Origin of the sequence: Legionella shakespearei DSM 23087, from assembly GCF_000373765.1 — a bacterium.
In the GTDB taxonomy this organism is placed as follows: Bacteria; Pseudomonadota; Gammaproteobacteria; order Legionellales; family Legionellaceae; genus Legionella; species Legionella shakespearei.
In genome coordinates, this window is sequence record NZ_KB892384.1 from 1 (window position 1) to 57671 (window position 57671).

Genomic DNA, 57671 nt, shown 5'->3' on the forward strand with positions numbered 1-57671 from the left:
CAGTTTTGTAGCCCGTATTAGGCGAAGCCGTAATACGGGAATGAGTTGATTGCCACTTCGCTCCCGTATTACGGCTGGCACCTAATACGGGCTACAAATTGGCACCATGCCACATTCAGGAGATCCTTCGCGCAAAAAGACGCGCTCAGGACGACGTAGAACTATGATCGTAATATAAATAGGGATGCTACATTTACGGGCACTTAATACAATAGTGCGTGTAGCCTGGTCTGCTTGCAGCCGGGATCGCACGTGTACACCCGGCTGCAAGCAGACCGGGCTACGATCCTGCGGCTCAATAGGCGTTCAATACACTCTTGCCTGCGTACGGCAATTTAGCCATTTCATTAATACGCAATAACTGGTTGTATTTTGCGGTACGATCTGTCCGGCACAAGGAACCCGTCTTAATTTGTCCACAACCAGTGGCTACAGCAAGATCTGCAATAAAAGTATCTTCTGTCTCACCAGACCGATGCGACATGACACAGCGGTAAGCATTTTGATGGGCTAATCGAATAGCATCTCTGGTTTCACTCAAGGTGCCGATTTGATTCACTTTAATCAAAATAGCGTTAGCTACACCCTGGTCTATTCCTTCTTGTAATATCTTAGGGTTGGTTACAAACAAATCATCACCAACAAGCTGGATTTTCTTGCCAAGGCGAACAGTTAACTGCTTCCACCCTTCCCAGTCCTTTTCATCAAGACCATCTTCAATACTGACTATAGGATAGCTGGCAACCAGGTCAGCGTAATAATCCACCAGTTGTAACGAAGTAAATTTTTTCTGTTCAGAAGCCATATGGTACGTGCCTTGCTCATACAGTTCTGATGCAGCAACATCCAGAGAAAATACTATGTCTTCACCCAGACGAAAACCCGCTTTTTCAATGGCTTCACTGAGCATATCCAAAGCCTGGCGATTGGATTGTATATCGGGTGCAAAACCCCCTTCATCACCAACGGAAGTACTTAATCCCTGTTTTTTTAATACGGATTTTAAAACGTGGAACGTTTCTGCACCCATCTGCAAGGCGGTTGGGAAATCAGCAGCCCCTACAGGCATAATCATAAATTCCTGAATATCGACATTATTATCTGCATGAGCGCCGCCATTTAAAATATTCATCATGGGGACAGGCATGGTCATCGTTTCTTGTTGATTCAGGACGGCATATAAGGGTAATCCGAGTGTGTTTGCTCTTGCTCTGGCACTGGCAAGTGAAACTGCCAAAATAGCATTGGCGCCCAGGCGTGATTTATTTTCGGTGCCATCCAGTTCACATAAAGTGCGATCGATAGCTTCCTGATCCTCGACGTTCATGCCTTTCAAACTGTTGTTCATTTCGTTATTCACATGTGCCACAGCTTTTTGTACGCCTTTACCGGCATATCGCCTGGCATCATTATCTCTCAGTTCACAGGCTTCGCGGCTTCCTGTTGAGGCTCCAGAAGGAACGCTGGCTCTTCCTGTGATTCCATTGTGCAAAAAGACATCCGCTTCAACAGTAGGATTACCGCGAGAGTCTAAAATTTCACGAGCTTGAATTTTGGCTATTTGCATTATGATTCCTATATTAATATTTATTACTAGACGTAAATGGCCACCGATGCCATGAGTAAAAATCCTATGATAACGAAACTGAAATCACGTAAGTTACAACAACGTTTTACCATGACACAACGCTCAAGACCATGCAATGTGCCCAAATAAAGAAAAGTGCCTGCAGAAGCAGCAATCAGTATAGGGTCAAAGAGTGAATGTGTTTCAATACCATGGCCAAAATACCAGCCTATGTAAATGCCAACAGGAGTCATCAAACTGAAAAGAAGGAAAAAGGCCATACTTTTATTAGTACTCATGGAGCTTTTATTCAGCTGAACCGCTATAGCAAAACTTTCTGCCCATTTATGAGTAATGATGGCAAGAAACAGCATGATGATCATTGAATTATATTGGGCTAAACCCAAGGCCGCTCCGAGCATGACGGAGTGAATTGAGAGCATGGCCCAGGCTAAAATAGCAAAAGCAGGGTGTTCTGCATTGTGGTGGTGATACAACTCTTTACCCAGGTGTTCAAACCAGAGAAAAATAAGAAAAACAGCGCCCGTAATAATGAAAGCAAAAGGATAGTCATACCCCATACTTTTAAACAGGGAATTCGCTTCAGGCAACATGTGGAGCAGGGCGGCCCCCAGAAAGACTCCCGTTGCCAAAGTTTCCCCAATAGGAAAATCAATGTGATGATCGTCTTTGATTCGTTTTCTGAATGGATACCAGCCGGCAATAAGGATTACTATGAATATAGAGATGGCGAAAATAATTTTTAAACCAGTAGCGGAGAACATTCAGTATACCTACTTATAAAATGGGAAAATCAAAGTTTTACTGCCGTGAATCTACTCGTCATCCTTCACATGCTCAGGATGAGGGCTGCAAACGCATATAATATCTCAATTGCAGATTAATTTGCCACTGTTAAGTTCAAACTGGATGATGATGCATGATTTCATGCAGACTGAACAAACGGACCTCTTCCAGATTTGCTTCCAGTTCCAAGGCCAATATGACGCGATCATGAAGTGCTTTCCATTGGGTAAACTCTTCCGAGCACGCTATATCTATAGTCATTTTTCCATCAAGATAATGCAGATTCCAGAATAAAATCTGAGGAAAGTCGATACGAACTTTATCCAGCAATTCGTTCTGCAGCATTCTTCGATTCGGCAAATGCAATGACGGGCTGCATACCTCATCATCTTCGGGATCAACATGAACTATTACGTCACTGACGCTGTCAATCTGATCTACCAGTGCTCTATGGACGTGCTGGGCAATATAATGACCTTCTGATACCGAAATCTGGGGAGAAACAAGAATATGGACATCAATTAACACATCACTGCCCATAAAACGGCTGCGTAATTGGTGAATTTTCTGAACGCCATCGACTTTTTGAATGACGTGTTCAATTTGCAATAATAATTCTGAATCAACAGCAGTGTCTACCAGTTCCTTGACGCTGTTCCAGCCATAATCCCAACCCATTTTGACAATCATCAAACCAACCAATACCGCTGCCAGGGCATCCAGATAAACAAAACCAGCCAAACTGCCTATCAGGCCTATGAGCACTACTATTGAGGATGCTGCATCAGAACGATGGTGCCATGCATTGGCAATAATTAATTGGGAATTGATGCGCCTGCCTATAAGCTGTGTATAGTGAAATAAAAGCTCATTAGCCAGAATAGAGAAACTTATAATGGGCAAGGTCAGCCAACCGGGCATGACGTGTTTTGCCTGAATTAATTCATCAATTGAATCCCATGCGATACCAAAACCCGCCAGAATAAGGAGCAAGGATAAGAGCAGGGTAGCCGCAGTTTCAATACGCTGGTGGCCATAAGGATGAGTTTCATCTGCATCGGCACTGCCATATTTTGAAGCAAATAAAACCATTACATCAGTGAACAGATCAGAAAAGGAATGGATTCCGTCTGCTACAAGCGCATGGGAATGAAAAAGATAACCGCCGATCAATTTAACGAAACCCAGAATTGCATTGATCAGCGCACCGATCAGAGTAACTCTTTTGGCCTGCGAATATCTGTCGTGTTGGCTCATGGTGTTCCTCAGTGTAAAACCGGGATGAATTTCTTAAAAAGTGGATTGTATCATTTTATTAATGAAAACTCAGTAGTTGCTGTGTCTTAGGCTTGTTGTCAGAACTGTTCCGCTTCCTGACGGTCGCGGCTCGGTTTTCGTGCGTCTGTATTGACTTTATCGTGCACCAGAAAACCGAGCCAGAACTGTTCCGCTTCCTGACGTTCGCGGCCCGGTTTTCGTGCGTCCGTATTGACTTTATCGTGCACCAGAAAACCGAGCCGCGACTGTAAAGGAGCGGAACTTTTGTTGTGGCACGGAACCTGGTGTAGCATGGGTGTAGATACCCATGGGACAAGCTCAGGTCAAAGGGTTTCTTGCTGAGGATTTTTGTACTGGAACTGGCTTATAAAGTTCATTGCCACTTCGATCCCGGCTGCGAGCAGACCGGGCTACGCATTGTGCCATTTTGGATCAATGCTGCCTCGAATCCACGTCTTCCCGAATCCACGTCGTCCTGAGCGCGTCTTTTTGCGCGAAGGATCTCCTGCACGTGGCACAATAAAAAATATTTTTTTAACACGCCCCACTTCTGAAATGCGAAGGCAAATTGGTAAGTTCTGAGGCATCTTAAAACTACACTGATTTTATATGGTGTTTTGCATCCTGTGCACAGGGTTATCCACAGATTTTGTGGATAATGATGTTTTGCTTGTTTTTAGCAAAAAACAGCTATGATCCTTTTACATACTGGATCTTAAAAAATGCAATAGGGTTTATATGTTGACTCTCAGCTAAGATGTTTGGAAAGTTATCCACAGGGACGTGGAAGAAGAGGATGTGCGGTTAGCCTGTCTATATTAACAAAGAAAAAAATAAAAAACAGTCTTGACTTTCACATTTTTGAAAATATTTTTATCCTTGTAAAAATTGCTCAAAATTACCTAACCAACGTTGGGTGATAGCACGAGCAACTTCTGTTCTTTCTTGCACCAATTGTCTGGCAACAGGGGGTAAAAGAGGAAGCAAATCTCTATCCCGCTGAATATTGGCTATCTTGAATTGCCTGTATCCAGTTTGGCGTGTTCCCAGTACCTCTCCGGCTCCACGTAACTCCAGATCCTTTTCTGAAATGATGAAGCCATCATTGGTTGCTCTCATCACCTTCAAACGCTCAGCCCCCTGTTGTGATAAGGGTGCCTGATACAGCAGAAGACAATGCGATTGCGCACTTCCCCGGCCAACACGTCCACGTAATTGATGTAATTGTGATAAGCCCAGTCGTTCCGCATTTTCTATAATCATCAGGCTGGCATTAGGGACATCCACACCTACTTCAATGACTGTTGTTGCAACCAGTAAATCAATTTCTCCTGATTTAAACGCTGCCATAGTCGCTTCTTTTTCAACAGCTTTCATACGGCCATGTACCAGTCCTACACGGGCATTAGCAAGTTGTTCCTGTAAGGTTTGAGCAGTATCTGTTGCCGCCATACATTGCAGCTTTTCTGATTCTTCAATTAAGGTGCAGACCCAATAAGCCTGTCTGCCACTGGCAATACCTGCCTGCAAACGTTCAATAATGGTGTCACGCTTGTCCTGGCTAACCACTGCGGTAGTGACCGGGCTACGGCCAGGAGGCAATTCATCAATGATTGAGATATCCAAATGGGCAAAATGAGTCATGGACAAAGTGCGGGGAATAGGTGTAGCCGTCATTAACAGTTGGTGGGGGATCATTTGATCCTGTTGTCCCTTTTGTTGTAATAACAGGCGTTGTTCCACGCCAAAACGATGCTGCTCATCAATAATGACCAAGCCTAACTGTGCAAACACTACTTCTTCCTGAAACAGGGCATGGGTTCCAACGATAAGGGAGCAACTTTTATCAGCAAGGGCACTCAAAGCTGCTCTGCGTTCTGCAATTTTCATCTTGCCACTGAGCCGTGAAACAGAAACTCCCAAGGGTTTCAGCCAGTTGCTGAGGTTGTTGTAATGTTGTTCACTTAATAAGTCGGTCGGTGCCATAAAAGCTACCTGAAATCCCTGACCTATTGCCTGCAGAGCCGCCAGGGCAGCAATAACCGTTTTTCCCGAGCCTACGTCTCCCTGAACCAGGCGCAGCATGGGTTTTGACAGGCTTAAGTCATCACTGATTTCTTTACTGACTCGCTCCTGGGCTGAGGTAAGGGCAAAGGGTAGGGCATTTAAAAACGATTCCGTCAGGGTGTTTTCTGCGGCAATAGCTGGTGCCACCAGTGCCTTGCGTGACTTTCTGGCAAATTGCATGCTTAACCTTTGAGCTAGCAGCTCATCAAAGACCAGACGTTTTAATGCTGGATGCTCTCCCATTTCCATTGCATGCAGCGAGGTATCTGGAGGAGGGTTATGCAGTAATTTGATTGCAAAACCCAGATTGGGAAATTTAAAATCATGAAGTTGGTGTTCATCCATCCATTCCAACTGGTGCAAGTCGTTCTCACAGCGAGACAGTGCCATAGTGACAAGTTGTCTCAGGCGAGTTTGGGTCAAGCCTTGTGTCACAGGATAAATTGGGGTTAATGTTTCTTTAACCTGATATTCCGACTCATCCTCCAGCAGTTGGTATTCAGGGTGTATCATTTCCAGACGACCGTTAAATTCACGCACCTCACCAAAGGCATGAATGCAGGTGCTGTTATTCATAGCGTTAACTTGTTGTTTGTTAAAATGGAAAAAACGCAGTTTGATTAGTCCGGTCTTGTCTTCGACATAACAATTAAGCATCATCCGCTTGCCGTATTTTATTTCTGTTTTACAGACCTTGCCTGCAATAACGGCACAATCATTAGCGCGTAAATCCTGAATTGATGTTATTCTGGTTCTGTCCTGATAACGGTAAGGCAAGTGAAAAAGAAGATCTTGCACGGTAACTATGCCACATTTGGCCAGTTTAGCTGCAAGTGTTGGGCCTACGCCCGATAATGATTCACAAGAGTTGGACAGCACGATACTATCTATAAGATAAAAAATTAATAATAACAGGAAAATATACTCGTTGCGAATGGGTATTTATCTCCTCAGGAGTGAAGCACGATGAATCGCATCATTACTTTTACAGCGGCATTGATTCTGGTTTGGATAATCGGATATTTGTTAATTGCCGGGCGTGGTTTATTAATCCCAATAGTAATGTCTGTTTTTATCTGGCATTTGTTGAATACCATTAACAGTGGTATGAAGCGCGTTCCCCTGATTGGTAATCGCTTTCCTTCATGGATGAGCATGATTTTGTCTCTGGCAGTAGTGTCCGTTTTGGTAAAAATTCTGGTTGATATTATCAGCAACAATGTGAATGAGGTGATTGCTGCCTCTCCACGTTATCAGGAAAATCTGCTTACTATTTTTAATAATCTGGATCAACGATACCATATTAAGGCTTTCGCTGATTTTGACAGTATTATCAAAGGATTAAGTATTCAAAACATGTTGGTTAATATTTATGGGGTGTTTACCACACTCACCAGTTCTGCAGTTTTAATTTCTTTATATGTCGTTTTTCTTTTTGTGGAACAGCATTATTTCAGTCAAAAAATGGATGCCTTTTTTCCGCAGAAAGAACACAGAAAGCTGGTAAAGAATATTATTTCCCATATTACTAAAGATACTCAAACCTATTTGGGTATCAAGACCTTGCTGAGTCTGGCTACCGCGACAGCAAGCTGGGTTATTATGAAATGCGTCGGGCTGGATTTTGCCGAATTCTGGGCTTTGCTTATTTTCTTTTTAAATTACATTCCCAATATTGGAGCCATAGTCGCTACCGCTTTTCCTGCCGCTTTGGCTTTGATTCAGTTTCAAAGCTGGTGGCCCTTTCTTGTAGTGACTTCGGGGATTGTTGCTGTCCAATTCGTCGTTGGAAATTTCCTGGAACCGCGCCTGTTAGGGAAATCTTTAAATTTAAGCCCTCTGGTTATTTTATTCGCCTTAGGCCTGTGGGGGGCGATATGGGGAATTTTAGGTATGTTTTTATCTGTGCCTATTACAGTAATGATGATGATAGTTTTCGCTCATTTTGATGCAACAAGGCCTATAGCGATTCTATTGTCTCAGGATGGGTATATTTATAAGTCTTACGAGACTATAGAGGATGAGGCTTAGGCGTCGCATCCTCTCGATCCCCTTGAGCCTGTATTGTGACTTGCTAATCAAGAGTACAAAAAGCATCCTGCTAAGAAAACCGAGCCGCGACCGTAAGGAAGCGGAACAGTTTGATGTACTCCATTGTTGATTACTCATTAGGTGTACATCCAAAATTTCCGCTTCCTTACGGTCGCGGCTCGGTTTTCTTTGGGTAATGAAAGCATAAGCAATCTGGAGATCCTTCGCGCAAAAAGACGCGCTCAGGACGACGTGTCATGCAGGAGTTTGAGAAGGTAACCCCTAACTACTATTTTATTACATTGACGCTTTCCATATGATACGAAAAAGCGCATAATAGCTCTATTTTTTACGAGTATATGAGTAGTATGAAACATACAGTAGAACAGCTTTTAAAAAAGGCACTAATTTCCCTGCAAGAATCAGGCGTATTGCCTGCAGATCTTGAGATTGAACCTAAAGTAGATAATGCTAAGGATGCGGCACATGGCGATTACGCCAGTAATCTGGCCCTTATTCTGGCGAAACCATGCCGTCAGGCACCGAGAAAACTGGCAGAACTGTTAGTCAATGCATTGCCAGCCGATGATTCCATTGAAAAAATTGAGATAGCTGGTGCTGGATTTATCAATTTCTTTATACGCAGCAGTGCACGTGCGAGGGTTCTTGCTGATGTATTAAAAGAAGGCAAGGAATTTGGCCGCAGTACCTTGGGGCAAAAGCAAAAAGTATTGATTGAATTTGTATCTGCTAACCCTACAGGTCCTTTACACGTCGGACATGGCCGAAGTGCCGCTTTTGGTGCAACTTTGGGTAATGTACTAAAGGCTGCAGGTTACGACGTAAGCCTGGAATATTATGTCAATGATGCTGGTCGGCAGATGAATATTCTGGCCGCCAGTGTCTGGTTGCGTTATCTGGAATTAGCCGGTGAACCTGTTGTTTTTCCTGCGAATGCTTATAAAGGTGATTATGTGTATGAAATCGCCAGAGACTTATGGACTCGCGATGGGAACAAATGGGTGCATCCCTGGTCTGCAGTGACCAGTGATTTACCTGCTGACGAACCTCTAGGCGGCGATAAAGAAGTGTATATCGATGCGGTAATAGGGCGTGCGGGTACCTTATTGGGTAAAGAAGGTTTTGCCATATTCCATCAGCATGCACTTAATACCGTTTTAGACGATATCAAAGATGATCTGGCCGGATTTGGTGTACGTTATGAAAACTGGTTTTCAGAACAGTCTTTGTTTGAAGACGGATCGATCCAAAAAGGAATTGATGCTTTGAAAAAGGGTGGCCATACTTTTGAACAGGAAGGCGCTCTCTGGTTTAAGGCAACCGATTTTGGCGATGAAAAAGACAGGGTTCTTATTCGAGCTAATGGACAAACCACTTATTTCGCATCAGATGTTGCCTATCACTGGAATAAATACGATCGTGGCTTTGACAGGGTGATTGATATTTTTGGCGCGGATCATCATGGATACCTGACCCGTGTTCGTTCAGCAGTAACTGCTCTGGGACATGATGAAAAAGCGCTTGATGTTTTATTAGTCCAGTTTGCTATTCTTTATCGCGGCGGCGAGCGGGTGCAAATGTCTACCCGTAGTGGTTCTTTTGTTACCTTAAGAGAATTACGCGAAGAAGTAGGTGATGATGCGGCGCGTTTCTTTTATGTTGCCCGCAAGCCTGAACAACATATGGACTTTGATCTGGATTTGGCAAAATCAGAGTCTAGCGATAACCCTGTGTATTACATCCAATACGCCCATGCCAGGATTTGCAGTGTATTAAGGCAATTGAAAGAAAGAGGCATGCTTTGGGATAAAAATCTGGGTCTGCAGCATTTGGATTTGCTGGATCAAAGTCATGAAACTGCCTTGATTTCCCTGATTTGTCGTTATCCGGAAGTGATAGAATCATCTGCAATGGCATGCGAACCTCACCAGTTAGCATACTATTTAAGAGAGCTGGCCAATGGTTTACACAGCTATTATAATGCCGTTCAGCTTTTGTGTGAGCAAGAACAGTTACGTTGTGCTCGACTTTGTTTGTTAGAGTCAGTGCGCCAGGTATTAAATAATGGTCTGGATTTATTGGGCGTATCAGCCCCTGAGAGTATGTAATGGCTAGAGATTATGGAAATAAGCGCAGCTCGCAGCAAAAAAGCGGGGCGCCGCAACAGTTTTTGGTAATTATCGTTACTTTTGTATTAGGTTATCTGACTGCTTCATTTTTTGATGTAGCGACTATTGGTCAATGGCTCAATAATCAGGTTTTGGCACAGCATGACGGAAAACAGGCTTCTGCCGCTAAAACAGAGCCACAACAGGCTCAGACTCAACCTAAGCCCAAGTTTGAATTTTATACTCTGTTAGCGAATGAAAAAGGGGCAACGCAGCCGGCCACGGCGAATCATGCTGCGACAACTGCCACTACGACTACAGCTGTCAAGGCAACACAGGCGCAACCAACGCCTACTGCTACAGGAACCGCTGCGGTGACTACTGCTGCTAATAACTCAGTAAAGCCCAGGGTTGATACCAAACCAGCCACAGTCAAGGTCGCAGAAGGAAAACCTCTCGCCCCGACACCTCCGGCAGGCAAAGGCAATTATTCAGTGCAAGTCGCTGCTTTTAAGGCACGGCAAGATGCTGAGCATATGAAAGGATTGCTGATTCTGAAGGGTTTTGATGTAGCCGTTGTACCAGTAACCAATGCCCGCGGTAACTGGTTCCGCGTTGTTGTAGGCCCATATCCTAATCGCCTATTAGCCCAAAAGGCTCAGGTGAACCTGGCCAAGAACGAACATTTACGTGGTATGGTGACCGGGGGCTAGATCTCTTTGTAACCCCGGTTGCTTGCACCTGTCTCTTCTATACTCCCCGATCTCCGTCGTCCTGAGCGCGTCTTTTGACGCGAAGGATTCCCTGAAAGCTGGCAGGATTTGTAGCCCGGTCTGCTTGCAGCCGGGATCGAAGTGGCACCATGCCGCTTTGGGGAGATCCTTCGCGCCAAAAGACGCGCTCAGGACGACGTGAATCCGGGAAAAGCATAACCCGATACTCCGCCGTCCCGCGGCTTGTCCGCGGGATCCAGAGATCTCACTCCGAGATCAGGACAACGTAGATCGGGAAATGGCAAAGATGTGTAGAAGAGCTAGTTTTGCAACCGGGCTATGCTCCTGCCAATGACTCATCTTGTCACAACAACCTGAATATTCCCCGCATTTTTAATCGCATGTGGCTTGCTCACTGCTACAGTAATCCTGGCAACACCAAACTCACGCTTGACCAGTTCTGCCACATGTTGAGCTACCGATTCAATTAAATGAAACGATTGGGATTCTACTGATTCTGTTATGGTATGGCAGAGCGCATCGTAATCAATAGTATTTTCCAACTTGTCATCACAGTCTGCAAAATTGGAAGGGATGGAAATATCGATCACCAGTTGCTGATTGATTTTCTGTTCCCAGGCATGTACGCCAATTTTTGTTGCTACACTGAGTGCAGTAATATTCAAAACATCCATTTATTTCTCTTTACATTAAGTTAATCTTAAGCGACAGCTTCTTTTCCATCAAACTCTGAATCGTCTGATTTACTAATCCATTTATTAAATTGTCTGGAAAAGTGGAGCGCACCAGCTCCTGCAACAATCAAACCCAGAGGCAAGGCATCCAGATTGGTCATTAACAGGTAACCAACAACGATAGAAAATGCTGCTGAGCCAAACATTCTTATTGTACTGATAAATGCCGAGGCAAGTCCCGCATTTTCTTTAAAGTCAGAAAGGACAAGGGACATGGTTGGTGGCGCACTAATACTGATTCCCCAATTGCAGATGAGAGAAAAGGATAGGCTGACCAGGCTAAAACCATATAATTTGGAGGTAATCAGCATCGCCAGTCCCCCGCCGATAATAAACCAGTTGCCCAGGTAAATGGTATTGATCATGCTAAAACGCTCACGAAGCCAAATACCCAGATAATTACCAACGATAATGTTTAAACCGTTTATCATGAAAATAATACCATAGCTTAAAGCAGAAAAACCTAATATATCGATGATCAAATAGGACGAATTAATGACGGTAATCATCACGGCTGCAAAGCTGAACATCATGATCATGGAGCTGTGCCATAAGCCTGAAATACCCAAAAGCTCTCTGTATGCACCAAGCACCTTTTTCATTTTAAAAGGGGTATTGGGGGCATGCCAGAAGGGTGATTCAAATAAGCCCTTTTTGCATTGCAGTATTAAAATCAAGGCAATAATAGCCATTAAGATAAAATTGGCTTGCCATCCCAGGTAAGTAAATACGACTGATCCCAATACAGGCGCGAGAATGGGGGACGCCGAAACAATCATTGATACATAAGAAAGAACTTTTGCACGCTGTAGTGGATCTTCAAAATCACGCGAAGTGGAATAGGAAACAATTTGAGCGCAGGAGAGAGCAACCCCTTGAATTGCCCTGCCTAGAATAAGGATGCTGATATGAGGCGCAAAAGCGCAGAGCAAACTCCCTGCAAGAGCCAGCAACAGACTAATAGGCAACAAACGACGCCGGCCAAAATGATCAATTAAAGGCCCCCAAAACAATTGAGTAAATCCAAAGGTAATCAAATAAATGCTTAAAGTGAATTGGCTCAAGCTATGAGTGGTCGCAAAATAGTTAGTAATGTAGGGAAGTGAGGGCTGGTACAAATCGAAAGTTACCAGAGAAAAAGCAGATAATAATCCGATTAAAATAATAGATGTTCTTGCCTGATTCATAATGCGCATATTGTTTAAAAAAAGAGAGAGACTATAGCAAAATTAATTTACTTTTTGAATTGTTATTTCCATTTATCGACGTGCACTCGGGGCAACATTGATCTAAAATAGCACAATGCGTAGCCTGTATTAGCGGAGCGTAATACAGGATCGAAGTGGCACTTTCCTGTATTACGCTCCGCTAATACGGGCTACGGACTGTGCCATAATCGTAGCTGGATGACGTAGTTCCTGATGGCGTGGTACTATACGCCCAAATCAATGTTATTGAGATCTTATGATGTATGATATTAATCAATCCCTGTTTCTTCGTGCCTTAAGACGTCAGCCTGTTGACCGGACTCCGGTGTGGATCATGCGCCAGGCAGGACGATATTTACCTGAATACAGAAAAACCAGGGAACAGGCCGGGGATTTTCTAAGTTTGTGCAAAAATCCGGAGCTTGCCTGCGAAGTAACCTTACAGCCTTTGCGCCGTTTTGCTTTGGATGCTGCCATTTTATTTTCCGACATTTTAACCATTCCCGATGCAATGGAACTTGGACTCTATTTTGCCGAAGGCGAGGGGCCTTGTTTTAGAAAGCCGCTGCACGACCTGCGCGCCATTGAAGAATTACCAATCCCTGATATGGATTCTCTGGCTTATGTGATGGATGCGGCACGCCTTATCCGCCAGGAAATGCCCAGAGAACTTCCCTTGATTGGTTTTGCAGGAAGTCCCTGGACCTTAGCCTGTTATATGGTTGAAGGAGGCAGTAGCAAGGATTTTAAGCGTCTGTTAAATCTGGTCTATACTGAAGAAAAGATGGCTCATTTATTGTTGAATAAATTAGCTATTTCTGTCAGCCAGTATCTGATTGAACAGATTAAAGCTGGCGTTAATGCAGTGATGGTTTTTGATACCTGGGGCGGGATTTTAACGCCACGTAATTATCAGGCTTTTTCTCTGCACTACATGCAACAGATTGTGGCTACTTTAAAAGCAGAATACCCTGATGTTCCGGTTATTCTGTTTACTAAAAACGGCGGCCAATGGTTAGAACTCATGGCGGCTACTGGTTGTGATGCTTTAGGAGTGGATTGGACTTGTGATTTACACACGGCCCGTGCGCGAGTCGGAAGCAAGGTTGCCTTACAGGGAAATCTTGATCCCAGCGTGCTTTTGAGCTCGGAGCAATGTATACGTAAGCAAGTGGGGGATGTTTTAGCATCTTTTGGACAAGGATCAGGTCATATATTTAATCTGGGACATGGGATTACTCCTGACGTACCGCCGGAACATGTCGCTGTCTTGATTGATGCAGTTCGTGAGTTGAGTCCGCAATATCATTTGAGGTAATCATGATTATTGACAGTCAGTTCAAACCTGCCTGGTGGTTGACTAATGCGCATGCGCAAACTATCTATGCATCAATACGACATCCTTTGGTGGCGCCCATTGATAAAGTAGAAAAACTCGATTTGCCCGATGGGGATTTTCTGGATTTACTATGGAGCAGGGCAGATTTGCCTGAAACCGCTCCCCTGGTTGTTATTTTGCATGGCTTGGGCGGTTGTGTGAATTCAAGTTATGTCGCCCGCTTTATGCAGGCCTTTAATCAACAGGGCTGGCGTGCGGTACTCATGCATTTTCGCGGAGCCGGTGAAGAGTTAAACCGATTACCACGTGCCTATCATTCTGGTGACACTGCTGATTTGAATTTTCTCATCCAGACGCTGCAGCAAAGAGAACCTGAAACCAGGAAAGCGATAGTAGGTGTTTCATTAGGTGGTAATGTTTTATTAAAGTGGCTGGGGGAGCAGCAAGAATCCGCGTCTGTAGACGCCGCAGTGGCTGTTTCAGTACCCTTTGTCTTAAGTAAAGTGGCGAATCGGATCGGCGAAGGTTTTTCACGCTTTTATCAGACTCATTTGTTAAACCAGTTCAAAACGGTTTTCGCCCGCAAGGCCAGTCATTTTAAAAATCCTCCCGAACCTTTGAAAAAAGCAGCCCAATGCAATTGTTTCTGGACTTTTGATAACGAGGTGACAGCACCTTTATATGGTTTTAACAATGTCCATGCTTATTATCGGGAATCCAGCTCGAGAAAATATTTGCGAACCATAGCAAAACCAACCCTGATTATTCATTCCGAAGATGATCCCTTTATGACGGTTGATGTGGTACCTGAAGAAAATGAATTGTCTGATTCAGTCACTTTGGAATTAAGCAAGAAGGGCGGTCATGTCGGGTTTATTACAGGCAGTAAAATCTGGGAGCCAGTGTATTGGTTAGATCAGCGTATCCCGGAGTATATTGCAGAACAGTTTAAGGTTTAGGGGGTTGTAGCCCGGTCTGCTTGCAGCCGGGATCACTCCATTGTCATTACCCTATCCACGTCGTCCTGAGCGTGTCTTTTTGCGCGAAGGATCTCCTGAAAGCAGCATGGTGCCAGTATTTGGAGATCCTTCGCGCAAAAAGACACGCTCAGGACGACGTGGATTGGAGATGGGGCTACAAAAGACCATTTTCTTTTTAAGATCCCCTGAACTGCCGGCTTAACTGAATGGCCATTTCAAGTGATTGTTCGTAGTTTAATCTGGGGTCAACCAGGCTGTGATAAGCTGTTTTCAAATCATCAGCAGCTAGTCCGCGCGCACCACCTATACATTCAGTGACATTATCACCGGTCAATTCAAAATGAACTCCGCCAAGGTAACTGTCCATACTTTTATGAATTTCAAACGCTTGTTTCAATTCAGAAAGAATGTTGTCGAAATGACGTGTCTTAGTTCCATCAGCCGTGGTTTCTGTATTACCGTGCATGGGATCACAAGACCAGGTAACAGGAACCCTGGTTTTTTTCACTGCCTCAATAAGCGGAGGCAATAATTTATCAATTTGTTTTGCACCCAGACGTGTAAAGAGCAGAATTCGTCCCTCTTCATGATTGGGATTAGCAATGGACAATACTTCTTCCAGCCACTCTGGAGTGGCGCCTGGTCCGACTTTGATGCCAACAGGGTTTTGAACCCCTCGCAAAAACTCAAGATGAGCGCTGTCAATTTGCGCTGTTCTCATACCAATCCAGGGTAAGTGAGTTGACAGATTATACCATAGCCCATCTTTCAATTGGCGTGTTAATGCCTGTTCATAATGCAAATGCAATGCTTCATGAGAGGTATAGAAATCGACCTTGCTTAAATTACTTGAGCGAATTCCATCAATAGCCGTCAGGAAATCCAGCGCGTCTTCAATAGACTTTACTATATTCTGGTATTCACTTTTCTGATTAGAATGTTCTACAAAGCGTAAATCCCAGCGCTGAGGGTCATGCAAGTCCGCAAAACCCCCATCAAGCAAGGCGCGGATAAAATTAAGCGACATGGCAGAACAGCTATAAGCCTGTAACAAGAGTTTGGAGTTAGGCTCTCTTGCTGCAGCAGTGAATTCTGGAGAGTTTACTATGTCGCCACGATAGCTGGGTAAGGTCACCCCATCTATGGTTTCAAAGTCTGACGATCTTGGTTTGGCATATTGGCCTGCAATACGTCCAATACGTACGATTGGTTTACGTAAACCATAAAGTAAAATCAAACTCATCTGTAAAATAATTTTTAATTTATTACTGATGATATCCGAACGACAATCATTGAAGGATTCAGCACAATCGCCACCTTGAAGGATAAAGGCTTCACCACGTCCCGCGCGCGCTATTTCCTTTTTCAAGTTCTTGACTTCACCGCTGGTGACCAGTGGGGGCAACATGCTTAATTGTTCTACTATTTTATTTAACTGTTCCTGATCTGCGTACGTTGCCGCCTGCAAATAAGAATACTTTTGCCATGAAACTGGCGACCATTCTTGCATAATAAATCCAGCTGATTTTTTTGATACCTAAGTATGGAATAAATGAACAGTGACTGCAAGCCAAAGAGAGAACAACACCGGTATTAGATGTTTATATACCAGTAGTTGGGGCAGGTGGCTGTTCCGTATCTTCCGCAACATCACTCAACTCTTCATTGCCTGGGGCTGAATTTGGTACACCATCTGTAGCATAATCTCCCACATCTTCATTCGAAGGGGTATCTGGCATGCTGTCTAATTCTGCCATGATAAGTTCCAATTTAAAGATACTTATACAAAGTATAGTATACCATTTGCCTAATTGCTTTTAACATCCTGTATTACACAGTACATCAGGCCATCTGGAGCACAGGAGCAATGAATAGATGAAATTTTTCATTAGCATTTGGAAATGAAGTCTAACAAAGACTATATTTAACATCTGGCGTTTTAAAATGATTAATTGCAGATTGATGTGTCTAATTTTTGAAGAGTGGAAGATAAATTTAAGGGTAACACCTTGAATTTCAATAGTATGTCCCCATCTGCAGCTATTACGTGAGTAAGGAGCAATTGAATGAGTAAACACGATAAAAAAGACTGGAATAAATTTAAAGAAGAAAATCAAATGCCTGACGAAGAGATGATGGATGAAGCAGAGGAAGTAACACCTCATGAAGAGGCTGCTTTAGGCCATCCAAGTTATACCGCTCTGGAAGAGCAGCTTACTCTGGCCGAACAAAAGGCACATGAAAACTGGGAAAAATCAGTTCGTGCCTTGGCAGAACTCGATAACGTACGTCGTCGCATGGAACGTGAAGTTGCTAATGCCCATAAATACGGGATGGAAAAACTGGTTTCAGCTTTATTACCTGTAGTCGATAGTTTGGAGCAAGCCCTGCAACTGGCCGATAAAGATAAAAGTACTGATCCTGCTATGTATGAAGGTTTGGAATTAACGATGAAGCTTTTCATCGATGTGTTGCAGAAATTTGATGTAAACCAGATAGATCCCGTTGGCGCAACCTTTGATCCGCAAGAACACGAAGCCATGTCCATTCAGGATGCTCCTGGAGCGGCACCCAATTCAGTGGTGGCAGTGTTCCAGAAAGGATACAAACTGAATGACCGGGTGATCAGACCGGCTCGAGTTATTGTGTCTAAAAAATCTGGCGATTAGAACTTGAAATTGGCGTAAAACGCCCCATATGTGAATTATTGCAATAGAAACTACTAATTTGGAGCAAAAAGAGAATGGCAAAAATTATAGGAATAGACTTGGGTACTACCAACTCATGTGTTGCTGTAATGGAAGGTGACAAACCCAAGGTAATTGAAAACAGTGAAGGTCATCGTACAACGCCTTCTATCGTTGCCTTTACTGATGACAACGAAGTTTTGGTCGGACAAGCTGCTAAACGCCAGTCTGTTACCAACCCTGAAAAAACCCTGTTTGCAATCAAAAGATTAATTGGCCGTAAATTTGATGATGCGGTAGTACAAAAAGACATCAAAATGGTTCCTTACAAAATTGTTAAGGCCGATAATGGCGATGCCTGGGTTCGTGTCAAAGATCAGGAAAAAGCACCACCGCAAATTTCTGCGGAAGTCTTGCGTAAAATGAAAAAGACTGCCGAAGATTATTTGGGCGAAGAAGTAAAAGAAGCGGTTATTACTGTACCCGCTTACTTCAACGACTCTCAACGTCAGGCAACCAAAGATGCTGGCCGTATTGCTGGTCTTGAAGTAAAACGTATCATTAACGAACCAACTGCCGCAGCGCTTGCTTACGGTATGGATAAAAAGCGTGGTGATTCCATTATTGCTGTGTATGACCTTGGTGGTGGTACCTTCGATATTTCCATTATTGAAATTGCTGAAGTAGATGGCGAACACCAGTTTGAAGTATTGGCAACTAATGGTGATACGTTCCTGGGTGGTGAAGATTTTGACCTGGCTTTAATTGACTATCTGGCTGCAGAATTCAAAAAAGATTCAGGCATTGATTTGCACAATGATCCTTTAGCCTTACAACGTCTGAAAGAAGCTGCTGAAAAAGCAAAAATTGAATTGTCTTCAGCGCAACAAACGGATGTAAACCTGCCTTATATCACTGCAGATGCATCTGGACCAAAACATTTAAACATTAAATTAACCCGTGCAAAACTGGAATCTCTGGTTGAAAAACTGGTTGAGCGTACTATTGAACCATGCAAAACAGCATTAAAAGATGCAGGACTTACTGTATCGCAAATTAATGAAGTGATTTTGGTGGGTGGTCAGACCCGTATGCCTTTGGTACAAAAAACGGTTGAAGACTTTTTTGGTAAAGAGCCACGTAAAGACGTTAACCCTGATGAAGCCGTTGCTGTTGGTGCGGCAATTCAGGCGGCAGTACTGTCTGGTGAAGTAAAAGACATTCTCCTGCTTGACGTAACCCCATTGTCTTTAGGTATAGAAACTATGGGCGGCGTGATGACCAAGCTCATTGAGAAAAATACTACCATTCCTACTAAAGCGAATCAGGTATTTTCTACAGCAGATGATAATCAGACTGCGGTAACTGTTCATGTATTACAAGGTGAGCGTGAGCAAGCTTCTGCAAATAAATCTTTAGGACGATTTGATTTGGGTGACATTCCTCCAGCACCACGCGGTGTTCCTCAAATTGAAGTAACTTTTGATATCGATGCTAACGGTATATTAAACGTTTCTGCTAAAGATAAAGCTACTGGTAAAGCGCAGTCCATCATTATTAAAGCATCAAGCGGTTTAAGTGATGAAGAAGTTGCTGCGATGGTTAAAGACGCACAATCTCATGCTGAAGAGGATAAAAAATTCAAGGAAATGACGGAGCTGCGTAATCAGGCTGATAGTTTGATTCACAGTTGTGAAAAATCCGTGAAAGATTTGGCTGCAGAATTGGCTGAAGATGAGAAAAAAGGCATAGAAACAGCAATTGCTGAATTGAAAGAAGCAGTTCAAGGCACTGACAAGGCTCACATTGAAGATAAAATCAAAGTGCTGACTGATGCGTCTGCCAAGATGGCTGAGCGTATTTATGCGAAAAAATCAGCTGAAGGCCAGGCTTCTCAAGCCGATGCACCACAACAGCAAGAGTCTGCAAAACCAGCAGATGAGGGTGTGGTTGATGCCGAGTTTGAAGAAGTTAAAGACGATAAGAACTAAGGTGAGGTAACCACGAGAACACGTCATTGTAAGATGACGTACTTGCGCGAAGCACATCGTCCTGAGTGAAACGAAGGATCTCCCGATTTTGGCACTATGCCACTTGCAGGAGGTCCTTCGTTTCACTCAGGACGACGTAAGTAAGCGCTAGTGTTCGAATGAAGTTATACTATATAATGTAACGTTAATTATTTTTAAAGTGTGAGCAGTTATGGAACAGCGGGATTATTATGAACTTTTAGAAATCAGTCGAGGTGCTTCAGATGCCGAGATTAAAAAAGCGTATCGCAAACTGGCAATGAAGTATCATCCCGATCGTAACCCAGACGATGCTACTGCTGAAGAAAAATTCAAAGAAATTCAAAAAGCGTATGCCGTATTATCCGATCCCAAAAAACGTAGCGCCTATGATCAATTCGGCCATGCTGCTGTTGATGGTTCTGGAGGCCCTGGCGGTTTTGGTGGTTTCGGTGGCTTTGGCGATGTCTTTGAAGACATTTTTGAAAATATATTTTCCGGCGGACGCGGCCAGGGGCGCCAGTCTCGCGGTCAACGCGGTTCCGATTTGCAATTTAATGTGCAATTAACCCTTGAAGAAGCTGCGGCCGGCAAGGAAATTGAAATTACCGTTCCACGCCATGGCAGTTGTACTACCTGTGATGGCTCTGGGGCGAAAAAGGGTACCCATCCAAAATCCTGTGAAACCTGTAATGGTATTGGCCAGGTCAGAATTCAACAAGGCTTTTTCTCTATTCAGCAAACGTGTCCAAGTTGTCATGGTGAAGGAAAAATTATTTCTGATCCGTGCACCAGTTGCCATGGGCAGGGGCGAATTCGTGAAAGTAAAAAATTAACCGTTAAAATTCCTGCTGGTGTCGATAACGGCGACAGAGTCCGTTTGAGCGGCGAGGGTGAGGCCGGAGTACATGGCGGTGGTCCTGGAGATCTCTATGTTCAGGTGAACGTCAAGACGCACAGCATTTTTGAACGCAATGATAATGATTTGCATTGTGAAGTTCCCATCAGCTTTATTACTGCAGCCCTTGGCGGTTCTATCGAAGTGCCTACTCTTGAAGGGCGTGTGACGCTAAAAATTCCTCATGAAACACAGACAGGTAAAGTATTCCGCCTGAGAGGTAAAGGGGTAAAATCCGTCCGTGGCCATGGACAGGGTGACTTATTATGTAGAGTCGTTGTGGAAACGCCAGTGAATTTGTCCAAAGAACAAAAGGACTTACTCACGAATCTTCAGGAATCTTTGGAACATGCCAAATCCAATCATTCCCCCCGATCTACATCCTGGTTTGCCGGAGTGAAAAAATTTTTTGAAGACATGAAATTTTGATTGAAGTGCGTTACAATTGCTAAATTTTTTACATTCCCTATGGTAACCATATCGGATACAGCAGAGTATCACTCATGATGAATAAACCAGCAATTCTAGTGTTAGCTGATGGCACAATCTACGAAGGAATATCAGTGGGTGCGAGCGGAGACTGCGTAGGTGAGCTGGTTTTCAACACCTCTATGACGGGGTATCAGGAAATGCTCACTGATCCCTCTTACGCGCGCCAGATTATTACTTTAACCGCCTCCCATGTAGGGAATACAGGTTGCACCAGCGAAGACATGGAGTCTAACAAAGTTTGGGCTTCGGGGCTGGTTATGCGCGATTGCTCTATAATGCACAGTAACTATAGGGCGCAACAATCCCTTCCTGAATGGTTGAAAAAAAATGGCGTTGTGGCCATAGCCGGTATTGATACCCGTGATTTGACCCTGAGACTACGTGAACATGGGGCTATAGGTGCCTGCATCAGTACTCGAACTGATGAACCTCAGGCTGTGCTGGATAAGGCCAAGGCCTTCGCCGGACTGGATGGCGTGGATTTGGCTCTGGAAGTGTCACGGCAAACTGTTGAACGCTGGCATGAAGGACGAGGCGAGTGGGGTGCTCCGTCGCAACCTCATCAATTTCATGTGGTTGCCTATGACTTTGGTGTAAAACATAATATTTTACGCATTCTTCATGATAAAGGCTGTCATTTAACCGTAGTACCTGCCAATACACCTGCTGAAGAAGTTCTGGCAATGAATCCTGACGGCGTGTTTTTGTCTAATGGTCCAGGGGATCCTGGCGCCTGTGATTATGCCATTAAAGCAACCAAAGAGTTTTTGGATCACAATATCCCGGTATTTGGTATTTGTCTGGGATTTCAGATTTTAGCCCTCGCATCTGGAGGGACAACGAAAAAAATGAAGTTCGGCCATCATGGGTCGAATCATCCTGTTGTAGAGACCCAAGGGAAAAAAAGGGTTTTTATAACCAGTCAAAATCATGGTTTTGCAGTGGATGAAGATAGTCTTCCCGAAAGTCTGGAGGTCACCCATCGTTCTTTATTTGATAACAGCTTGCAGGGAATCAAGCACAAACGTAAGCCGGCATTTGGTTTTCAGGGACATCCGGAAGCGAGTCCCGGACCACATGAAATAGAAGTACTATTTGATGAATTTATCAGGCTAATGAAATAAGGTTTGTGGCTTTTGCCTCATCCTTAAGTTGTTGCGATATTTTTTATAGAGGATATACAATGAATGAATTCCATGTTTTTACCTCCGAATCAGTTTCTGAGGGACATCCTGACAAAATCGCTGATCAGATCTCTGACGCCATATTAGATGCAATTTTAAGACAGGATCCAGGTGCCAGAGTTGCCTGCGAAGTCTTTGTCAAGACTGGAATGGTAATGGTTGGCGGTGAAATAACGACTAAAGCCTGGGTTGATGTTGATGACATCACTCGCCAGGTGATTAAAGAGATAGGATACAACAGTTCCCAAATGGGGTTCGATTGGGAATCCTGTGCGGTACTTTCTGCTATAGGCAAACAATCGCCAGATATCGCTCAAGGTGTAGATAATCAACAGACCAAAATTTTAGGTGCTGGAGATCAGGGACTAATGTTTGGCTATGCCAGCCGTGAAACCGATGTGTTTATGCCCGCTCCTATAGCTTATGCCCACCGTTTGATGGAAAAGCAGGCCAATTTACGCAAATCAGGCAAATTACCCTGGTTGCGACCTGATGCCAAGAGCCAGGTTACCCTGAAATATGAGCATGGAAAACCGGTAGAAGTAGACACAGTTGTTCTCTCCACCCAACATTCACCAGAAATCAGTCATAGTGATTTAACCGAAGCGGTGCGTGAAGAAATTATTAAAGCAGTGCTCCCTGCCGAATGGTTAACTGACAGGACTCGCTATTTTATTAATCCTACCGGCCGCTTTGTTATTGGTGGTCCCTTAGGTGATTGCGGTTTAACCGGACGTAAAATTATTGTAGATACTTATGGCGGTATGGCCAGACATGGTGGCGGTTGCTTTTCAGGAAAAGATCCTTCCAAAGTAGACCGTTCAGCCGCTTATGCTGCACGCCACGTCGCGAAAAACATAGTGGCTGCGGGTATTGCTGACAAATGTGAAATACAGGTATCTTATGCTATTGGTATTGCTGAACCTACTTCAATTTCGGTTGATACTTTTGGAACGGGGCGGTTAAAAAATAGCGAAATTATCGATTTGATTCATACCCATTTCGATTTGACCCCGCAAGGTATTATTGAGCATCATGATTTGTTGCGACCAATTTATCAGCGAACCGCAACTTATGGACATTATGGTCGAGATGATTTCCCTTGGGAGCGTCTGGATAAAGTACCTGAATTGAAAAAGGCACTTTAAAGTTCAGCCAGGGGCTGGCAACAGACCCTGATAAACAGCACTAAAATAAAGGAATGTATGATGAAATTAGCGGATGAGGCAGTGTTAAAAGGAAATGGGACTCAGGATTATAAAGTGGCAAATATGTCTTTAGCCTCCTGGGGACGTAAAGAAATTGCTATAGCCGAAACGGAAATGCCTGGCCTTATGGCTTTGCGTGAAGAGTTCGGCGCTGCCAAGCCGCTAAAAGGCGCCCGTATTGCGGGCTGCCTGCATATGACCATTCAGACTGCGGTGCTGATTGAAACCTTAATTGCTTTAGGCGCTGAAGTACGCTGGTCGTCTTGTAATATATTTTCAACCCAGGATCATGCTGCGTCAGCCATAGCGGCTGCCGGAATTCCTGTATTCGCCTGGAAAGGGGAGACAGAAGAGGAATACTGGTGGTGTGTGGAACAGACTTTACGTGGCCCTAATGGTTGGACTCCTAATTTGCTGCTCGATGATGGCGGTGATTTAACTCAGATCATTCATGAAAAACACCCTGAATTGTTAGCTGGAATCAAAGGGGTTTCAGAAGAAACAACGACGGGCGTGGCCAGATTATATGAAATGGCAAAACAAGGTCATTTAAAAATCCCTGCTATTAACGTCAATGATGCGGTAACCAAATCCAAATTTGATAATCTGTACGGCTGCCGGGAATCCTTACTGGATGGCTTGAAACGCGCTACAGATGTAATGATCGCGGGTAAGCTGGCGGTAATTCTTGGCTATGGTGATGTGGGCAAAGGTTGTGCCCAGGCTCTGCGCGGTCAGGGAGCTACCGTTTTAATTGCTGAAATTGATCCTATATGTGCCTTGCAGGCTGCAATGGAAGGATACAGAGTGGTAACTCTTGATGATGTTGCGGATCAAGTAGATATAGTCGTGACTGCCACAGGCAATTATCATGTTGTTACTCATGATCACATGAAACGTATGCGCAATCAGGCCATACTGTGTAATATTGGCCATTTTGATTCTGAAATAGACATCCACAGTTTGAAACAATACCAATGGGAAAATATTAAACCTCAGGTTGATCATGTGATATTTCCTGATGGAAAGCGCATTATTATTCTCGCAGAAGGACGTCTGGTAAATCTTGGTTGTGCCACAGGCCATCCCAGTTTCGTGATGTCCGCGTCGTTTACCAATCAGGTCTTGGCGCAAATTGAGTTGTTTAAAAACTCAGATCAGTATAAATGCCAGGTTTATGTTCTGCCCAAACTTCTGGATGAAAAGGTAGCTCGTCTGCATTTGGCTCGTATTGGAGCAAAGTTAACCCAATTAACCAGCGAACAGGCTGAATATATTGGTGTTGACAAAAAAGGACCTTATAAGCCTGAGCATTATCGCTATTGATAAGGTATTTACTCTTTGGGATGAATTATTTATTTAAAGATTTATAATCAATCATAATTGGGGATGCAGTTTAGTGGATCATGTTATTGCAGCAAACTATCTTTCCAATCTGGAAAAGTGTCTTGAGCAATTGGGGGTAGAGCACTTTCTTGACACGATCAATTTTGATCTTGCCCGAGCACAGGATCCTGCAGCCTTTTTGACTCTGGATGAACTGAAATATGTCATTGATGAAGCCTACAAATTAAGTAATTGTCCTCAATTAGGGCTTATTTTTGGTAAGAGTTTATCCATAGTGAACCATGGCTTTCTGGGGTATGCTGCCATGAGCAGTCCCACCTTGGGGGAAGCGCTTCGGACTACTTTAAGCTATCTGAATGTACGTACTAATTTATTTCATATAGAACTGAACATGTCTGAGGATTTTAAGACTGTCGCCATTGATTTTGCTACCCGAATCAATGACCCGATAATATCGCGTTTTCTTCTTGAGCTGGCGATTACTCATCTTGTCAAGATGAGAACCTTTTTGATTGGTTCATCCCTTCCTTTCCTGAAAATCGAATTAAATTATGATAAACCTGATTACGCTGATTTTTATCAGGAATTATTTCAAACCGAGATAGTATTTAATTCTAAATACTGCCGTGTTTTGGCTAATGCTGAAGAATTAAATTATCCCGTCAATTTTGCGGATGATGTCAGCTTTCAACTGGCAAAAGCCCAGTTACAGGAAATGGTGAAAAATCTTGCGTTAAACGAGGATTTGGCCAGCAAAATAAAATCCATTTTACTGAATAAAAATCTGAATCAAATCAGTATGGAAGATATTGCCAGCCAATTGTGCATGTCTTCCCGAACACTTAGACGCCATTTGCAAAGGCTTAATATCACTTATCAAGAGTTATTTGATGAGGTACGTGAGCAAAAAGCAAAGGCATTTTTACTCAATCAACATATTTCCATGACTGAAATCAGCTTCCTGTTGGGATTTCATGATACGTCTAACTTTTCCAAAGCATTCAAGCGCTGGACAGGTTCTACCCCATCCGAATACCGTGAGCATCACGGAATAGGTTAAATAGATGTGCTCAGAGCAACGTCGATTCGGAATGGCGCAGTTTGTAGCCTTGATGCAGCGATAGCGAAATCAAGGTTTGCATCCCGTGGAAAAGGCTAAAATAAAGAAAACCTTGATTACGCTATCGCTGCATCAAGGCTACGATTATATGATTTCTGATACGAGGTACGATTTTTATCCCACTCCCCGATCCACGTCGTCCTGAGCGCGTCTTTTTGCGCGAAGGATCTCCAAATATTGGCACCATGCCACTTTCAGGAGATCCTTCGCGCAAAAAGACGCGCTCAGGACGACGGAATTCTGGCAGGGTGTGTAGCCCGGTCTGCTTGCAGCCGGGATCGCAGTGGCACCATCTCGGTTGCAAGCAAGCCGGGCTGCAATACGGTCTTGTTTTGCCATTTATTCTCCTGCATACTGAAATGCTTGGTATATATAGCTTCTTTCTAAAGGCTTAATAAGGAGATTTACGTATGAGTTTAAAATCAGGGATTTTGGGATTGGGCCTCTTATCTGTCGCACAGGCAGGTCTTGCTGCACCAGACAGTACTACTGTAAGAGTTATTATTAAATACAAACAGCAACCTATGGCTATCTCTTCATTAAAGTCACAGGTTTTTAAATCCATTCAGTTGCCAGTAAAAGAAATGAAACCTATGGCTAATGGAGCTTATTCACTTGTTTTAGATTCCTCAGCCTTACCTTCGCCTTCATTCAAAGCAAAAGACTCAGATAATACCAAAGCAATATTAGAGCGTTTACGCAAAAATCCTAATGTGCTGTATGCGGTTAAAGACCGAATCGGATATTTTAAACCTGTTGCGGATCCTGAAGTAAATCTGGAATTAAGCCAATTATTATCACATGACAGCCAATGGGATGAGTTTACTCCACCAGCCGGAATTATGCTGGAATCAAAGCCCGGTTTGAACGATGGAGCCTGGGCATATACCACCGGCAAAGCAAAGCGACCAGTAGTGGTTGCTGTTCTGGATACAGGAGTGGCTTTAAATGACAGCCTGATAAACAATCTGGTCAAAGACAACGACGGTAATGTCTGGGGATGGAATTTTGCTGGCAACAATAATGACTTAAGCGATGAAACCCAATCCTATCATGGCACCCATGTATCAGGAACTATTGCAGGATATGGTGATGTCATGAAGGGAGTCGGTCCTGATTTAAAAATATTAACAGTAAAAATCCCTGCAGAATCAGGAATGTTTTATGAAAGTGCTGTTATCAATGGCATTTATTGGTCTGTTGGTGGGGAAGTACCCGGTGTTCCAACCAATATGCATCCTGCCAAAGTCTTAAACATGAGTTTTGGTGTGGATTTGGAGCCAGGAACTGAAATTGATTACTGTGACCAGCCACTTCAGGAAGCGGTGAATTTCGCACGTAACAAAGGGGCAGTGCTTGCTGTCGCGGCAGGTAATGACAATGTTTGGGAACATTATAATGCTCCCGGAGTATGTAATGGTACGGTTAAGGTTGCCTCTACAGGACCTGAAGGCTTACGTTCCTACTTTTCCAATTATGGGCCTGGGGTCATGCTCGCAGCTCCTGGAGGAGACAAACGATATGGGGCTGCTGGCGGTATTTTATCTACAGTGAATCCTGGCGGAGGATATAACTCCTCTGGTTTTGATTTTTATCAGGGTACCAGTATGGCATCACCACATGTTGCCGGAGTTGCCGGGTTGATTTTTGCTATCAGCGACAGAATTTTAAAGGCTGAGCAAGTAGAGCAAATTCTTTATACAACCACTCATAATTTTGGAACCAGTACTGATCAGAACAAGTCTTGTGTGGGCAAAAAACCTTGCGGGCATGGCATCCTGGATGCGAATAATGCCGTTCAAACAGCGTTGAATGGGTATGATGTTTTATTCTCAGCGCCCAAAATGGCGGATCTGGCTACTACAGAATGTGGAAAGTCCATGGTAAAGCCTGGAATGGATACTATCAGCACAGGTACAGCCACTTGGTTAAAAGATAAAGCGGTGTGTGAGGAAGTAAGCGATTATCAAAATCCGCATGTTGCTGTTAAAGATGGGCAAATATACGCTTATTATGGTGCGGTGAGTTATAAGCTGGATCAACGTGCTTTCAAAGAATGTCAGGTCATTGGTTATGACGGTGTGGGTTGTTATATGTAGTTACCCCTATCGCTGAATCACGTCGTCCTGAGCGCGTCTTTTTGCGCGAAGGATCTCCTGAAAGCTGGCAGGGAGTGTAGCCCGGTCTGCTTGCAGCCGGGATCGAAGTGGCACCGTGCCAATTTGGGGAGATCCTTCGCGCAAAAAGACGCGCTCAGGACGACGCGTTTTTTTGGGATTATGCCACTTCGATCCCGTACTACGCTTCGCTAATACGGGCTACGAGGTGTCATGATTACTTCAACCATCCATTCAATATATCAACAATCTTTTGTGCCTGATCCGCACTTGAAATATTGAATTTCGATTTTTGCCAGTACTGGTTGTTGCGCTTTTGATAACGTCGAATAGAATACTTAACCGGGCCGTAATCATTCTTTGCATTATCCCAGTCTTGATATTTGAACATGATAGTAGTCCAGGCACCTTTACTTAATACCTGCTTATCAAGCTCTTTCGTTGTCTCTGTGCCATTTTCACTAAAGGCAATGGTAATATCGTCTACAGTTTCACTCATATAAATGGGTTCCTTAATTAATTGTTGATGGATTGTAGTTTGCCATCAACAAAAGTCAAGGAAACTGATGGCTGGTATTGGCCGGGCTGATAAATCCATATTTGCGGTTTTTTAGCTGTGGGTACAATCTGATTAATAAAAGTATTGTTTATCACATCAGGACTACCACAGGCTCCGTATACCCTGCCTACAGGGTCGCCTATCTGAAAACTGGCTCCAGAGCACAGCGAAGACGCATTACTGTCATTGCCATTGATGCGAATTGATTTAATCTGATTATTTACTACATCCACTTCCATTTGCGCGCCACCATTTCCCGTGGGCACATTCCATACCCCATAAAATGCGGTAGATGAACCCTGATGGTTATAAATCAATTGTTGTACCGGGATTTTTTGGGTAAGGGGCTGATTGGAATCCTGTTGGCTTTGTGGTTGTCCGCAGGCGGCAATAACCTGATCTGTAGTCATGCCTAAATTAATATAGGCATGATTCTGAGGACAATAATAAGATTGGGCAGCCTCAAGGCTAAAGGGTAAAAAAAACAATAACAAACTTGCCGTGTAGTGTGTTTTCATAAGTCGATCCCATCAACCTGCTTTAGGGTTTAGTACAAGTATAGTTGGTTTTAGTGATAGTTGTATTTATTTCATAGTATGGGCCAGGGTAAAGAGGCACTGATAAATAAAGTAATTACTTTTAATATAATCATGATAATAAAGGGTGAGAAGTCAAAACCTGAAATATCAGGAACAATTTTTCTGCCCAGAATTAACAATGGCTGTGTTAACAGACGTAAAAAATCCGCAATTGGATGCTGCCACCCTGGATTAACGTAACTCATAATCACGCGAATTAAAATGGCAAAAAACAGTAAATCACAGGGTTGAATAATCAGATCAGCAAACACATAAAGGATTAAAAATACAAAGGGCATTACAGCATGGAAATGGAGGAGGCTTAAGCATATTATTTTTATCAGTTCAACCAGGATCAGAACACAGAACGCCATCCAGTCGTATTTTTGTCCGGGATGGTATTTTTGTCGCAATAATAAATTAAATGGTCTGACTATAGGATCCGTAATGGTATGAATCAGTCGGCTGAACGGGCTCAGTGCACTGATTCTTAAAAAGCGTAAGGCGATACGAATCCAGAGAGTGAAAATAAATAAATTAAAAAATAAGGCAGTCAGAAAAATTCCTACAGCGGTAAAACCAGACATAAATACTCCGTTTGGGTCGTGATAGTGCAAAAGGACTATCCCTATTTAATTGTTATTCTACCGCACCTAATTCCTGTGAGCGACGTTTTGCTGCTTCCATGGCTTTTAAAATCAGGGCATCCAATTGTCCGTGTAGCTCATTCAGGGCTGCGGCTGTTGTTCCACCTGGAGATGTTACCTTTGTTCTTAACTGACTTAAACTTAAATCGCTGTTTTCCGCCAATTTTATCGCGCCTGCAGCTGTTTGCAAGGCAAAAGTCTTTGCAATGGTTGGCTCTAATCCTAATGATACTGCGGCATCAATCAGAGCTTCTATAAACAAGAACACATAAGCAGGCCCGCTACCGGAAAGGGCGGTGAACACATCCATTTCCGCTTCACTCTTTGCCCAGGCAGTCAAACCAATCTGGGAAAAAATAAGTTCAGCCTGTATTTTTTGTTCGGGGCTGGTGTGTTCATTTGCTATCAGAGGGGTTGCCCCCAGGCTGATGGCTGCCGGAGTATTAGGCATAGTGCGAATTACTGCCTGATTGGGGCGGCAACGTTTGGCAAACCAGGATAAACTCAATCCTGCTGCAACAGAAATCAGCAGGCAATTGGGCAACAGGAGGGGGGTAATTTCTTGCAGAACAGCACTCATTTGAGCGGGCTTTACGGCAAGAATTATAATTTCGGCATTTTTTGCCTGCTCCTTATTGTCATAATGCGTACTGATATTTTCATTATTAATGCCAATTGTTAAGGATGGCGCGGAAGCGGCAATATGATGGGAGCCTTGTTTCCTTAATCCCCGTGCGATGGCCTTAGCCATATTGCCATAACCTATAAAACAGATTTTCATGATTCTTTACCTCGACGTTCACCAAAAATAGCGCGGCCAATCCTGACTATGGTTGAACCCGCTTTAATGGCGGGAATCAAATCATCACTCATACCCATGGATAAAGTATCCATGTGCAAATTCAGATTCTGATTCAACCTGTCCTTCAATTCGCGCAGTGCACACAATAAAGCATACTGTTCCTCCGGATTTTTTTGCGGGGGTGGAATAGTCATGAGCCCTCGGAGTTCCAGATTAGGTAATTGTCTTATTGCCGCGGCAAGTTCCCAGGTTTCCTCAACAGGTATGCCTGACTTGTTTTCCTCTTCAATCAGATTGACCTGAATACACACTTGTAATGATTCGGTGTCTGAGCCACGATATTCGTTTAATAGCTGTGCGATCTTAAGCCGATTGATGCTGTGTACCCAGTCAAAATGCTGCGCTATACCTTTGGTTTTATTACTTTGGATGGGTCCTATAAAATGCCAGGAAACAGGCAAATCTTTTAGTTGTTCCTGTTTATCCCGGGCTTCCTGATAATAGTTTTCGCCAAAATGATTAATTCCATTGCGAAAAGCTTCAGTTATTGCTGCTGCATTTTGCTGTTTGCTTACCGCCAACAACAAGACGGAGCCTGGTTCTCTGTGCGCATTGAGCTCTGCCTGAGTCATTAATTCTTTAATAGTCTTGATGTTGTGGCTAATAGTCATACTTTTTTCTGTGAGTCGGTAAAGAATGTAACCTTAACAAAAGAGCGGGTATTTTCACAAGTTCAAATAAACAGGACTGTGCCATTCCCGGAACCACGTCGTCCCGAGCGCGTCTTTTGGCGCGAAGGATCTCCTGAAAGCGGCATGGTGCCAATATTTGGAGATCCTTCGCGCCAAAAGACGCGCTCAGGACGACGTGGATCGGGTAATGGCAAAGATGTGTAGAAGAGACTGCTGCTAGCAGACTGGGTTACCAGTCCTGCAAGGGGAGGGATTCTGATGTGGTCACATGAGTTTCTCTCAGGTTCTGACAAAAAAAGCCCCGGAGTTTGCCGTGTATCATTTCCTGAGCTACGCTTTTATTAAGAATAACCAATAACTTGTCAGGGATATTGAGTATGGATATTGCAGAATTATTGGCGTTTTCAGTTAAAAATAAATCATCAGACTTACATATATCTGCTGGATTACCTCCAATGATTCGCGTAGATGGGGATTTACGTAAAATCAATTTACCAGCCCTTGATCACAAAGATGTGATAAAAATCATTTATGACATTATGAATGACAGACAAAGAAAAGAGTTTGAAGAATTTTTAGAAACAGACTTTTCCTTTGAAATTACCAGTCTTGCGCGCTTCAGGGTGAACGCCTTTAACCAGGCAAGGGGTGCTGCGGCGGTCTTTCGTACCATTCCTTCTGAAATATTAAGTATGGAAGCGCTGAATTTACCGCCGATTTTTAAAGAGATGGCTAATTTTAACCGGGGTCTGATTTTGGTAACGGGTCCTACAGGTTCAGGAAAAAGTACCACACTGGCTGCAATCATAGATTACATTAACTCCTCACGTTACGAACATATTCTAACCGTAGAAGATCCTATAGAATTCGTTCATCAGAGTAAAAAATGTCTGGTGAACCAGCGTGAAGTGCACAAAGATACTTTGAGTTTTAATGCAGCACTACGTTCTGCCTTGCGTGAAGACCCTGATATTATTCTGGTAGGGGAATTGCGGGATTTGGAAACCATTCGTCTGGCTATGACTGCTGCTGAAACAGGACATTTGGTGTTTGGCACTCTGCATACCAACTCAGCTACCAAGACCATCAACAGGATTATCGACGTGTTTCCGGCAGAGGAAAAATCAATGGTTCGTTCGATGTTGTCTGAATCATTGCAGGCAGTGGTAGCACAAAGCCTGTTGAAAAAGAATAAAGGCGGGCGAGTGGCGGCCCTGGAAATCATGATGTGTACAGGCGCTATCCGTAACCTCATCAGGGAAGATAAAGTAGCTCAAATGTATTCGTCCATTCAGACGGGACAGGCTAAAGGGATGCAGACTCTGGATCAGCATTTGACTGAGTTGGTATCCAAGGGCGTTATTTCGGTACATACAGCCCATGAAGCGGCGATTAATAAGACCTTGTTTTAATTAGAAATAAATAGTGATCTATGCAGTTTGTAGCCTGTATTAGCGGAGCGTAATACAGGATCGAGGTGGCAATTTCCCGTATTACGGCTGGCGCCTAATACGGGNTACGATAACTGGATCGCTCAGGACGACATACATCTGACCTTATGCCGTTTTTTGCAGTTCAAGCAACTGGGGAATACCCGCTTCTGCCAATGCCAGCATGCTATTTAACTGCTCACGGTTAAAACTTTTATCTTCAGCAGTACCCTGAATCTCAATAAAATGGCCTTCTTCATTCATGACCACGTTCATATCCGTTTCAGCCAGTACATCTTCTGCGTAATCCAGATCAAGAACAGGTTGGCCTCTGTAAATGCCTACTGAAACAGCCGCCACATAATTAAATGCAGGCATTTTGCGGATTTTTTCTCTTTGCACCATCCACTGAACAGCGTCTCTCATCGCGACACAGGCTCCTGTTATAGCAGCAGTTCTTGTACCTCCATCTGCCTGAATGACATCACAATCCAGAGTGATTGTATTTTCACCTATCACTTTTAAATCCATACAGGCTCTGAGAGAACGACCAATCAAACGCTGAATTTCAAGCGTTCTGCCACCTTGCTTGCCTTTACTGGCTTCACGTTCGCTACGACTGTGTGTTGCGCGGGGAAGCATGCCGTATTCTGCTGTGACCCAACCCTGATTTTTACCTTTGATAAAACGGGGAACTCCATCAATAACCGAAGCATTACACAGTACTTTGGTGTTGCCAAATTCGACTAAAACAGAACCTTCAGCATGTTGGGTGTAATTACGGGTAATTTTGATAGGGCGGAGTTGATTGGGTTCACGGTTACTGGGGCGCATGACATATTCCTCGATAAAATAGTGAAGTATATACCCAATGTCCAGCAAAATGCTATTTTTAGGTTTAATGAGTCATCTCTGTGCAATTATCTGAATTTGCGGTATATTCGCTGCCCAGGTTTCTATGCAGGTATTTTTATGATTCACAGTATGACAGCTTTCGCGCGAACTCAAAGACAGGTTGAGTCGGGACATCTTTGTTGGGAAATCAGATCGGTTAATCATCGTTATCTGGATATTTCTTTTAGATTGCCAGAGTCTTTTCGCTTTCTGGAAGCACAATTACGCAGCTCATTACGCGATCAGATAAACCGCGGCAAACTCGAGTGCCAGTTGAAATATCAAGACACAAATACCGATAATCAGTCTATGCTTATAAATATAGGTATGGTAAATGCATTAGTTGATTTAAGCGCTAATCTCGCTGCATCCCATCACCTGGCAAATGACATGACGGTAAGTCGAGTATTGGCCTGGCCGGGGATAGTACACGCAAATCGAGTGAATACGGATGAGTTAGGGCAACAGGCGGTAATCCTGTTTCAGGATGCTGTAAAGTATTTAAGTAAAGCCCGGGCAGTGGAAGGGGCTGCCCTGAAAGACCATGTAGACGGCCGTCTGCAGGCTTTGGAGCAAGAAGTGATTAAAGCCAGGGCTTTGATCAAGGATACGGCGGGTCAGGCCCGGGACAAATTGCTGACGAGATTGCATGCAATAAAAAGTGAAGTGCCAGAAGCGCGGATAGAACAGGAAATTGCATTGCTTCTTACTCGTCTTGATGTCAGTGAAGAACTGGATCGACTGCAAACGCACATAAGCGAAGTAAGGCGCTCATTAAGTAACGATAAAGTAGCTGGCAGACGTTTGGATTTTTTAATGCAGGAATTAAACAGAGAAGCGAATACATTAAGCTCTAAATCAGATTCTGTGGAGTTAACCCAGAGTGCGGTTGAAATGAAAGTCTTAATTGAGCAGATGCGTGAACAAATACAAAACATTGAGTGATAGCTATGGTTGGTAATTATTCTGGAAATTTATATATTGTTGCTGCGCCTTCGGGCGGAGGAAAAACGAGTCTGGTGCGCAATTTGATTGAGACTCTTGATGACATAGAGGTCTCCGTATCACACACTACAAGGGCGATGCGCCCCGGTGAGCAGGATGGAGTCGACTATTTCTTTGTTGATGAGCCTGAGTTTATACAGATGGTCAATAATAATGGCTTTATAGAACATGCTCGGGTATTTAACCATTTGTATGGAACTTCAGTGGCGCAGATTAACAAGCGGCTGGAACGGGGAATAGATATCGTTCTGGATATTGATTGGCAAGGAGCAGAGCAGATAAGACGCACTTTTGCCACAGCGGTCAGTATCTTCATCATTCCCCCATCACTGGATGCTTTAAAACAACGATTGATGAACAGACGTCAGGATAATGATGATGTAATCAGTGATCGAATGATCAAAGCCCAGGATGAGTTAAGCCATTATCCGGAATTTGATTACCTGATAGTGAATGACACTTTTGAACATGCCGCTCTGGATTTACGCTCCATTGTGATTGCAAATCGTCTGAAAATGGAGCGACAGGTAAATAAACAATCAAAATTACTTTCATTCCTGCTGGCATAGCAGTAAAATGAGGGGTTTGAGCTGGAAACAGAATATTCGTTATGCGTGAATCTGTTTCAATAACTTTAAGGTGGATTTTATTATGGCACGAGTAACCGTTGAAGATTGTCTGGAACACGTTGCAAACCGATTTGAGCTGGTAATGGTAGCTACTAAACGTGCACGTCAAATTGCCGTTCGTGGTGATCAGCCCATGGTTGAATGGGAAAATGACAAACCAACTGTTGTGGCCTTGCGTGAAATTGCAGAAGGTTTTATAACGGCTGATATTTTAGACAAAGAATAATTGTTCGCACTGACCGTAGCCCGTATTAGCGAAGCGTAATACGGGTTGGAATAGCAGGACCCCGTATTACGCTTCGCTAATACGGGCTACGCATTTATGGGTCAGGATGTGACTGATTTGCATTTGTTTAAAAGATTTGGTTCTCGATGTGTAGGCTACTTGGAGAACCCGTTACGGTAGGACACAGGATTGTAACGCAGTATAAACCGTAATTGGAACAACCAGAGGTATTAACAGCCATGTCGGACATTAGGGAGTATTGCGTGAGCTACTTTAAGGAGCTCGATGAAGAGCTTAAATGCTACCTTGAGCAGGCGCAAATTGAAAAATGTTATCAGGCATATGTGGTTGCTGAAAAGGCACATCATGGTCAAATGCGTCGATCCGGTGAGCCTTACATCACGCATCCCGTAGCTGCCGCTTTGATCCTTGCGCGAATGCGTCTGGATTATCAGACTATTATGGCCACTTTACTCCATGACGTGGTTGAAGACACGTCAATCAGTAAAGAAGATTTAACCAACCAGTTTGGTGAAGACGTAACCGCTCTGGTTGATGGCGTCACCAAATTAACCAAAATCAAATTTGAATCCAAAGCAGAAGCCCAGGCTGAGAATTTCCGTAAAATGGTTCTGGCTATGGTCAAGGACATTCGGGTTATTATCGTCAAACTGGCCGACAGATTACACAATATGCGCACGCTGGGGGTTATGCCCTATGCGAAACGGCGGCGTATTGCGATAGAAACGCTTGAAATTTATGCCCCTATTGCCAATCGCTTAGGGATGCATTCCATCTATGTCGGACTGGAAGATTTAGGATTCCAGGCCTTATATCCCATGCGTTATCGGGCTATCAAGTCAGCAGTTGAAAAGTCCAGAGGAAATCGCAGGGAATTAACCCAGACCATAGAAAAAGATTTACAACATGCTCTTGCCCAATTAAACATTCCTTACGAACAGGTCTTTGGCAGACAAAAGCATTTATACAGTATTTATAGAAAAATGCGGCAGAAAAAAGCATCCTTTACCGAGATTACGGATGTCTTTGCTTTCCGTGTTATTACCGATGATATTGATTCCTGTTACCGTATTTTGGGAGCCTTGCATTGTACTTACAAGCCAGTACCTCAGCGTTTCAAAGATTATATAGGCATACCCAAGGCGAACGGATACCAATCCTTGCACACCACTTTGTTTGGTCCTTTTGGTGTACCGCTTGAAGTACAAATACGAACCAGGGAAATGGATAAGGTCGCAGATAATGGCGTAGCCGCTCACTGGATTTACAAATCGTCAGGCCTTGAAGTCAATGAAGCTCAGCTAAGGGCGCGCGAGTGGGTGCAAAGTTTGCTGGAAATGCAAAGAAGCACAGGAAATTCACTGGAATTCATTGAAAACGTCAAAATTGATTTATTCCCCGATGAAGTCTACGTCTTTACTCCAAAAGGCCATATCATGGAATTACCCAAAGGGGCAACTCCCGTTGATTTTGCTTACACGGTTCACTCAGGCGTTGGTAATAGTTGCGTTGCGGCTAAAGTTAATCGCCGTCTGGTACCGTTAAGCATACCCTTGCTCAATGGACAAACCGTTGAAATTATTACGGCTCCGGGCGCTCATCCTAACCCGGCCTGGTTGAATTTTGTTGTAACAGGTAAAGCCCGCTCCAATATCCGCCACTTCTTGAAAAGCCAACAACACGCCGAGTCCATAGTTTTAGGAAAACGCTTGCTGGAACAGTCATTAACAGAACTCTCCAGTGATTATGCAAAAGTTCCACCGGAATCCTTACAGGCCTTATTAAGCGACTTGCATTATAAAACGGTAGACGATTTGCTTTATTCCATAGGAATTGGTAATCAAATGGCGATGGTTATTGCCAAACGCCTGGTGGTTACCCAGGATTCACTTGAACTGGATAAAGGAAGTAAAACCCGGCCCCTTGCAATTAAAGGCACTGAAGGCATGGTGGTGCATTTTGGAGAATGTTGTCAGCCTATTCCGGGTGATAACATTGTGGGTAAATTCCAGCAAGGCAGAGGAATTATCGTCCATGCCAGCGATTGTTCTTCCCTGAAAAAGTCACGCAGTAATCCTGAGCAGTTCATTGCTTTACGATGGGACGAACAGGTTCAGGGCGAGTATTGGGTTGATATCACCGTTGATGTAGCAAATGAACGTGGGGTATTGGCAGCTTTAGCCACCGCCATTTCAGAAGCGAATTCCAATATAGGCAATATTAATGTTGATCCACGTGATGGGCGTCATAATGCAGTGACTTTTTCGATCAGTGTGTCGGACCGCACGCATTTGGCCAGGATCATGCGCCGATTACGGGCTAATAAAGTAGTCATGCGACTTTACAGAAAAAAACAAGGGGATAATAATTGATGCAACCTATCCATACCAAATTGGCACCAGAAGCAATTGGTACTTATAGCCAAGCCATAAAATGTGTCGATACTGTTTATTTATCCGGCCAGATTCCGTTAGATCCTGAAACAATGCAAATATGCAGTCAGGACATTAAATTGCAGATAACCCAGGTATTGGAAAATTTGTCTGCGGTCTGTGAAGCTGCTGGCGGCAGCCTGGCTCACATTGCCAAATTAAATGTTTTTTTAACCGATTTGACTCATTTTCCTTTAATCAATGAAGCAATGAGCCGTTATTTTGTTGCTCCATATCCTGCCAGAGCTGCCATTCAGGTTTCTGCTTTGCCCCGTGGTTCCAAGGTGGAAATGGATGGCGTTATGGTTTTGCCATCGGAGCGCAGTTAATATCATGAGTGACGATCAATACGCCCGTACCGGGCGTGTGATGTTCCTAATCGTCTGGATTATTTTATTTTTCGGTTTGTTTTTATTTTTTTATTATTACGGTAAATCAGACAGTGTAGTCCATGTAGTCACCAGTACGGAGTTTGTTTTAAGTGCAGATGGCGAAGGACATTACCGTATTAAGGGCAGGATTAATGATCAGCCTGTGGAATTTCTTGTAGATACAGGCGCTACTTTGGTTGCCATTCCGCAAAATGTGGCGGATCACTTGCATATTTCTGGCCGTTATCCTGTTACCATGACTACAGCCAATGGTCAGGTAACTGGTTCTCTGACACGTTTGCGGCAGTTGTCTTTTGGCGAATTTAAACTGAATGATATTAAAGCAGTGATTATTCCTGCTTCCAGCGATGATGTGGTGTTGTTGGGAATGAATGTCTTATCGCAATTCAATATAGAGCAGGACGGAAAGCGCCTTATTCTAAAGAAACAACGGCAGTAACCTGTCCACGGGTAACAACAATTATTTTAGAGTTTATCTTATGAGTCTTATTTCACTAAATGGCGCTACCCTTATCGTTGCGAATAATCACATCCTTGATGAAGCTGATTTACAGATTCAGCCGCAGGATCGAATAGCCCTGGTGGGACGCAATGGGGCGGGCAAATCAACTCTCATGAAGTTATTGCTTGGTGAGATGGTTCTTGATAGCGGCCAAATGCAGCAACTTTCGGGCTTGCGTATTGCGGGTTTAACTCAGGAAGTGCCTGTCACCGGAGAAGAGTCAGTGTACCATTTCCTGGTCAAAAGTTTAGGGGAAGTGGGGGAGATTCTGACGCAATTTAATGAATTAAGTCAGCAAGGAGACATGGATAAACTCGCTCTTTGCCAACAGAAAATGGATAATTTAAATGCCTGGGATTTATTACCCAAAATTGAAACCATGGCGAGCCGTTTAGGTATTTCGATTAATGAACAAATGGGCAGCCTGTCCGGTGGAATGAAGCGACGTGTGTTACTGGGGGCGGCCTTGCTGGCTTCTCCCGATTTACTGCTTTTGGATGAGCCAACCAACCATTTGGACATTGAAGCCATTGAATGGCTGGAAACTTATTTAAAATCATTTAACGGCAGTGTCGTTGTTGTTACCCACGACCGGGAATTTTTAAGCCAGGTAGCCAATCGTATCGTTGAAATCGATAGAGGCAAATTGTATTTTCATGCCTGTGATTATGAAACGTATCTCGACAGACGAGAAACAATCAGGCTTAGCGAGCAAAAGCAAAATGATCTGTTTGATAAAAAACTCGCTGAAGAAGAAGTGTGGATTCGTACTGGAATTAAAGCGCGACGAACCCGGAATGAAGGGCGTGTCCGTGCCTTAAAAGCCTTAAGGGAAGAATATAAAGCGCGAAGAAATCAATTAGGTTCGGTGAAGTCCCTGACTTTGGATGTGACTCGTTCGGGTTCTATGGTCATTGAAGCGCAAGGTGTTAATTATGCAATAGAAAGCAGACGCCTGGTCAATAATTTTTCATTACTTCTTACCCGTGGCGATAAGCTTGGCATTATTGGCCCCAATGGCTGTGGTAAAACTACCCTGGTGCGCCTGTTATTGGGCGAGTTACAACCTGAATCAGGGTCAATTAAGCAGGGAACGTCTTTGAATGTCGCCTATTTTGACCAATTACGCCGTCATTTGGTTGAAGATCAAACCATAATGTTTAACGTGGCTGATGGCGCTGATCATGTGACTATCAACGGCAGACAAAAGCATGTAGCCAGTTACTTAAAAGATTTCCTGTTTGCACAGGAGCGCTTTAATCAACCGGTTTCTTCCTTGTCGGGAGGAGAAAGAAACAGATTACTGTTGGCTAAGTTGTTTGCCAAACCGGTGAATTTTTTAGTCATGGATGAGCCGACCAACGATCTGGATATTGAAACTCTTGAACTGCTAGAAAATATGCTGATGGAGTATCCTGGTACTTTGATTTTAATCAGTCATGACCGCGCATTCATTAATCAGGTGGTTACCAGCGTTCTTGTTTATGAAGGCGAAGGGCGTTTCAGTGAATTTGTAGGTGGTTATGATGATTATACCCAGCATAAAAAACAACAACAGCGGGAGATAGCAGCAAAGGCTGCGCCCATTGTAAAGAAGACCAATACCACGAATAAGTTGAATTTTAATGAGCAGCGCGAATTATCAAAATTACCGCAACAAATAGAAGCCTTAGAGAAAAAAATTGAAGCTTTGCACGTACAGATGGCGGAGCCTCAGTTTTACCAGCAAGATGCGAAACAGATTGCTCAGGTGACTCAGCAGTTAGAACGGGAAGAGGCCTTATTAAATCAATATTTTTCTCGTTGGGAAGAGTTGGAAGATAAGAAGTGACACTTGTAAAAAATTATTTTATTGTAAGGATTAAAACATGTATTTAACTTTAGCACTGGTGGTGTTAGTTGCTGCCATTGTGGTTCTTTTTTCCCAGGAATTTATTCAACTGTTTAAAAAGATTCTCACTATTAAAGGTGCAAAATTGGTGTTGCCTTTGCTGATTGTATCCTGGTTAGTCTTTACCTTTGACTATTGGGTGTTATGGGGCATTTATTATTATGGTACAGTTTTAAATTCAATCACCGCGTTTTTGTCCAATCTTCTGCCTTTTCAAACGGGTGCCTATCCTTTGGTCATGATTTTATTATTAACTGCGATATCAGTAGTTCCGGTAATATTATGGGAACACTATTTGTGGAAACAGAACTACAAACACTATCAATACCCTTATTTAACCAGCACCCTGATTTGGATAGCCAGCTCCATAGTTTTAATCATGACTTTATAGCCTGGCGTGGATGTAACACCTCTCCACGTCGTCCTGAGCGCGTCTTTTGGCGCGAAGGATCTCCAAATATTAGCACCGTGCCGCTTTCAGGAGATCCTTCGCGCCAAAAGACGCGCTCAGGACGACGTAGATCTGGTGGCACCATTCCCGGCTGCAAGCAGGCCGGGCTCCGGCTCCTGCTGACATTTGATGTATCACGTATCAGAGATAAAACTGGTTTAATCCACTGTGTTGGGTGTATAATTGCGGCAATTTATTTTCAGGTTGTATGATGAATAAGCAGGATTTTTACTTTGATTTACCTCCGGAGCTGATCGCGCAATACCCTTTAGCGAACCGAAGTGATTCTCGCCTTTTAATTTATAATCGTGAAGTACGAGAATATGGCCACTATCAATTCAGGGAAATTGCTGATTTTTTAAATCCCGGTGATTTATTAGTCATGAATGACAGCAAGGTCATACCGGCACGGCTTTACGGTCATAAAGCCACCGGTGGCAAAGTAGAGCTTTTAGTCGAGCGAATCACTGGAGAATTTACCTTTCTGGCACACATCAAGGCAAGTAAGGCCTTGAAAGCGGGCGGAATCATACACCTGGATCAAGGCAATCAACTGGTCATTCTGGAACGACAGGATGATTTATTTGTTTGTCAGACGCAAACTGAGGTTTTGCCGCTCCTGAACCATCTCGGTCACATTCCCTTACCTCCATACATTACCCGCAATGATGAGCAGTCAGACGAGGACAGATATCAAACGGTCTATGCAAAATACGAAGGTTCTGTTGCTGCGCCAACCGCTGGTCTGCATTTTGACGAATCTGTGTTAGCAAGCCTCAAATCCAGAGGGGTGAATGTTGCCTACGTCACCTTACACGTAGGTGCCGGAACATTTCGCCCGGTTCGTACTGATGATATTAAAGAACATAAAATGCACAGCGAACAGTTTACAGTAAGCGATGAGCTATGTGCTGCTGTAGCGGCAACCAAAGCAGCCGGTAATCGGGTTATTGCTATAGGTACTACGGCATTGCGCAGCCTTGAAAGTGCGGCCAGAAGTGGCGTATTGCAAGCATGTAGTGGCGATACGGATATATTCATTTATCCAGGTTATCAATTTAAGGTTTGTGATGGTTTAATGACTAATTTTCACTTGCCCGAATCGACATTACTGATGCTGGTTTCTGCCTTTATTGGTCATCAAGAGGCAATGAGCCTTTATCAGGAAGCAATCAATCAGGGGTATCGATTTTTTAGTTATGGCGATACGAGCTTATTGCTGTAGTCCGGAGTTAATGGAATGATACAAAAAGCGCATAATTTTATCCCGGTACTGTCTTCTGACGCAGGGGCATGTCTGACTGGGAGTAACTGGCGAGAGGCAGAAAGTCACAGCGCCGTTTATTATCTCGATTCCTTGTTACTAAAGCCGGGTTTTGATTTGTTAAAAAAAATCCCGGATTTGGCTGCATATTTAGGCTGGTCTGGGACATTGATATTAAATGCCTCAAATCTTAAGGCCAATAAAGAAGGGATTTTTACTCTGATTTCCCCTTATGATGGCAGTAAAATCAGATTGAGCTTTAGTGAATTACTTGACCTTGTATTACATTTAAAACCTGACATGGTGCTCTTGCCTGAGCAGGTGATGCAGAATTGTCCGGATATCTGGGACAAATGGAATGATGACATTATGCCTTTTCTGGCAGCAGAGGATTTAGCGCAACAAGAGCTTCATCGCGAGCATGGGATTTATTATATCCTCGGTGATGCATCTTTAAACTCTTCGACTATTGAGCAGATTGCCAAAAGCAAAGATAAGCCATGTTATATCTCGGGGAAGATAAGTTTCGATTTAATTAAGTTATCAGCCTCTTTGGGCATAGAGTTTATCGAATCGGATGAACCGGCCACACTGGCTATGCAAGGCCAGGTTTATAGCAGGAACGGGGTAATCCATTTGATTGATCCCCAGACAGAAATGGATTTTTCACTGATTGATTCTGAGTGCCTCTGTCCAACCTGTACACGACAATTAACCAAAGCTTATCTGCATCATTTATTCCTTCATACACCATTATTATGCCAACGCTTTTTAATCCAGCATAATGTGTTTCTGGTAAATGCAGGTTAATCCGAGCTGCGACTGTATCCCCAGATCCACGTCTCCGATCTACGTCGTCCTGAGCGCGTCTTTTGGCGCGAAGGATCTCCCGAAAACGGCATGGTGCCAATACAGGGAGATCCTTCGCGCCAAAAGACGCGCTCAGGACGACGTAGATCGGAGACGTGAATCTGGGATTTGGGCAGAAAATTATGGATTTATTTTGATCATTATGGTACTATATGCTGCTAAAATTAATTCAGCAGGAACATAGTCCACCATGCAGTTATTCGCCCATCACATAAAAGATAATTCATGGAGCATTGGTGTGCAGGCGGATGAAACCCAACCCACCTATTACTATCCTGCGCTTTACATTTCTACAGACGGTATTTCCTTTAACCTCTATCCCTGCGTTCGCACCATTGATGAAGTCGATGAGTTGCTAAAATCAGGCTTATTCAAACCATCAAATCCTCAACAGAAAGACGCCTTATCTCGACACAATCTCAGGCATTACAGGCATTCCCTTGCTTCCCAGTCCTTTTTCAGAACCCGTCACAACGTGCAGGGATTGGAACAGATTGCTGAAGAGCAAAACTATATGAATGAGATGGGTATCGCTTTTTATCATTCCTCATCCTGAATTTGATTCCTTTCATTTACCTTATGCTCAATTCGCTATATGATGTCACGCTGTCAGGAGTTGTTGCCATTTCATTGCTTTGACTAAAATACGATTTTTCCCGGCTTCTTGTTCGAAAAATGTGTTGTTTGGTTTCCATCTGGCAAAGTAGCAGTAGCTCCATTTAATAATGCAATAAATTAATTGTAGATTTGAGGAGATTTTATGAGTTTTTTTATTAGCGATGCAATAGCAGCCACTGGGGCCACAGCGCCAGCAGCTCAAGGTGATGCAAGTTTTTCACTCATTATGATCGCCGCTATTTTTGTATTGTTCTATTTCATGCTCATCAGACCGCAAAATAAAAGAGCTAAAGAACATCGCGAATTGCTCTCTCGTTTAAAGAAAGGCGATGAAGTAATTACTTCTGGTGGTATGTTAGCCAAAGTAGTTAATCTCGATGAACAATACATTAAAGTCAGCCCGGCAGAAGGCGTAGAGATTCTTTTACAAAAAGGCGCGGTCACTACGGTATTGCCAAAAGGCACTTTAAAATCTCTTTAAGTCTGTCATAGGGACACGGAAATGCAAAATAAATATCCTCTGTGGAAAAACCTGATGCTGATTTTTATCGCAGTCATCGGGTTAATTTACGCCATACCGAATTTATACACTGAAAATCCGGTTGTACAGGTTTCAGCTGAAAGTGCTGAAGATAAGGAAGCGTTGAAAACCCAGATAGAAGACATTCTTAACAAAGCGAAGCTCGATTACAAATCCATTATTGTTGAGGACAGTGGCGTTGAGGTCGTTTTTAATTCTACTGATACGCAATTACAAGCTCAGGATATAATCAAACATGGGTTAGGTAATCAATACACTGTAGCATTGAATCTGGCAGCGTCTACACCAGCCTGGTTGACAGCAATTCATGCCGCTCCTATGAAACAGGGTCTTGACCTGCGTGGTGGCGTTCATTTTCTTCTGGACGTGGATGTTGAGAGCGTGATTAGCCGTCGCTATGAAGGGATTATGAAAAGCATAGGCCAGGAATTGCGTGAAGCAGGCATACGTTATTCTGGTATTCGTTACATAGCCGATAAGGGAGTCGATTTGCGTTTTCGTGATCCTGAATCGCTTGAGAATGCACTTGTAGTCCTGAAAGATAAAATACCCCTTGTCATTATTGTCAAAGGCAAGGCGACTAACTCAGCCATGGTATCTATTACTCCTGCCGGATTAAATGAAATCAGGCAAAATACTATTGAACAGACTATGAGTATTCTGCGCAATAGGGTGAATGAGCTGGGTGTGGGTGAGGCTGTAGTGCAGCAGCAAGGGGCAACCCGCGTTGCAGTGGATTTACCTGGTATTCAGGATGCCGCCCGCGCAAAACAAATTCTGGGGGGAACTGCAACTCTGCAATTTTATCTGGTGGATCAGGAAAACGATCCTCATATAGCGAAACAAACGGGTTCCGTGCCGGTTAGCGATAAACTCTATATGATGGATGGTCAACCCATTCTATTGAAGAGACAGGTGGTGTTAAGTGGAGATTCTATTACTTCTGCCGTGTCAAGCTTTGACCAACAGACAGCAACGCCTGCAGTACAAATCCAGTTAGGCGGCGGGGGGGAGAGCCTATTCACTAAAGTGACCAGGGAAAACATTGGCAAGCGTATGGCTATTGTTTATGTGGAAACCAAAAACACCATACAAACCATTAATGGTGTTGAAACACGGGTTACCCACAGAGAGGAACGCGTTATCAGCGCTCCTGTAATTCAAAATGCCTTGGGCAGTAATTTCCAGATTACTGGCCTTACTGACAGCAAGGAAGCAAGCAACCTGGCTCTGTTATTAAGGGCTGGAGCCTTGCCTGCTGCGATTTATCCTATAGAAGAACGTACCGTTGGTCCGACTCTGGGTAAAGAAAATATTCGCCGTGGAATGGTTTCTCTGGAAGTAGGTATGAGCTTGATTTTAATCATCATGCTGGTTTATTACCGCGTGTTTGGAATTATAGCCAATATCGCTTTATTGCTTAACTTAATCCTGCTTTGTGCTTTGTTGTCGATGATAGATGCAACACTTACCTTGCCGGGTATTGCGGGGATAGTATTGACCATTGGTATGGCGGTGGATGCAAACGTACTCATCTATGAGCGTATCCGTGAGGAATTGCGAAATGGTTTGTCGCCTCAGGCTGCAATTCAGGCTGGATATGACAGGGCATTTTCTACCATTCTTGATGCGAACCTTACCTCTCTGATTGTAGCCATTATCCTCTTCGCAGTGGGTACTGGTCCGGTGCGTGGATTTGCGGTAACTCTCTCTTTGGGTTTATTGACTTCCATGTTAACGGGCATCACCTATACGCGGGCAATTGTAAACTGGTATTACGGTGGCCGTAATGTTAAAAAATTATCTATAGGTATATAAGGCGAGGCTGAGATGGAATTATTTAATCCAAATTCAAAAGTGGACTTTATGGGAGCTCGCCGCTGGACGGCGCTGTTCTCTATTTTAATTTTTGTTGTTTCAATTGGTGCTTTGGCTGTGAATGGCTTGAAATGGGGGCTTGATTTTACTGGCGGTACGCAGATCGAAGTCACTTATGCGAACCCTGCTGATCTGACACAAATCAGAGAAAGCCTGGCAAAAATTGGCTTTCACGAAGCACAGGTTGTCAGTTATGGTACTTCCAAAGACGTGCTTATCAGTATCGCTCCGCGAGCGGATAAAGAGCAGACGGCTTTGGTGACTGAAGTGATGTCTGCTTTACCAGGAGCTACCAAGCAGCGAGTTGATTTTGTGGGGCCTCAGGTTGGAGAGGAGTTGGCAACAAAGGGTGCTCTTGCCATTGTTGTTTCTCTGCTGGCTACTATGATTTATATCGCCATGCGATTTGAATATCGTCTTGCAGTCAGCTCTGCTGTAGCGCTGGTTCATGACCCGGTGTTGATTTTGGGTATTTTCGCCCTGTTTGGCATTGAGTTTGACTTAAAGGCTCTGGCCGGTTTGCTGGCGGTTATAGGCTACTCGTTAAACGATACTATCGTGGTTTTTGACCGGGTGCGTGAGAATTTTGTGAAAATTCGCCGTACCAGCCCAATAGACATTATGAACACTTCGATTAACCAGACACTGTCCAGAACCATCATGACTTCAGTGCTGACTTTGTGTGTTGTGGTTGCCCTGTTTGTTTATGGCGGTGAAACCATACATGGCTTTTCCCTGGCTTTAATCATCGGGATAATCATCGGTACTTATTCTTCTATTTATGTTGCTGGTGCTTTGGCGGTAGTGATGGGGCTGGATAGAAAAGATTTTCTGCCTAGTCAGCGTAAAGAGCTGGATGACCGGCCTTAACTGAAGATCCCGGTTGCAAGCAACCGGGCTACGCCTCAAAGAGTTCCGCCGTCCCGCGGCTTGACCGCGGGATCCAGGGATCTATGCTCGGAGTGAGATTTCTGGATCCCGCGGTCAAGCCGCGGGACGGCGGAGTATTTATACTGGACGTTTTCTTGCAGTTCTTGTAGCCCGGTTGCTTGCAACCGGGATCCTGTTTCGTATTACTCTTCCATCAAGCGATCAATTTTTGCGGCACAAATGAAATCATTAAGTGACAAACCATTGAGTGCATGCGTCATAAAGGTCACACGGCAATAGTTATATCCTACTTCCAAATCAGGGTGATGATTTTCAACATTTGCTATCCAGGCAATCGCATTAACAAAAGCCATGGTTTCGTAGAAATCGTTAAAAGAAAAAGATCGTTTGATCATTCGATGGTCTTCAGTGGACTGCCATTGCTTTTTTAACTGAGGCATCATATTGCGTACCTGTTCGCCATTCAATGCAGAGCCTATGCCTTCACAGGATTCACAATGTTTAGAGCTTAAATCACTGGTCATTTTATTTCCTTTTTAATAGGGCTAGCGCCCGGGTTCTTAGGTGTGTCTCTATGAATAATAAGCTGTTAAAGCTGCGAGAAAGCGTGAATTCTGTTCTCTGGTGCCGATACTGACCCTAATATAATTATTCATTTTATAAGCATGCAAAGGCCTCACAATGATGCCTTTATTCAGCAGGTGATTATAAAGCGCCAAACCATCTTCTTTACAGTCAAAAGTGAGAAAATTACAGTAAGAGGGCAAATAATTGAGACCCAAAGCATCTAAACCTTCACGCATCTGTTTCATGCCTTCTTCATTGGTTTTCAGGCTTTTTTGAATAAACGCATCATCATCCAGTGCAGCATAAGCGGCTGTCAGTGCTACCTGGTTGACTGCAAAAGGTAATTGTACCCGTTGCAATATATCAATAACTGCCGGATTAGCTACAGCATAACCCAGGCGCAGACCTGCCATGCCGTACACTTTTGAAAAAGTTCTGGTAATCACCAGATTAGGATGCTCATCAAGCCATTCAATGCTATTACAGCTCATTTGATCTTCAGCAAATTCGAAGTAGGCTTCGTCAAGGATAAGCAGGGTACTTGGGGGTATTTGTTCCAACAAACGCTTGATTTCTTTCTGGCTGGTTAACAAGCCGGTAGGATTATTAGGGTTTGCCAAAAAGATTAATCCTGTTTCCTGATTACATGCGTTAATCAGTTGCTCAACATCAAGTTGCCAATCATCATTCAAAGGCACACTGCGCACCGGTACATGCACGGTATTTGCCTGGATGGCATAAGCACTGAATGCATAGTCATGGGTGAGAATATGCTTGCTGGTATGAAGGGCAAAACAATTTATTAGAAGAGTAAATAAATAATCAGAACCATTACTTAAAAACACCTGGCTTATGTTCACTCCTAATTTTTTAGCAAGTTTACTCATCAAAGGATGATTCATCGGTGAGGGGTAAGTCGCAACCAGTTGTGACGACATATTCTTCACCGCGGATAAGGCGAGAGGACTACATCCCAAGGGGTTTTCATTCGAAGCCATTTTAACAATATCGGTAATTCCTTTTTCCCGGGCTAATTCTTCTATGGACTTGCCCGGTTTGTAAGGAACCAGAGAACGTATTCCAGGATGAGGTAATTGTTGAAAATCAACGGACATGAAAAGCTCCTGTTTATAAAGTGCTTTTCATCTTACCTAAGCAATCCTTTGCTGTCACCCATGAATTTTAAATTAGAGGTGTAATAGGTAAGAGAGACAATCGAACAGAGCCAGGTGTGTTTGACTTTTGGAAGATACTCAAGTCGCTTACAGAATAACTGCCACCGTTACTTCGCTCAGACCTGTTTTCTGTGCAATCAACTGACGGCAATCCAGAAAAAAGTTGTTGCTTTTCAGGTTCAGAGTTTTCGTTTAACAAGTTTTTGTGACACGCCACAAAGAGCTGCCATTTAACCAGGTCGTCTTTAGGAACAGTGCCTTTAAATTCATCGTTTAATGTCTTAAGCAACTGGTACATGACTTTTTGTCTGATTACCAAAAATTCAGGTGTATCCGGATATTTTTCTATAGCATTTTTTGCAAGAACAATTGCATCCGTTTTTCTGCCCATATTTTTAAGGCAGAGCACACTGTTTGAATGCAAAACCAACTCTTCAAGTGGATATTTGCCTGCGAGCAGAGGATTTTGATAGTTAGATAAAGCCTGTTCATAAGCTTCCAAAGCTTGAGCGTATTTTTTCTTTTGAAACAATGCGCCTCCCAATCCTTTCCATGTAACCGTTGCTTCCAAAAACATTTCTTCAGAACGTTGTCGTTCTGTGACAAATGAGGCAGGTAATCCGTTCAGAGCTACAAGCAGAGCGTCCTGAATCTCAGATAACTCAGCCGCTAAAGTATCAGTAGATGATTTAACAAACGATACTTTTCCTGAATAATCATGTAATTTTGTCAACCGTTCTTCGGCGTTTAAATATCCAAGACGTGCTTTAATTTCGATAAGACTGGTATTAAATTGTTCTCGTTCAGTACTTTCCAAGGTTCCGGTAAGCGCTGCACTGTATTCGCGTTCTGCTTTTTGCAGCTTATCACGGAAATAAATGGAACGTTTATTATAATGCTGGATGATGGCTTGTCTGTGTTTATCAAGTTGGCCGGTTATAGCCCTTTGATATTCTTTTTCGTCAAAATAGGCAATAGAACGGTCGACAATGATCATTTCTTCAATCATTTGATCAACACGCCTTAACCCGTCTTTAACACCATGAGCCAATACATAGTTCGGTTCAATTTGCGCATCACCACTGGCTACGACCAGAGGAAAACCATCTCCTTGATAGCCCACTTGCTGTACCTCCATGGGATCGACTTTAAAGCTGTTAAAGCGCGGTTTGCGATATGATTTTTTAGTTGGCGGCAACTGTTCAAAAGTGATGTCTGTGCTGTTGGTCGTTGCATTAATAACGGCTTGTACCCATGCCTCCTGCTGTTCTTGCGGTAAATTATCCGGACATTCCATATAAAGACATACCTTGCCCTTGGTAAAATTCATGCCATAACAATTCGGTAAGCCAAACTGATTCCATCCAAAGGAGCGTAACTTTTCTATTGTTCGAGCGTATTCAAGTGAAGAAGGCTCAGGAGTATGGAGTGCATTGAATAATGCATACAAAGAGGTAATACCACTAGAAGGTTCATTAAGGTGCGAGATGTTGATGCGTCTCAAATGCGCTTCACTCATTTTAACAAAAGCCAGAAAATGATTTTTTACTTCTACTTTTTTGCTAATGGGTTTTACAGTAAAGGGCGCAGGTGTAACCGCTTCATTTACCTCATTAATAACGACACGCTGGTTACCAGAGCAATCAAATACATGAGAACATGCAACTGTTTCTTCACGGCCTTCTGCATCGGCAACGACAACACCAGGATGAGCCGCATCATCACTAAAGCGAACAAAGCGCTTCCTTTCTATGTTTATTGCTGATTCTATGACTTGTGAGTGAAGGATATTCTCTACATCTTTTATGTGCCCGGTTTTGTCTGATGGCCATTTTTTCTGTTGCAACTCATCGTTAAGCTTCTCGAAAATATCACCATTGATATGGCCCGGACGCGCATATTCACCTGCCCGTGGTTCGTAAACAACAATATTCTCTTTTGCCACTCCTGCTTTTCTTAATTTATAAGCAAGATACAAACCTACAGGACCACCACCAATAATTACTATTTTACTCATCGTTAACACCAGGAATACAGAATGGATAATTTTTGCTTATTCTAACTAAAGATTATTAAGAAAATATTAATAACAATACAAAGACGATGATGTGTCAAAAGTAGCCCGGCCTGCTTGCCGATCCACGTCGTCCTGAGCGCGTCTTTTGGCGCGAAGGATCTCCCGAAAGCGGCATGGTGCCAGTATTTGGAGATCCTTCGCGCCAAAAGACGCGCTCAGGACGACGTGGATCGGGGATACGACTAACACCTAATACGGGCTAAAATGCCACTAAACTCTGGCAAGGTCTGTAGCCCGGTCTGCTTGCAGCCGGGATGGAAGTGGCACTTAGCGAATGACCGTATATTACGGGACAACAAGTTCATTCACACATTGACCTTTCTTCACAAGAAAGGTAATCTGGCGCCGGCAACCAACTTCAGGAAGAAAAATAATGAATCAGCAAAAGGGATTTTCCCTTATTGAAGTGCTGGCGTCTTTAATGCTGGCGACTACTTTGGCTCTGGCCTTAACCCAACAGCAATGGCACACCCGCCTTTTAATCAAACAATTACTAGCCCGCACTAAGGCTTCAGCCTTTCTCGACCAGATTAATGAATCCCTTTATCTCGGTTCAGCTCAACTCCCCGCAGCACCTTTCCCCTGTCATCTTGACATCAAAGAGGCCAATCATGCCTACACAATACGTCTGGACTGGTTTAATCGTTCCGAATCAATAACGCGTCAATACCATCCTCTCAGTGAGTTATCATGAATCGGCAAAAGGGTATGGGTTTACTGGAATTACTGATAGGCCTTTTTTTAGCAAGCATTATTCTGACTGTTTTAATGCAGTTTTATTTAAACAACAAACGGCAATACACCGAGTCTCAGTCTGCCCTGGAAACCTGGTTTGATGTGCAATGGGTTTCTGGCCTGCTTGGCGACAGCATTCGCAAAGCAGGATTTACCCCCTGTCTGGGAATAAATCAATTAAGCACAAAAGGGTTAAGAGGGGAGAGCCTGCAAGCCATTCGCAGTCAACCGCAATCCTTACAAATAAGCAGGATGAGCGAGCTGTTTGCACCGATAAAAGCTTTTCAAAGCAGCACAGAGCTATTAGTACCTGATGAAGGCTCTTTTAAAGAGCGCCATTTGTTATTAATTGCAGATTGTGAACACGCTGAAGTACATCAGATTTTAAGCGTTGAACAAATGGCAGGGAGAACCCTCATCACTTTAGATAAACCCTTACAGTTTACCTATGATTCGCCTGCTTATGCAGGAGAGTGGCTTGAGGAACAATGGTTTATTAAAACAAATGAGCAAGGGATTAAGGCTTTGTACTATAAATTGGTTCATAGCGAAGAGCTAAGCCCTTTAATCCATTCATTACACACCCGAATACAGTCAGAACAGGGTAAGCAATTGGTCGAGGCAGTATTAGGCTGGGATGAGGATAAAGAGCATCACTTAACAGTGATGGTACGTGGATCATGAGCAAACACTGTGGAGGCTTTGTTTTTTTAATGACATTGTCGATCATTTCTATTATCACTTTATTGCTGATGACCAGCATGCAACAGGTATTACTTTATCACAAAGCAATAAACCGCCAGGAAAAGGAACATCAGAGTTTTTATCAGTTGGAAGCGATTGCACTGCAATTGGCAAGAAAACAGGATTTATTGCTTAGCGCTTGTGTAAGAAACAAAGATGGGCCCAATGGCGTCATTGACGCTTTGGTTCACAATGAAGGATGTTTATTAACGGCAGGGCAAATCCGTTACAGATATTATATAGAAGACTTAGGCGCTTTTCCCTGCCTTGTTTCACAGCATGGGGATATGAAGCAGGCAACACACCATCTAAGAATTACCCTGCTGCAAATGGCGGAGGAAGCTCATGATCCTCTTGCCGTACTTCAGATACGCTATCTCAAACCTGAGCCGTCAGCGGTGTGTCCGGGGAGAGAACATCGGGTTGCGGAAGGGATAAGCAGTTGGCGTTACTTTCCAGATTTCTTGAGTATGAAGGTCTAAGGTTGTATTGTAATGGATATGATGAACCAAAAGGACTCATGGGTGAGTTTATTCAATGTTTCCGCAATCAAGTCGTTTAAATACTGGCCACAGGTCACTGTCGTGCTTTTATTTGCATTGGGTTATGGGGCTTATCGTTATTTTGCCTATTATGATACGCGCTCCACTGATGCTTATGTATCAGCTAATGTCATCAATATGGCCGCCATTGTTTCAGGACCTGTGACCAAATTATACGTCAGGGAAAACCAGCAGGTAAAAAAGGGCGAAAAACTTATTGAGATCGATCCCCGTCCTTATGATTATGCCCTGCAACAAGCCAAGGCAAAATTGAATATTGCCAAATTGAATTATGAAAATGACAAGTTAACTATCATCAAAGCCGAACAACGCCTGAAACAAAATCAGATTCAGTTAAGCCTTAGTCAGGATCATTATGCCCGGTATCAGAAATTACAATCTCAGGGGGATATGGCCAAAATTACTCTTATTAATCTGGCTGACAAAATGAAAGAGCAGGAAGCTGCCATTGCGGAAGCAGAGCAAGAGTTAAAAATCGCCCAGACCAATCTCGACGATAATGAAATCCTCGCCGCACAAGCGGAGCTGGATCAGGCTAATTATCTGATGAATCATACCACTCTTGTTGCCCCAGAGGATGGTTACATTACCAATTTTAATTTGCGGGTAGGGCAATACATTAAAACCGGTGAGGGCTTGTTTGCCTTAATTGAAACCAACCGTTGGTGGGTGGTTACGCGTTACCGTGAAACAGCCATCCGGCTTATCAAGCCCGGAGATAAAGCAAAAATTATGATTGATATGTATCCTGGCAAAGTCTTTCATGGCCATGTAAAAAGCATTGGCTGGGGAATTAACCGGGTACAGAGCGGCAGTGTCGCACCTTCAACCCTGGAATATATGGAAGCCACCGAAGATTGGATACGTATAGCGCAGCGTTTTCCGGTGCGTATTTATATCGATGATTTGACTGATGAATTTCCTATGCGCATAGGTGCCAGCGCCACAACCATTACTTACAGGTGAGCGGGTGTTTTATTTCTGGCCTCACAGTGTAGAAAACAGGGCAGCTTTAAGGACGGCGATTGCAGCCCTTGTTGCTGTGCTCATTTCGTTTAAATTTCATCTGCAAACCCCTTATTGGTCAGGTATGTCGGTAGTGATTGTGTCAAATTTATACACTGGCAGTATTATCGATAAGGCTATGATGCGCATCATAGGCACTATAGCGGGCGCTTTTCTGGGCTTTTATGTTGCAGGTATTGTCGCCAACAGTTTTTTACTCTATCTATCGTCCTGTTTTTTAATAATCGCAGTCAGTGTCTATTATTATAATTACAGCAAATACGGTTATGCTTATTTATTAGGTGCGTTGTGTGCCTTTATTGTCATTTCCCAATTAGCCCTTAATCCGCAAAATGCTCTGATGGTTGCGATTTGGCGACCGGTAGAAATCGGTATTGGGGTTTTGGTTTCTGCCATTAGCGCTTATGCGGTTTTTCCCAACCATCTTAAAGACAATATTCTGGTACAGGTTCATGATATTTTTGCTGATTTTATTGTCGAATTTAAACAGTTTCATGAAGAGCTAAGTAAAGGCGTCGAGATTTTTAACACGCTGTCGCAAAGTAATTTAAAGATTAAAAAGAAAATCCGTAAAGCGGTAGAATTAATCGATGCGTTGAATCATGAATTTGGCGTGAGTCAGGCCAGAATAGATGAATTACGCGCCTTTCTTGATTCATTTTATGCCTTATGTCGGCAATTGCAGTATTTGATGATTACTAATCCCTGGCAAGATGAAATAGATGCCTTAAAAACCTTGCCGCTTGACCTTGTTTTTGCTGCCATAGATCATGATTTCAAAGCCCTGCAAAGTGCTTTTGCCAAGGGGACTATAGAGCCTTTCGTCTTAAAAACGGAAGAGGCCATAGCGGATTTGGAACAGCAATTTAAACAGAAAAGAGCTGACTATTCTGCCAAAAGTGATTTTATTTATTCCTTTATTCATTGTTTACAGCAAATCAATCAGAATTTTATCCTGATGTATTCCCTGTTAACCAAAGCCCCAGTGCAAAAGACCAGGAAATTTAAATTATTAAATAAACAGCAACGCCTGAAGTCAGATTACGATTTGATTAAACAGAGTATTAAATCAGGTTTGGCGGTTATATTGGCATTGGGTTTTTGGATGGTCAGCAATTGGCCTGGGGGCTTGAACGGTATTATCAGTAGCCTTGTGATATCCATTCGCAAAAACCTGTTTGAAATGACCAACATCAGTATTCATCGCGTGTTGGGTTGTATGCTGGGGGGCGGGATAGCCTTACTTTCGCTCATCGTATTTGAAATGAATTTGTATGATTTTATCTGTGTGCTGTTCTTTTCTGTTTGGGGCTTTTCCTATTTTATGTTCAAGTTTACCAAATACTCATATATTGGTTTACAGGCTAATATTGCCTTGATCATTACTTTGGCTCAGGAAGGCGGCCCACCAGTCCTTTTGGATCCTCCCTTACAGCGTTTGGCCGGTATCATGATTGGTATTATTGCAAGCTTTATAGTAGCCAATGTCATCTGGCGTTCTGATGTGATGACTATATTGAACCGTTATTTGAATAAACTGTATAAGTACATGACTTTTAATTTAAATCAGGTATTACTGGCTCCCGGGGACAGTGTTTCCGCCGTCCCGCGGCTTGACCGCGGGATCCAGAGATCTCACTCCGAACTTAAATCACTGGATTCCGCGGTCAAGCCGCGGGACGGTGGAGTATCGCAGGCCGAGGTGCCTGGTGAAGGAAAATCCTTGCATGATTTGGCCAATTTATTCTGGCTTTCCCGCGGGCTGATTGAGTCTTTAAGTGCTGAATCATTAAGCGCAAAAAAGCAGGAGCGATTAAAAAATCTGACACAACGCTTTGAATCTTTAGTCGTGACTCAGGCAACCATCAGCCACATCCTGGTAACCATCAATCAGGAAAAGGCCAAAGCTACGGCACAACGCATGGGCTATGATTTATCTTCATATGAAAACAATCTGGTTCATTGTTTCCAGCAACATGATGTGTCAGGCGGTTTGGCTTTAGCTGAACAGCTCAAAGGGATTTTAGCTGAAATTGAAAGCAATCCTGCCTTTGCTCATGAAAGTGATGAAGATTTAAGAAACATGCTGGCATACGTGAATGCACTGCACCAGCTTGCTTTGAGAGTTGAATAGCAAGACCGAGCCTGCAATACCACCAGAACTACGTCGTTCTGAGCGTAAAAAGACGCGCTCAGGACGAAGTGGATCAGGTTAAGTGCAGGACAACGTATCAATTGCCATTCCGATGGTCGCTCCCCGGATTTCTCTGGGTAAATAATTCTCTTGAAATGAGTGGATTTATTCCTTGATGATAACCTTTGAATAAACACTTGAAAAAAATAAAAATATTATTGGTATTTAATTTTTTTTCAAGTCAAAATAAGCCTTGTTTGCTAATTTTTAGTTGCAATTTACTCCATCACGTGTAAAAATTGACCTCCTATGAAGACAAAATTAATCGCACTTACATTAGCCTTGGCATTTCTTGCTATAGGTATTTCTGGTTGGTGGTTTTGGCCATCAAAAGGTCCTCAACCCACGTTTCGACAGGTTGCTTTTAAGCATTTGCCAGGTTGGGAAACAGCAGAACTGAGAAAGTCATTACGTACCTTCCAAACGTCTTGCCGCGCCTTCATCAAGCAAGATCCTGAGCGGGTAGTTGGAACGGAACAAATTGATTTACAGGCGAAAGATTGGCAACCAGCCTGTCATGCTGCTTTAAAAGTCCATCCCGTAAACCAACACACCGCGAAACAGTTTTTCCAGGAGTGGTTTACTCCCGTTGAATTTTACGATAAAAAACCAGTAAAAGGATTATTCACTGGCTACTACATGCCCTTATTAAAGGGAAGCTATAAAAAAACTGCTGAGTTCAACGTGCCTCTTTATGAAGTGCCTGACGATTTAGTCACCATTGATTTGGGATTATTCGTTCCGCATTTAAAAAACCGAAAACTGGTAGGGCGCATTGCTGCCAAAAAAGTAGTGCCTTATTACACCCGTGAGCAAATCAATAAAGGCGCTATAAAAAACAATGCCAAAGTATTGTTGTGGATTCACAGCCCAATTGACCGATTGTTTCTGGAAATTCAGGGATCAGGCATAGTCGAAATGGAAGATGGGAAAAGGCTTTTTGTAGGTTATGACGGCCAAAATGGTGCCCCTTACACTGCAATTGCAGGTGTATTAATCAAAAAGGGCATTATGACCAAGCACAATGCCTCCATGCAGGCAATAAAACGCTATCTGGAAGCTCATCCCAAAGAAATGGATAAAGTCATTAATCAAAATAAATCCTTTGTCTTTTTCCGCAAATTATCCATGGAAGCCGCTTTAGGTTCTCAGGGTGTTGCATTGACCCCAGGCTATTCAATGGCCATTGACAAAGAATGGATTCCCATGGGCGCGCCGCTTTGGTTGAGCACCACAAGACCTGATAGCAAAAACCCCGATACCAACAAGCCTATGCAACGTCTGATGATCGCTCAGGATACTGGCGGGGCCATTCGCGGTAAGGTCAGAGGCGACGTGTTCTGGGGCGGTGGCGACAAGGCAACTTTAATTGCTGGCCACATGAAAAACGAAGGGCATTATTGGCTTCTTTTACCCAGCCATGCCATTCCACGATTGGAAA

Annotated in this window: 51 protein-coding genes (1 of these 51 running past the window's edge); 34 read left to right on the forward strand and 17 right to left on the reverse strand. The window is 43.4% G+C overall.

Features of this window, described 5'->3' with window-relative positions; all coding sequences use genetic code 11:
- Positions 1-295: 295 nt before the first annotated feature.
- The 4 genes from eno to recG all read right to left on the reverse strand — a co-directional run bounded on the left by eno (position 296) and on the right by recG (position 6598).
- A complete protein-coding gene (eno, locus tag B094_RS0102575) occupies positions 296-1567 on the reverse strand; it encodes a phosphopyruvate hydratase (protein WP_018576228.1) in 1272 nt (423 codons plus the stop codon).
- A 26-nt stretch (positions 1568-1593) separates the two neighbouring features.
- On the reverse strand, positions 1594-2352 hold the full coding sequence (locus B094_RS0102580; protein WP_018576229.1) for a ZIP family metal transporter: 759 nt from the start codon (positions 2350-2352) through the stop codon (positions 1594-1596).
- Positions 2353-2488: 136 nt separating this feature from the next.
- Entirely contained in the window at positions 2489-3631 is a 1143-nt protein-coding gene (locus B094_RS0102585) for a cation diffusion facilitator family transporter (RefSeq protein WP_018576230.1), read from the reverse strand.
- An 894-nt stretch (positions 3632-4525) separates the two neighbouring features.
- Positions 4526-6598: an ATP-dependent DNA helicase RecG gene (gene recG, locus B094_RS0102595; protein WP_018576232.1), complete on the reverse strand. Its 2073-nt coding sequence runs from the start codon at positions 6596-6598 to the stop codon at positions 4526-4528.
- A gap of 87 nt (positions 6599-6685) precedes the next feature.
- Here recG and B094_RS0102600 point away from each other — a divergent pair, with 87 nt between their 5' ends.
- The 3 genes from B094_RS0102600 to B094_RS0102610 all read left to right on the forward strand — a co-directional run bounded on the left by B094_RS0102600 (position 6686) and on the right by B094_RS0102610 (position 10592).
- The gene (locus tag B094_RS0102600) at positions 6686-7750 is read left to right on the forward strand and encodes an AI-2E family transporter (RefSeq protein WP_018576233.1); all 1065 of its coding nucleotides are present in this window, start codon (positions 6686-6688) and stop codon (positions 7748-7750) included.
- Between the two features lie 368 nt (positions 7751-8118).
- Entirely contained in the window at positions 8119-9879 is a 1761-nt protein-coding gene (argS, locus tag B094_RS0102605) for an arginine--tRNA ligase (RefSeq protein ID WP_018576234.1), read from the forward strand.
- The gene (locus tag B094_RS0102610) at positions 9879-10592 is read left to right on the forward strand and encodes an SPOR domain-containing protein (RefSeq protein ID WP_018576235.1); all 714 of its coding nucleotides are present in this window, start codon (positions 9879-9881) and stop codon (positions 10590-10592) included. Before argS ends, B094_RS0102610 begins: the two co-directional genes overlap by 1 nt.
- Positions 10593-10948: 356 nt before the next feature.
- Here the strand turns inward: B094_RS0102610 and folB are convergent, their stop codons facing one another.
- Positions 10949-11287 (reverse strand): dihydroneopterin aldolase, encoded by a 339-nt coding sequence (gene folB, locus B094_RS0102615; protein ID WP_018576236.1) that lies wholly within the window; start codon positions 11285-11287, stop codon positions 10949-10951.
- Between the two features lie 26 nt (positions 11288-11313).
- Positions 11314-12534: an MFS transporter gene (locus B094_RS0102620; RefSeq protein ID WP_018576237.1), complete on the reverse strand. Its 1221-nt coding sequence runs from the start codon at positions 12532-12534 to the stop codon at positions 11314-11316.
- Positions 12535-12814: 280 nt separating this feature from the next.
- On the opposite strand from B094_RS0102620, the gene hemE reads away from it, so the two are divergent.
- Positions 12815-13873, forward strand: a complete 1059-nt coding sequence (hemE, locus tag B094_RS0102625) for a uroporphyrinogen decarboxylase (RefSeq protein ID WP_018576238.1) — start codon at positions 12815-12817, stop codon at positions 13871-13873.
- Between the two features lie 2 nt (positions 13874-13875).
- On the forward strand, positions 13876-14853 hold the full coding sequence (locus tag B094_RS0102630; protein WP_018576239.1) for a hydrolase: 978 nt from the start codon (positions 13876-13878) through the stop codon (positions 14851-14853).
- Positions 14854-15049: 196 nt separating this feature from the next.
- Here B094_RS0102630 and B094_RS0102635 read toward each other — a convergent pair whose 3' ends face one another.
- Both B094_RS0102635 and B094_RS17230 read right to left on the reverse strand, forming a co-directional pair.
- Positions 15050-16384 (reverse strand): 3-deoxy-7-phosphoheptulonate synthase class II, encoded by a 1335-nt coding sequence (locus tag B094_RS0102635; protein ID WP_018576240.1) that lies wholly within the window; start codon positions 16382-16384, stop codon positions 15050-15052.
- 91 nt (positions 16385-16475) lie between these two features.
- On the reverse strand, positions 16476-16631 hold the full coding sequence (locus tag B094_RS17230; RefSeq protein ID WP_018576241.1) for a hypothetical protein: 156 nt from the start codon (positions 16629-16631) through the stop codon (positions 16476-16478).
- Between the two features lie 309 nt (positions 16632-16940).
- Here B094_RS17230 and grpE point away from each other — a divergent pair, with 309 nt between their 5' ends.
- From grpE to B094_RS0102685, 8 genes are all read left to right on the forward strand, one after another.
- The gene (gene grpE, locus B094_RS0102645) at positions 16941-17543 is read left to right on the forward strand and encodes a nucleotide exchange factor GrpE (RefSeq protein ID WP_018576242.1); all 603 of its coding nucleotides are present in this window, start codon (positions 16941-16943) and stop codon (positions 17541-17543) included.
- A 74-nt stretch (positions 17544-17617) separates the two neighbouring features.
- Positions 17618-19552 carry a molecular chaperone DnaK gene (gene dnaK / locus B094_RS0102650; RefSeq protein WP_018576243.1) on the forward strand — a complete coding sequence of 645 codons (1935 nt, stop codon included), beginning with the start codon at positions 17618-17620 and terminating at the stop codon, positions 19550-19552.
- 211 nt (positions 19553-19763) lie between these two features.
- Positions 19764-20897, forward strand: a complete 1134-nt coding sequence (gene dnaJ / locus B094_RS0102655; protein WP_018576244.1) for a molecular chaperone DnaJ — start codon at positions 19764-19766, stop codon at positions 20895-20897.
- Between the two features lie 74 nt (positions 20898-20971).
- A complete protein-coding gene (gene carA / locus B094_RS0102660; RefSeq protein ID WP_026253856.1) occupies positions 20972-22084 on the forward strand; it encodes a glutamine-hydrolyzing carbamoyl-phosphate synthase small subunit in 1113 nt (370 codons plus the stop codon).
- A 59-nt stretch (positions 22085-22143) separates the two neighbouring features.
- Positions 22144-23292, forward strand: coding sequence for a methionine adenosyltransferase (gene metK / locus B094_RS0102665; RefSeq protein ID WP_018576246.1), 1149 nt, complete (start codon positions 22144-22146; stop codon positions 23290-23292).
- Between the two features lie 60 nt (positions 23293-23352).
- The gene (ahcY, locus tag B094_RS0102670; protein ID WP_018576247.1) at positions 23353-24678 is read left to right on the forward strand and encodes an adenosylhomocysteinase; all 1326 of its coding nucleotides are present in this window, start codon (positions 23353-23355) and stop codon (positions 24676-24678) included.
- 73 nt (positions 24679-24751) lie between these two features.
- Complete coding sequence (locus B094_RS0102675; protein WP_018576248.1) at positions 24752-25759, forward strand: AraC family transcriptional regulator; 1008 nt, start codon at positions 24752-24754, stop codon at positions 25757-25759.
- Between the two features lie 470 nt (positions 25760-26229).
- Positions 26230-27918 carry a S8 family serine peptidase gene (locus B094_RS0102685; protein WP_018576250.1) on the forward strand — a complete coding sequence of 563 codons (1689 nt, stop codon included), beginning with the start codon at positions 26230-26232 and terminating at the stop codon, positions 27916-27918.
- Positions 27919-28153: 235 nt separating this feature from the next.
- Here the strand turns inward: B094_RS0102685 and B094_RS0102690 are convergent, their stop codons facing one another.
- The 5 genes from B094_RS0102690 to B094_RS0102710 form a co-directional block, all read right to left on the reverse strand.
- The gene (locus B094_RS0102690; protein ID WP_018576251.1) at positions 28154-28435 is read right to left on the reverse strand and encodes a hypothetical protein; all 282 of its coding nucleotides are present in this window, start codon (positions 28433-28435) and stop codon (positions 28154-28156) included.
- A gap of 17 nt (positions 28436-28452) precedes the next feature.
- Positions 28453-29013 (reverse strand): DUF2845 domain-containing protein, encoded by a 561-nt coding sequence (locus tag B094_RS0102695; RefSeq protein ID WP_018576252.1) that lies wholly within the window; start codon positions 29011-29013, stop codon positions 28453-28455.
- 71 nt (positions 29014-29084) lie between these two features.
- Positions 29085-29660 carry a YggT family protein gene (locus tag B094_RS0102700; RefSeq protein WP_018576253.1) on the reverse strand — a complete coding sequence of 192 codons (576 nt, stop codon included), beginning with the start codon at positions 29658-29660 and terminating at the stop codon, positions 29085-29087.
- A 52-nt stretch (positions 29661-29712) separates the two neighbouring features.
- Positions 29713-30501, reverse strand: coding sequence for a pyrroline-5-carboxylate reductase (gene proC, locus B094_RS0102705; RefSeq protein ID WP_018576254.1), 789 nt, complete (start codon positions 30499-30501; stop codon positions 29713-29715).
- Positions 30498-31193 carry a YggS family pyridoxal phosphate-dependent enzyme gene (locus B094_RS0102710; protein ID WP_018576255.1) on the reverse strand — a complete coding sequence of 232 codons (696 nt, stop codon included), beginning with the start codon at positions 31191-31193 and terminating at the stop codon, positions 30498-30500. Before B094_RS0102710 ends, proC begins: the two co-directional genes overlap by 4 nt.
- 398 nt (positions 31194-31591) lie before the next feature.
- Between B094_RS0102710 and B094_RS0102715 the strand changes: the two genes are divergently transcribed.
- Positions 31592-32626: a type IV pilus twitching motility protein PilT gene (locus B094_RS0102715; RefSeq protein WP_018576256.1), complete on the forward strand. Its 1035-nt coding sequence runs from the start codon at positions 31592-31594 to the stop codon at positions 32624-32626.
- Between the two features lie 144 nt (positions 32627-32770).
- Here B094_RS0102715 and rph read toward each other — a convergent pair whose 3' ends face one another.
- Positions 32771-33478 (reverse strand): ribonuclease PH, encoded by a 708-nt coding sequence (gene rph, locus B094_RS0102720; RefSeq protein ID WP_018576257.1) that lies wholly within the window; start codon positions 33476-33478, stop codon positions 32771-32773.
- Between the two features lie 138 nt (positions 33479-33616).
- Here rph and B094_RS0102725 point away from each other — a divergent pair, with 138 nt between their 5' ends.
- From B094_RS0102725 to secF, 14 genes are all read left to right on the forward strand, one after another.
- Positions 33617-34483, forward strand: coding sequence for a YicC/YloC family endoribonuclease (locus B094_RS0102725; RefSeq protein WP_018576258.1), 867 nt, complete (start codon positions 33617-33619; stop codon positions 34481-34483).
- A gap of 5 nt (positions 34484-34488) precedes the next feature.
- Positions 34489-35112, forward strand: a complete 624-nt coding sequence (gene gmk / locus B094_RS0102730) for a guanylate kinase (RefSeq protein ID WP_018576259.1) — start codon at positions 34489-34491, stop codon at positions 35110-35112.
- 82 nt (positions 35113-35194) lie between these two features.
- Entirely contained in the window at positions 35195-35398 is a 204-nt protein-coding gene (gene rpoZ / locus B094_RS0102735; RefSeq protein WP_018576260.1) for a DNA-directed RNA polymerase subunit omega, read from the forward strand.
- 263 nt (positions 35399-35661) lie between these two features.
- Positions 35662-37791, forward strand: a complete 2130-nt coding sequence (spoT, locus tag B094_RS0102740) for a bifunctional GTP diphosphokinase/guanosine-3',5'-bis pyrophosphate 3'-pyrophosphohydrolase (RefSeq protein ID WP_018576261.1) — start codon at positions 35662-35664, stop codon at positions 37789-37791.
- Positions 37791-38180, forward strand: coding sequence for a RidA family protein (locus B094_RS0102745; protein WP_018576262.1), 390 nt, complete (start codon positions 37791-37793; stop codon positions 38178-38180). The genes spoT and B094_RS0102745 overlap by 1 nt, the downstream gene beginning before the upstream one ends.
- A gap of 4 nt (positions 38181-38184) precedes the next feature.
- Positions 38185-38682 carry a retropepsin-like aspartic protease family protein gene (locus B094_RS0102750; RefSeq protein WP_018576263.1) on the forward strand — a complete coding sequence of 166 codons (498 nt, stop codon included), beginning with the start codon at positions 38185-38187 and terminating at the stop codon, positions 38680-38682.
- Between the two features lie 40 nt (positions 38683-38722).
- Positions 38723-40576 carry an ATP-binding cassette domain-containing protein gene (locus B094_RS0102755; RefSeq protein WP_018576264.1) on the forward strand — a complete coding sequence of 618 codons (1854 nt, stop codon included), beginning with the start codon at positions 38723-38725 and terminating at the stop codon, positions 40574-40576.
- 37 nt (positions 40577-40613) lie between these two features.
- Complete coding sequence (locus tag B094_RS0102760; RefSeq protein WP_018576265.1) at positions 40614-41027, forward strand: hypothetical protein; 414 nt, start codon at positions 40614-40616, stop codon at positions 41025-41027.
- Positions 41028-41298: 271 nt separating this feature from the next.
- Positions 41299-42312 (forward strand): tRNA preQ1(34) S-adenosylmethionine ribosyltransferase-isomerase QueA, encoded by a 1014-nt coding sequence (gene queA / locus B094_RS0102765; protein WP_018576266.1) that lies wholly within the window; start codon positions 41299-41301, stop codon positions 42310-42312.
- A 15-nt stretch (positions 42313-42327) separates the two neighbouring features.
- Positions 42328-43161 carry a tRNA guanosine transglycosylase family protein gene (locus B094_RS0102770; protein WP_018576267.1) on the forward strand — a complete coding sequence of 278 codons (834 nt, stop codon included), beginning with the start codon at positions 42328-42330 and terminating at the stop codon, positions 43159-43161.
- 250 nt (positions 43162-43411) lie between these two features.
- On the forward strand, positions 43412-43777 hold the full coding sequence (locus tag B094_RS0102780) for a hypothetical protein (protein WP_018576269.1): 366 nt from the start codon (positions 43412-43414) through the stop codon (positions 43775-43777).
- A 204-nt stretch (positions 43778-43981) separates the two neighbouring features.
- A complete protein-coding gene (gene yajC, locus B094_RS0102785) occupies positions 43982-44320 on the forward strand; it encodes a preprotein translocase subunit YajC (protein ID WP_018576270.1) in 339 nt (112 codons plus the stop codon).
- Positions 44321-44341: 21 nt separating this feature from the next.
- Positions 44342-46198, forward strand: a complete 1857-nt coding sequence (gene secD / locus B094_RS0102790) for a protein translocase subunit SecD (protein ID WP_018576271.1) — start codon at positions 44342-44344, stop codon at positions 46196-46198.
- A 12-nt stretch (positions 46199-46210) separates the two neighbouring features.
- Entirely contained in the window at positions 46211-47128 is a 918-nt protein-coding gene (gene secF, locus B094_RS0102795) for a protein translocase subunit SecF (RefSeq protein WP_018576272.1), read from the forward strand.
- Between the two features lie 203 nt (positions 47129-47331).
- On the opposite strand, the gene B094_RS0102800 is transcribed toward secF, so the two are convergent.
- From B094_RS0102800 to B094_RS0102810, 3 genes are all read right to left on the reverse strand, one after another.
- The gene (locus tag B094_RS0102800; RefSeq protein WP_018576273.1) at positions 47332-47673 is read right to left on the reverse strand and encodes a 4a-hydroxytetrahydrobiopterin dehydratase; all 342 of its coding nucleotides are present in this window, start codon (positions 47671-47673) and stop codon (positions 47332-47334) included.
- Positions 47674-47721: 48 nt separating this feature from the next.
- Complete coding sequence (gene hisC / locus B094_RS0102805) at positions 47722-48831, reverse strand: histidinol-phosphate transaminase (RefSeq protein WP_018576274.1); 1110 nt, start codon at positions 48829-48831, stop codon at positions 47722-47724.
- A 67-nt stretch (positions 48832-48898) separates the two neighbouring features.
- Positions 48899-50908: a hypothetical protein gene (locus B094_RS0102810; protein ID WP_018576275.1), complete on the reverse strand. Its 2010-nt coding sequence runs from the start codon at positions 50906-50908 to the stop codon at positions 48899-48901.
- A 433-nt stretch (positions 50909-51341) separates the two neighbouring features.
- Here B094_RS0102810 and B094_RS0102815 point away from each other — a divergent pair, with 433 nt between their 5' ends.
- From B094_RS0102815 to mltA, 6 genes are all read left to right on the forward strand, one after another.
- Positions 51342-51662, forward strand: a complete 321-nt coding sequence (locus B094_RS0102815; protein WP_018576276.1) for a prepilin-type N-terminal cleavage/methylation domain-containing protein — start codon at positions 51342-51344, stop codon at positions 51660-51662.
- Positions 51659-52387: a prepilin-type N-terminal cleavage/methylation domain-containing protein gene (locus B094_RS0102820; protein ID WP_018576277.1), complete on the forward strand. Its 729-nt coding sequence runs from the start codon at positions 51659-51661 to the stop codon at positions 52385-52387. The genes B094_RS0102815 and B094_RS0102820 overlap by 4 nt, the downstream gene beginning before the upstream one ends.
- Positions 52384-52929 (forward strand): hypothetical protein, encoded by a 546-nt coding sequence (locus B094_RS0102825; protein ID WP_018576278.1) that lies wholly within the window; start codon positions 52384-52386, stop codon positions 52927-52929. Before B094_RS0102820 ends, B094_RS0102825 begins: the two co-directional genes overlap by 4 nt.
- Positions 52930-52941: 12 nt before the next feature.
- Positions 52942-53976, forward strand: a complete 1035-nt coding sequence (locus B094_RS0102830) for an HlyD family secretion protein (RefSeq protein ID WP_018576279.1) — start codon at positions 52942-52944, stop codon at positions 53974-53976.
- A gap of 4 nt (positions 53977-53980) precedes the next feature.
- Positions 53981-56170 (forward strand): FUSC family protein, encoded by a 2190-nt coding sequence (locus B094_RS0102835; protein WP_018576280.1) that lies wholly within the window; start codon positions 53981-53983, stop codon positions 56168-56170.
- A 309-nt stretch (positions 56171-56479) separates the two neighbouring features.
- A protein-coding gene (gene mltA / locus B094_RS0102840; protein WP_018576281.1) for a murein transglycosylase A crosses the window boundary here: on the forward strand, positions 56480-57671 show its 5' portion. The gene runs 11 nt beyond the window's last position; only the first 1192 of its 1203 coding nucleotides appear in the window; its start codon is at positions 56480-56482; its stop codon lies off the right edge, out of view.

Coding starts and splice junctions, on each gene's coding strand:
- secD (WP_018576271.1), top strand. CDS start 44,342: ATGCAAAATAAATATCCTCTGTGGAAAAACCTGATGCTGATTTTTATC.
- B094_RS0102580 (WP_018576229.1), bottom strand. CDS start 2,352: ATGTTCTCCGCTACTGGTTTAAAAATTATTTTCGCCATCTCTATATTC.
- B094_RS0102760 (WP_018576265.1), top strand. CDS start 40,614: ATGTATTTAACTTTAGCACTGGTGGTGTTAGTTGCTGCCATTGTGGTT.
- B094_RS0102690 (WP_018576251.1), bottom strand. CDS start 28,435: ATGAGTGAAACTGTAGACGATATTACCATTGCCTTTAGTGAAAATGGC.
- B094_RS0102630 (WP_018576239.1), top strand. CDS start 13,876: ATGATTATTGACAGTCAGTTCAAACCTGCCTGGTGGTTGACTAATGCG.
- gmk (WP_018576259.1), top strand. CDS start 34,489: ATGGTTGGTAATTATTCTGGAAATTTATATATTGTTGCTGCGCCTTCG.
- folB (WP_018576236.1), bottom strand. CDS start 11,287: ATGGATGTTTTGAATATTACTGCACTCAGTGTAGCAACAAAAATTGGC.
- B094_RS0102780 (WP_018576269.1), top strand. CDS start 43,412: ATGCAGTTATTCGCCCATCACATAAAAGATAATTCATGGAGCATTGGT.
- B094_RS0102635 (WP_018576240.1), bottom strand. CDS start 16,384: ATGCAAGAATGGTCGCCAGTTTCATGGCAAAAGTATTCTTATTTGCAG.
- B094_RS0102715 (WP_018576256.1), top strand. CDS start 31,592: ATGGATATTGCAGAATTATTGGCGTTTTCAGTTAAAAATAAATCATCA.
- grpE (WP_018576242.1), top strand. CDS start 16,941: ATGAGTAAACACGATAAAAAAGACTGGAATAAATTTAAAGAAGAAAAT.
- B094_RS0102695 (WP_018576252.1), bottom strand. CDS start 29,013: ATGAAAACACACTACACGGCAAGTTTGTTATTGTTTTTTTTACCCTTT.
- secF (WP_018576272.1), top strand. CDS start 46,211: ATGGAATTATTTAATCCAAATTCAAAAGTGGACTTTATGGGAGCTCGC.
- eno (WP_018576228.1), bottom strand. CDS start 1,567: ATGCAAATAGCCAAAATTCAAGCTCGTGAAATTTTAGACTCTCGCGGT.
- B094_RS0102620 (WP_018576237.1), bottom strand. CDS start 12,534: ATGAATCAGGCAAGAACATCTATTATTTTAATCGGATTATTATCTGCT.
- hisC (WP_018576274.1), bottom strand. CDS start 48,831: ATGTCCGTTGATTTTCAACAATTACCTCATCCTGGAATACGTTCTCTG.
- B094_RS0102685 (WP_018576250.1), top strand. CDS start 26,230: ATGAGTTTAAAATCAGGGATTTTGGGATTGGGCCTCTTATCTGTCGCA.
- B094_RS0102755 (WP_018576264.1), top strand. CDS start 38,723: ATGAGTCTTATTTCACTAAATGGCGCTACCCTTATCGTTGCGAATAAT.
- argS (WP_018576234.1), top strand. CDS start 8,119: ATGAAACATACAGTAGAACAGCTTTTAAAAAAGGCACTAATTTCCCTG.
- B094_RS0102815 (WP_018576276.1), top strand. CDS start 51,342: ATGAATCAGCAAAAGGGATTTTCCCTTATTGAAGTGCTGGCGTCTTTA.
- B094_RS0102710 (WP_018576255.1), bottom strand. CDS start 31,193: ATGACTATTAGCCACAACATCAAGACTATTAAAGAATTAATGACTCAG.
- B094_RS17230 (WP_018576241.1), bottom strand. CDS start 16,631: ATGGCAGAATTAGACAGCATGCCAGATACCCCTTCGAATGAAGATGTG.
- rpoZ (WP_018576260.1), top strand. CDS start 35,195: ATGGCACGAGTAACCGTTGAAGATTGTCTGGAACACGTTGCAAACCGA.
- B094_RS0102745 (WP_018576262.1), top strand. CDS start 37,791: ATGCAACCTATCCATACCAAATTGGCACCAGAAGCAATTGGTACTTAT.
- ahcY (WP_018576247.1), top strand. CDS start 23,353: ATGAAATTAGCGGATGAGGCAGTGTTAAAAGGAAATGGGACTCAGGAT.
- B094_RS0102600 (WP_018576233.1), top strand. CDS start 6,686: ATGAATCGCATCATTACTTTTACAGCGGCATTGATTCTGGTTTGGATA.
- queA (WP_018576266.1), top strand. CDS start 41,299: ATGAATAAGCAGGATTTTTACTTTGATTTACCTCCGGAGCTGATCGCG.
- B094_RS0102800 (WP_018576273.1), bottom strand. CDS start 47,673: ATGACCAGTGATTTAAGCTCTAAACATTGTGAATCCTGTGAAGGCATA.
- dnaK (WP_018576243.1), top strand. CDS start 17,618: ATGGCAAAAATTATAGGAATAGACTTGGGTACTACCAACTCATGTGTT.
- B094_RS0102725 (WP_018576258.1), top strand. CDS start 33,617: ATGATTCACAGTATGACAGCTTTCGCGCGAACTCAAAGACAGGTTGAG.
- rph (WP_018576257.1), bottom strand. CDS start 33,478: ATGCGCCCCAGTAACCGTGAACCCAATCAACTCCGCCCTATCAAAATT.
- hemE (WP_018576238.1), top strand. CDS start 12,815: ATGTATGATATTAATCAATCCCTGTTTCTTCGTGCCTTAAGACGTCAG.
- B094_RS0102700 (WP_018576253.1), bottom strand. CDS start 29,660: ATGTCTGGTTTTACCGCTGTAGGAATTTTTCTGACTGCCTTATTTTTT.
- B094_RS0102810 (WP_018576275.1), bottom strand. CDS start 50,908: ATGAGTAAAATAGTAATTATTGGTGGTGGTCCTGTAGGTTTGTATCTT.
- proC (WP_018576254.1), bottom strand. CDS start 30,501: ATGAAAATCTGTTTTATAGGTTATGGCAATATGGCTAAGGCCATCGCA.
- B094_RS0102610 (WP_018576235.1), top strand. CDS start 9,879: ATGGCTAGAGATTATGGAAATAAGCGCAGCTCGCAGCAAAAAAGCGGG.
- B094_RS0102825 (WP_018576278.1), top strand. CDS start 52,384: ATGAGCAAACACTGTGGAGGCTTTGTTTTTTTAATGACATTGTCGATC.
- yajC (WP_018576270.1), top strand. CDS start 43,982: ATGAGTTTTTTTATTAGCGATGCAATAGCAGCCACTGGGGCCACAGCG.
- B094_RS0102830 (WP_018576279.1), top strand. CDS start 52,942: ATGGATATGATGAACCAAAAGGACTCATGGGTGAGTTTATTCAATGTT.
- B094_RS0102770 (WP_018576267.1), top strand. CDS start 42,328: ATGATACAAAAAGCGCATAATTTTATCCCGGTACTGTCTTCTGACGCA.
- B094_RS0102750 (WP_018576263.1), top strand. CDS start 38,185: ATGAGTGACGATCAATACGCCCGTACCGGGCGTGTGATGTTCCTAATC.
- B094_RS0102585 (WP_018576230.1), bottom strand. CDS start 3,631: ATGAGCCAACACGACAGATATTCGCAGGCCAAAAGAGTTACTCTGATC.
- carA (WP_026253856.1), top strand. CDS start 20,972: ATGATGAATAAACCAGCAATTCTAGTGTTAGCTGATGGCACAATCTAC.
- dnaJ (WP_018576244.1), top strand. CDS start 19,764: ATGGAACAGCGGGATTATTATGAACTTTTAGAAATCAGTCGAGGTGCT.
- B094_RS0102820 (WP_018576277.1), top strand. CDS start 51,659: ATGAATCGGCAAAAGGGTATGGGTTTACTGGAATTACTGATAGGCCTT.
- metK (WP_018576246.1), top strand. CDS start 22,144: ATGAATGAATTCCATGTTTTTACCTCCGAATCAGTTTCTGAGGGACAT.